Here is a 57,671-nt window from a genome sequence, read left to right as displayed (position 1 = left end):
TTTGGATTGGGATAACGACGGCATGCTGCGCAAGCTTGAGCTGAGCCTGAAGGGGTTCTCGGATTATTCGAGCTGGGAGCGCGGCGTGAGCAACTACTGGGGCAACGTGCTGTTTAATCGCGCGTTGCGCAGCAAGTCGTTCCGCAGCGAACTCGATATCGCCGTGAAGGATCTGCGCTCGTACATGACCAAAGAGCGTCTGAGCAAGATGATCGAGCATTATCGCGAGGTGACGGAGCCGCTTGTCTTTGCTGCGCCCGACCTGGAGAATTTGCCCGTGACTAAGGACGAATACGAGCAAATCGCCGCGGCGATTCCCTCCGAGATCGAGGAGAACTATAAGAGCTTTCGCGAGAGCTATAAAAAGCCCATGCCGTTCTACATTGGCGTGCCGCAGATCGATAACGGTAAGCTGCGCGTGAATTGGGACGCGTCGTACGACTTTAAGGCGCGCGACATTCGCTATACCGTGGAGCTGGCGCGTGATTACGCTATTACCGACGTGATCTTTAAAGCCGAGGACGTGCTGCTGCCCGAGGTGACCTGCGATGCGCCCGATGCCGGCCAGTATTTTGTGCGCGTGCGTGCTGCCAACTCCGACGGCTATACGCAAGATGCGTTTGACTACTATGTGACCGACGATGGCAAACAGTACGGCATGAAGTGCTTCTACGTGCAAGATGGCGGCAAGGTCGTGGAGGACACGTATGAGGAGGGCTAGCGCGCTGCTTGAACGCTTGGCGGCTCCGCCTGCGCGCACCACGCAGGAGCGTTACCGCCACGAGCTCAAATATCTTATTAACGAGGGCGAGCACGCTGCGCTTGCCTGTCGCATGGCGCCGGCGTTTAAGCTGGACAAGCATGCGCAGGCGGGCGGTTACACCATTCGCAGCCTGTACTTTGACGACTACTGTAACTCGGCCTACGAGGAAAAAGACGCCGGTATTCTCATGCGCAAAAAGTACCGCGTGCGCATCTATAACGGTGGCGACAAGGTGATTAAGCTCGAGCGCAAAAAGAAGTGCGGTAGCTGGATTTACAAAGAGGACGCGCCGCTCACGCGTGGCGAGTTTGAGCAGATTCTGGCCGGAGACTACGACTTTTTGCTGAGGAGTCCCTATCCGCTCTGTCGCGAGTTCTACATCGAGTGCATCTGCAACGTGATGCGCCCGAGGACTGTCGTGGACTACGAGCGCGAGCCGTGGGTGATGGATGAGGGCACCGTGCGCATCACGTTTGACATGAACGTGCGTGCCGCGGTGGGAAGCTTCGATATCTTTGACGCGACGCTGCCCGCGCTGCCGGTCCTGGAGCCCGGCAAGCTGGTGATGGAGGTCAAGTTTACGGAGTTTTGCCCGCAGCTGGTGCGCGATATGGTGCCGCCGGGCGCGGCCGAGCTTACGGCGGTCTCCAAGTACTGCCTGTGTTACGAAAAGACCGCCTACCTGCGTGGATTTAATTACTGGGAATCGGATTTTGAGAACCGAGGGGATATTTAGACCATGAGCACCAGGGACTTTTTTAAGAACTCCGTCTTGGAGGCGTTTGGCCAGGTCGACCCTGCCAAGATTGGCCTTTCGCTGCTCGTGGCGCTCGTCATGGGCATCCTGATCTATTACGTGTACAAGCGCTTTTTTACCGGCGTGGTGTATTCGCGCAGTTTTGCCGTGACGCTCGTGGGCATGTGCGTGCTCACCTGCATGGTCACGCTCGCGATCTCGACAAACGTGGTCATCTCGCTCGGTATGGTCGGTGCTCTGTCCATCGTTCGTTACCGTACGGCGGTCAAGGATCCGCTCGACCTGTTGTATCTGTTTTGGGCCATTACCACGGGCATTACGGCGGGTGCCGGCATGTACGCGCTCGTGGGGCTCACGGCAGTGGTGATCGTGGTGATGATTGCCGGCTTTGCGAGCCATCAGGACAAGGCGCGCGTGTACATGATGGTCATCCACTACACGGGCCAGACTACCGGCGATGATATCGTGCGCGCGTTTGGGCGCACCAAGTTTTCCGTCAAGTCCAAGACCATGCGCGGCGACAAGGTCGAGATGGCCGTCGAGGTGTTCTCGGACGGCGTTGACATGCCCTATGCGGACGCGATCCGTGCGCTCGACGGCGTAGAGGACCTCACGCTCATCCAATACAACGGTGAGTATCACGGTTAGTTGGGTTTCGGCGCTCGCTGACGTTTTTTCGACCTGGGTGAAATCAATTCATCTGGAGTGCCTTTATGGCTATCATGGTGAAAGCGATTTCAATGACAGGGGTACCATTGGTAAAGATGAAAGATGTCGCCGAGCTGGCGGGCGTTTCGAGCGCCGCGGTCTCGCGCTATCTTAACGGTGGCTATATTTCGGCAGATAAGGCCGAGCGCATTAAGCAGGCGATCGAGCAGACCGGCTACGTGCGCTCCAACCAGGCCCGCGCGCTGCGCACGGGGTCTACCAAGCTCATCGGCGTCATCGTGCCTAAGATCAACTCCGAATCGGTGAGCCGTATTACCGCCGGTATTGGCCAGGTACTCGGCCGCCGCGGCTACCAGATGTTGCTGGCAAATACCGACAATTTGGCGGAGCGCGAGCTCGAGTACCTGGACCTGTTTCAGAACCACCCGGTTGACGGCATCGTGCTCGTGGCAACCATGATTACCGATGAGCATCGCCACGCCATCGCATCCTGCCGCGTGCCGATGGTGCTGATTGGCCAAAACGTCGAGGGCGCGGCCTGCGTGTACCACGACGACTATGAGGCTGCTTTTGAGCTGGGCCGGGCGTTGGCTGGGCGTGTGACGGGCAAGATCGGCTACGTCGGCGTTACCGAGGACGACCAAGCCGCCGGCTACGATCGCCGTCACGGTCTGCAAGCCGGTCTGGCTGCTGCGGGCGTTGAGCTCGACCCCGCGATGATCCGCTATGGCTCGTTTACGTTGGATTCCGGCTATCGTGCCGCGCGTGAGTTGCTGCAGGCCGATTCGCATCTTGACTTTATTGCCTGTGCGACCGATACCATGGCCGCCGGTGCCCTGCGCGCGATCGATGAGGTGCGTGGCGCGGGAGAGGGCGCCCATCGCGTGAGCGGTTTTGGCGACAACGCCTTTTTGCGTGCGCTGACGGGCGGTATCCCTACCGTGCATTACGGCTATCTGACCAGTGGCGTTGAGGCCACGAGTATGTTGCTCGACGTGGTTGACGGCGTGGAGGGGGAGCGCGGCATGCGCGCGCTCAAACTGGATCATCAGCTCATGTGCGTGTAGCCGGCGGGCATTATTGCCCGTTCTTTCCGAGCCCTCAGCAAGGCCTTTAGTTTCCTCCAGATTCTGATCGGCTATCACAAGCTTGGCTTCTAGGCGTTTGGTCGTGGGCTGTCGGAGCGCTTGGCGGCGCTCTGGCGCTATACTGCAGCCGTTACCCATGATGCGGGGAACGCCCGTGTCATGGGTTTTTGCTTTTGAAGGGACGGTGCCGTATGGACGTGCGGGGATTCGAAGAGGCATGGAGTGCGCGTGCCCGTGCGCGCGAGGCTCGGTTGCTGGCGGCACCGCATGTGCCGGCGGCATTGTCGTTGCTGGGTATCGTGCGTCCCGGTGACCGTCTGGTGGCTTTCGCGGATGACTTCGCCGCTGCGTTTTCGCGCGGTTTTGAGGTCCACGATGTAGTGCTGGTGGGGGAGCTGTCCGTTGCGGCGTTTGAGGCTGCGTCCGAGGGTTTTGCCGATTCGTTTGACGCTGAGGCCCCGCATCTGTGGTGGTTCGTGAACTCCATTGGCGGCTTTGGCCTGCGCGTGCCCGACCTTCGCGCGTTGGGGCAGGCGGCGCGTGCGTGTGGTGCGTTGCTGGTGGTTGATAACACCGTTTCGTCGGTCTTTGGGTGCGATCCGCTGCGTTTGGGTGCCGTGCTGTCGCTCGAGGCACTCGACCGTGTGTGCGCTGGTGAGGGGCCGCGAAACCTGGTGGCCGTTTCGGTTGCGCGCTCGCAGCTCAAGCGCCATCGTATGGATGCTGCGGGTGAATGTGCGCATGCGGTGCTTGCTAGCTGCGGTTTGTCCACGCTCGATTTGGGCAACGATGAGGCCGGCGTGCTGGAGCGAGGCCTCGTTTCGCTCGAAGCCCGCATGCAGGCCCACTTCGACCGTGCCCGCGCTCTTGCGGAGTACCTGGCTGCGAATGAAATGGTGCGCAACGTGCGCTATCCCGGTCTGGCGTCGCATCCCGATCACGCGGTGGCGACGGGTGTCCTGGAACACGGCTTTGGCCCTGCAGTGGAGTTCGACCTGATACATCGCACGGCAGCCGATCTATTCGAAACCCTGCCCGACGAGTTCCGCGCATCACCCGCCGGCGGCGCAGCGACACGCCTCTCAGCTCCATGCGGCAAGCGGGCAGCCACCATCCGTCTCTTCGCCGGCACCGACAACCCCCTGCAAGTAGCCGCCACCCTAGACAACGCCTTCAAAAAGTAGCTAAAAAGCCCGCCCCAAAAAGCTACCCTGGTGCCGTGTCACGAAAACGGCCTATCTACCACGTTTAACCTCTAGGGGTCGACCATAGCCACATTTTTTGAAAATCGTCAAGCCTTCTACCAGTGGTTTTGTTTTCTTAATATCCGGTATGGTCGAGGGTATTCGGCTAAACGTAGTAGATGGGCCCATTTTGTGGCACGCAACTCAATTCGTAAGCGCGGCGGACTATTAAACAGCCCTAAACAGACTACTTTGCGTTGATGGTGGCGATGAGGCCGTCTTCTGGTGGTGCGACATGCTCTTGGTGGACTCCAGGACGGCCGCGGAGAAGCTCGCGACGATGCCCGCCGACGCCGACATGGGCCTGCTCTATAGGACCTACTCGGCCTCCTCGAAGCGTGAGGACGGCAGCTCGGAGTGGGACGACAGGCCCGTGTGGGGGCTCCACCACGGGGATCCGTACCCGTTCTGGCTTGATTGGCATCCGGGGGCAGGCGTTCCCTCGTGACACGCTTTTTGTCCTATAGCCCGTTTTCACGCTGTCGCCCTGCGGCGTTCGGTGAAAATAAGGTCGTTCGCCTACCGGGTCGTTGTTGGCCGAACGCTGCTTTTTCGTATGATGAGCTCTATCGGATAATCGCAACACTCCGGTTCGATCGAGTTTCCGCTTGCGAGCTCGATTGCCTTAAGCGCCACATCTCGTCCCAATGCCTCGTAATCGTATGCAATGCTGGTGAGAGATATTGATGGGAGGCTGCTGAAGGCGTGGTTTCCAAAGCTTGCGACTCGTATATCCCTTGGAACGGAAAGTCCTTTGGCATCGAGTGCGGAGAAGATTCCCAGGCAGAACCCATCTGATGCGGAAACAATGTAGTCGGGCTTCCATTCAAGCGCCTTAGCGGCACATGCATAGCCATGGTTGTCGACATGATCGACCTCGATAACGCGGACTTGGGTATCAGAGGATAGCGTGCTCAAGACGCCCCTACAGCGCTCTTCTCCTGCCGACGGGTCATCGGAACCCATGGATAGGTAGACAAGGCGCTCTGGGTGTTGCCGTGCGACGTGCTCGCCCAGGAGGCGACCTCCCGAGTAGTCGTCAATTTTGCACCAGGGGAGGGTGTCGTAAGTCCGCCCGAGGATGATGGTGGGCACTTTGATGCGCGATAGAAAGTCACGGTGCCCCTCGGTGATGAGCGCCGTGCCCAGTATGAGGGCATCGACTCCCTGCTGAATGAGCGCGCGCATATTCGCGATTTTGTTATCCTCGCCGGTTTCGTCGATCATGATGAATGGCTGATATCCGGCATCGTGGCACGCTGAGCTTATGCTCGAGAGCACGCGGTTTACACTTGGAGAGTCGAATCCGTCAATGAGAACACCAATCAAGTAGCTTCGATTTGTTTTAAGACGGCTGGCAAATATATTGCTTTGAAAGCCGGTCTGCTGGATGACGGCGGCGATTTTGTCTGCGGACTGTTGGGATATGCTCCCGCCGTTTAAATAGCGAGATACCGTGCTTTTTGATAAGCCGCTCAGGGCGGCCACATCTTTGATGTTCATTCCGAATAGTCCAATCGCCGATAACGACATGAGGTGCCTTTACTCGCGAGCGGATGCGCGTGGCGGGCAAAAAGTGTTCGGTTACATATTACGTTGCCGCACGCATTTTGAACGTGAGCGGTTGATATATGGCGGCGAACGGTAGCATCACAAGGTTCCGCGAAGTTTATCTTGACTGAATATGAAATCGAATACAGAATAAGAATCGTCAGTGGGAACGTTCCCACGTTGAGCCGGATGGTCGAGGGGGTGCCACTCATGTTTGATTCTTCCAATGACGCAATAACGTATCGCGTCAATAAGGACAAGCAGTTGGGAGCCATAAAACGCAGATTGGCCGAAGGGAATGAGGCGCGGCGCTTCGTAATCCAAACTTCTGCCGGCGAAATAGCCGTGTATCGGTATAGCGCAGTTGAGGGGAGGTCGTGCGATCAGGCGCTGCCACTCGTTTTTAATTTTCATGGAGGCGGGTATGTTCTACAAGACTGGGAGCTCGATATCCCGTTTTGCCGGGACCTCTCACGTTCAACTGGGTCAACGGTTCTCAATGTCGATTATCTCGTGGGGCCGGAGCACAAGTTTCCCGTCCCGCAGCACTCGGCTTTGGAGGTCATCAAGTATTGTGACGCCCATCGATCCGAAATGGGCCTTACAGGCGGCCCCATAATTGTTTGCGGTCACAGCGCGGGAGGCAATCTTGCTGCAGCCCTTTGCGTCTTGGCCTCTCGATCCGATGAGGTATCGATAGGTGGCCTCATCATGAACTATCCGCCGCTTGCGCCCCTGAGCGTTCAACGGCCAAGCGTGAATACCGGCTCGGCGCTATCACAAACGAGGATGCAACAGTACGCATCGTGGGCATATGCGACGGAGGCCGACATGCTGGACCCTGTTGCGTCTCCGCTTCTTGCCACGGATGTTGTGTGGCCGCCGGCTCTCGTGCACGCCGCCAGCTTGGACACGCTTTGCGAAGACTCGCGGCGCTTTGCCGCGATGCTGGACGAGGCCGGAGTGGCCGTAGATTACAAATGCTATGAGGGCTGCCACCACGGCTTTACTCATGAGGCTTTTGCGCGTGAATACGACCCGTGCGCTTCAAAGGACGTATTGATGCGAACGGCTGCGTTCGTGCGCCGTGTGGCAACTGCCGCGGTCGTTGATGAGGGGGGCGTGGCGTAATGTATACGACCGACATCAAGCTCGATGCTCAAGGTAGATCGACCCTGCGCACCTTTTTTCTTGAACCTAATATCTCTTATCAGGTTAAGAAGCTCCGACCGCTTGTGATCGTGTGCCCTGGTGGAGGCTATGTATTGCATGCGACAAAGGAGCAAGAGCCTGTTGCCATGCGCTTTGCTGGCGCAGGATATCATACCGCGGTATTGAGATATCCGGTTTTGTTTCGATCGCGCCCAAAGAAGCCAGGCGAAGAGCTTGTAATAGATCGTACAGCAACGTTTCCCGCCCCTTTGATTGCGCTTATGCAAGCGATGGCCTGGGTCCGGGCTCATGCTCAAGAGTATGCCATCGATGCATCTCGCATATACGTGGTTGGCTTCTCAGCTGGCGCCCATCTCGCCGCGTGTCTTGCCGAGCATTGGGATGATCCGGACTTGCTGAGCCAGGTGCCTGGGGTTGATCCGCGTGACTGCGCGCCCACGGGTGTGGTGCTTGGCTATCCGCTCGTGAACCCTTTGGATATGGCAACTCGCGCTGTTGACAGCTGTCCAAAAGAGATGCGTTGGCAAATTCCATATATCCAGCGCGCCCTGTTTGGGCGAAACGACGGTGCGGCCGAATGCGATGAGCGTTTCGACCTGATTTCCGGAGTGAGGCCTGATATGCCCAGGGTATTCATGTGGCAAACCGCGGAGGACCAAGTGGTTAATCCCGCTCGTGCGTGCCAGTTTGCCGCGGCCCTGATAGATGCTGGCGTTCCCTGCGAGTTTCATCTATTCCCAACGGGGCCACATGGAATGGCTCTCTGCGAGCCGACCTCTGCTGCAAAGGCTGAGGATGAAGATGCGTATGCCGCGGCGTGGGTGCCGCTTGCCCTCGCATGGTTGCGGCGCGACGAGCCGCATCGGGATCAGGCATCTCTTTAATAGTGTTTTGTTGCCGTAGTGGTCGAGCCTGGAGAATGGGCTTAGTCCACACGATGAAAGGAGACGGTATGGCAGACTACAAAAAGACAGCGGAAGGAGTACTCGCGGCAATTGGCGGGGCGGCCAACGTGGCGTTTGCCACGCACTGTGTGACGCGCCTTAGGTTCAACCTTGCCGATCAGGCGCTCGTTGACCGTGATGCGGTCCGCGCGGTACCTGGTGTTTTGGGGGAGCAATACTCTGGAGAGCAGTATCAGGTCATCATTGGCCCCACGGTCACCCATGTGTACAACGAAGTTTGCGAGGTCGGTGGCATCGAGCATCAGGCTGCTGTCGACGAGAACCTCGATTCGCAGTCGACGGAAGCTGAAAAGCAGCCTCTTACGCCGGCGCGCGTCGGTAACGCCATCCTTGACGCGCTGACTGGCTGCCTCACGCCGGTCATCCCCATGCTTGTTGCGGGCGGCTTGGTCAAGTTGATCCTCATGATCCTGGGCCCGTCCGCATTGGGCCTGGTCCAGGAGGGAAGCGATCTATTCAAGCTGCTCACCTTTGTTGGTGACGCAGGGTTCTACTTCTTGCCCATGGCGGTTGCATATACGGGATCGAAGAAGTTCGGTTCCAACACCGTGATCTCTGTGTTCATTGCCGGCATCATGCTGCACCCGACGATGGCGGAAATCGTGGCAGCCGGTAAGCCCTTCACCGTTTACGGGATACCCATGTGGCTTACCACGTATGGATCCACCGTATTCCCGATGATTCTCATCACCGCCGTGCAGGCACAGGTGGAAAAGCTGCTCAATCGCATCATCCCCGATCAAGTTCACCTCTTGTTCGTTCCCGTGCTCACCGTTCTTGCCATGACTCCGGTTGCCCTCTGCGTCCTTGGTCCTTGCGGCGCCATTATGGGTGTTGCGATTGAGTCCGCCCTCATGTGGGTTCACGATGTCCTCGGTCCGGTTGGAATCGCCCTTATCGGCGCGCTGTTCATGCCGCTTGTTGCCACGGGTATGCATCTTCCCATCATCGTGTTGGGCATGAGCACCCTTGCGACCCAAGGATATGAAAATGTCATTTTTGTCATGGGTGCTGCTTCCACGTTTGCTTCGATCGCTTGCGGCCTTGGCTTTCTCATTAAGGCCAAGACTGCCGAGGACCGCGAGCTCGGACTTAGCTGCTTCATTACCCAGGCACTCGTGGGAGTTGGTGAGCCGACCATCTTTGGCATCCTGCTTCGCTATCCGCGTGTACTGGCGTATCAGGCAATCGGCACGTTTGTGGGCACGCTGTACGCGGCGATCATGGGTGTCACCTGCTACGCTCCGCTCTATACGAATTTCACCGTGGTTCTCGAGTTTATCGGGGGAGATAGCATGGCAAACTTCGTGCATGCCTGCATCTCCGGTGGCATCGGCTTTGTTGTAACGCTTGCGCTTATTATGATTCTCGGTGTTGAGGGCAACAAGAGTCGCCAGTCTTAGAGGTGTGTTGTGGCGCCCGATTTGCGAATGCGCATTTCGGGCGCTTTATGTTCGTTGCGTCGCGGCACATGATGAGCTTGGTTTCCGTGGGAGGGTGATTTCCCGTGAGTTATACGGTGATTCGTATTGGTGTCAGGATGTATCGCATCGTCGATCCTCTTGGCGTAGCCATGTATCTTGTTTGCGGCTCGCGCCGTGCCGCTCTTTTGGACACGGGGTGTGGCGTGCCCGGGCTCGCTGCCGTTGTTCGGCAGATTACCAACTTGCCGGTCACAGTGCTTCTTTCTCACGGGCATGTCGACCATGCGATGGGGGCGGGAGAGTTTGGCTCGGCACATATGAACCTGATGGATCTTCCGGTGTATCGCGCCCACGCCGCTATTTCTTATCGCCAGCGATTTGTCGCTGGATGCGGATTTTCGAACATTGAGCTCGAGCCCCATCTTGAGGAGCGGGCATTGAAGCCCCTGCGCGGAGGCGATGTGTTCGACCTTGGCGGGGTTACCGTTGAGGCGTACGCCGTTCCAGGGCACACTCACGGATCCATGATTTTTTTGGTGCCGGAGGAACGCGCTGCCATGTTCGGCGACGCATGTGGGCCGGGGACGATTTTGCTTGAGGATTGGTCCACCGATGTGAAGACCTATCGGAGGGCCCTCGAGAGCGTGCGCGTGCTGGATGGTCGCTATGATCGCATCGTGCGAAATCACGGTACCTACGAATCGCCGGTCTTCTTGCTGGAGACGGTGATTGAGGTATGTGACGCAATTTTATCGGGTCATGACGATCGCGTGCCGCTTCCGCCGTCGTGCATGGATCTGTTGCCTCGTCCGGCCGCCCTGCCTGCGTATCGCGCCATACGAACAATGGTGACTCGTCAAGGTGAAGTCCGCGTGGATGGGCGCGAAGGTAACGTGAGCTATCGTGCCGACAAGGCTCCGCAGGGAAGGGGATAGGAACATGTCAAAAAGATTGCTGGTCAGAGCTGATGATCTGGGATTTAGCGAAGCGGTCAATTATGGGATTGAGCGCACCTTGCATACGGGAATCGTGCGCAGCGTCGGCGTTATGGCAAACATGCCCGCAGCGGAGCATGGTGTAAGGTTGCTGTCCGGTCATGATGTCGCAGTCGGTCTACATGCGTGCATTAGCGCCGGCGAGCCACTATCTGATTCGAGCCTTGTGCCGTCACTTGTGGAGTCAACTGGGCAGTTCCACGGAAGCGCCGCGTATAGAGCGGTCGAGGAAGATTTCGTTTCATTTGAAGAGGCATACCGGGAGATCCGTTTGCAGGTCGATCAACTTAAGTCTTTACTTGGACGACTCCCGGATTATATTGACATTCATGCCGTGCTTTCACCGTCATTTATGAGGGCGGCGGCAGCCGTTGCCGAGAAGCTCGGACTGCCTGTAAGCTTGTTGCCCGATCGCGGTTGTGACTCAATGAGGGTCGGCGGTTCGATTGTTCGTGTTTTGCCGATGCGCCCTGCCGCCTCTGTTCAAGATGCGCGCAAGCATTTTCTCGATGGCGCGGCGTCCATCAGTTTAGGGGAGACTGCAATGGCGATTTGCCATCCAGGGTACCTCGATGCTTACATCATGGAGCACTCTTCGCTTACGGAAAGCCGAACTTACGAAGCTGAGGCACTGAGTAGCGCCGGCATGATCGATCAACTTGCGCGGCTTGGAATCGAATTGATTGATTATCGAGTTTTATAGCTTCAATTCGGTATGTCACGGATGATGACGCTGCACTGTGCTCGGTTCGGTGGGGCATCATGGTTGAGTCTTTGCGTTTGAGGGAGCGGCGATGAGTGCCTCGAAAATAGTCCAAGGCGCTGCCCCGCATCCGCACCGCGCCACGTCCTCACGCACCTGAAGACGAATCACACGAGAAAGGACCTTCATGGCCAACGCACTTCAACGCGACTTGATGCAGCTGGTGAAGGCTGCCGAGGACGCCGCGTCGCGCAGGCCGCGCACCTGGGCCCAGACGTATCACTTGATGCCACCCGTGGGATGGCTCAACGATCCCAACGGTCTGTACCAGAAGGACGGCGTCTTTCACGCGTACTTCCAATATGCCCCCTTTGACGTCGAGGGCGGCGTCAAGATGTGGGGTCATAGCACGAGCTCCGACTTGGTGAGTTGGACGTACGAGGGCTGCGCGCTGTACCCCGACGAGCCGTTCGATTGCCATGGCGTGTACTCGGGCTCCGCACTTGTGCTCGACGACCACGTGAGCGTGTTTTACACCGGCAATGTCAAGCTTCCCGATGGGAATGGCGCCTACGACTACATCAACACGGGGCGTGAGGGAAATACTGTTATGGTGGATACCGCCGACGGCGAGACGTTCGGCGAGAAGCGCCTTCTGCTCGGCAATGCGGACTATCCAGCTGACCTCTCCTGCCACGTGCGCGATCCCAAAGTATGGCGCGCGGACGCCCCGTGCGGTAGGTACCTCATGGTGCTGGGGGCGCGCCGCCGTGGGGCTGCGGAGGAGGCCGGACCCGCAAAGGACTCCGTCCCGGCCTCGCCATCGCCCCGGCGCGAGCTCTTCGTGCGCTGCCATGGCGCCAGCTGCGAGCGCGATGCCGGAGAGGTGCTCGTGTACGCCTCGGACGAACTTCAGACATGGAGGCTGCAGAACAGGATCCAGTCCTCGGAGCGCTTCGGTTTCATGTGGGAGTGCCCCGATTATTTTGAGCTCGATGCTCTTCAGGTGCTCTCGTTCTCACCGCAGGGCCTTTTTGGCGGCGACTGGGAGCACCGCAACGTGTACCATTCGGGCTACGTGCCCTTTGCGGGCGACATCTGCGGGCGTTATGAGCTGGGGACGTTCCGCTTGTGGGACGCCGGATTCGACTTTTACGCTCCCCAGACTTTCGTGGCCGAGGATGGCCGCCGCATCCTCATGGGCTGGATGGGCATGCCCGAAGACGCCACCTACGGTAACGACCCGACGATCGTCGAGGGCTGGCAGCACTGTTTCACGGTGCCTCGTGAGCTCACGGCAGGGAATGGGGGCGTTGTGCTCCAGCGGCCCGTGCGCGAGCTCGCGTCCCTGCGCGGGCAGGCGCATCGAGCTGTGGATGAGCTGCACCTCGACGTGATACCGACGGCATGCGATATTGCGCTCGAGGACGTGGGCGATGAGATGCATGTGGTCCTGGGAGAGGAGCTCGAACTATTCGTGACTTGCGATCCGGACGAGAGGCTCATGCGGTTCGTGATGCGTTTCCGTGATGCCGGTCGCAATGCTGCCAGTTGCGGGCGCACGGAGCGCTGGGAGCGCGTCAATGCCGTGCGGTCGGTGCGCATTTTGGTCGATACGTCTTCGGTTGAGGTCTTTGTGAATGAAGGTGAGCTCGTCATGAGCACGCGCTGGTACCCGAGGAGCCGCTCGTGTGCCATCAGGGTGCCAGGCGCGCGCATCACGTGCTGGGAATTGAGCGCCAACGGGGAAAAGGGGGAGCTATGAGTCGTTTGCTGGGTGCCCTTGAGATGGGCGGGACGAAGATGGTGTGCGCGACTGGTCGCGCAGACGGGGAGATCGTGGAGCGCGTCCGAATCGACACCGCGGATCCTACCTCGACGCTGGAGGCGTGCGGGGCTTGGTTCGCTGAGCGCGGCGTGGAGGCCCTGGGTGTGGGTGCCTTTGGGCCCACCGATGTCGACCCGGCGTTGCCTCATTTTGGATGCATGCTCACGACTCCCAAGCCCGGCTGGTCGAACGTCGATGTCCTCGGCGCCCTGCGCTCCGTCATCGATGTCCCGGTTGGCTACGACACCGACGTCAACGCGGCATGCTTGGGCGAGGCCGTGTATGGGTGCGCCCGTGGCCTGCGCGACGTTCTTTACCTCACGATTGGCACGGGTGTGGGGGCCGGCGTGCTGGTGGAGGGCAATCTGCTTCATGGCGCGATGCATCCCGAGGCGGGCCACATCCCGCTTACGCGCGACCCAGCCGACCCGATGCCCTCCGGCGTGTCCGCCTGCCCGTTCCACACGAACTGCCTTGAGGGCCTCGCGTGCGGCCCGTCCCTGTGGAAGCGCTGGGGCGATCCCGTCGCGGCTGGCATGGTGGACGACCCGGGCAAGGTCGCGCTCATCGGCGGGTATCTCGGTCAGGCGCTCGCGACGTTCGTGTTGTGCTACATGCCCCGCAAGATCGTCATCGGCGGGGGCGTGGGCGATCACCTGCCGTTGCTGCCGCCAGCCCGCATCAAGCTTGCGGAGCTGCTCAACGGCTATCTCGCCATTCCCGAGATGGATGATCTCGATGCCTACGTCGTCGGTAATTCGCTCGATGGCGACCAGGGGATCTTGGGCTGTCTGGAGCTCGCGCGGCGCGCGCTTGGGGAGAACTAGGCTCGCGCGGGCGCGCAGGAGGCGGCGGGTTCGTCGCCGCTGCGCTGGCCTGAGATATGTGGTGACCCTCAGGATTATCTCGACGATGAAAGGGCAGTCGCAACGATGCTGTCCCAGCTTGAGCTTGAGGCTCGCTACGCGGGGGGGGGCTCGGCTGCGACCGCCCATTTTGTGTACGCTGATCATGCCAATGAAGTCATCGAACGCCGTGGCCTGGCACAAGAAGGGGACATCGTTGCTAAAAAGCCCGTCCCAAATGAGCTACTTTTCGGTGATGGTGGCAATGAGGGTGTCGGCCCGGGTTGCTATGACGTTGTTGATCTCCGTCTGCAGCGTTTCATAGGCCTCGATGGCGTGCTCGCCGGCGGGGGTGAGCGTGGATCCGCGGGCGCCGTCGCGCTCGATGAGTTTGCATCCCAGCTGCCCTTCGGCCTCGTTCACGATGCGCCAGGCCTTAGAATACGCCATGCCCATGCTTTTGGCGGCGCGGTTGAGTGAGTGCTCCCGGGCAATACCCTGCAGCAGCAAGACGCAGCCATGGCCGAACACGCCCGGCAAATCCTTGTCGCACGCTTGAATGACCAACTTTGCCGTCGTCTTGTACTTCATACGCTCCACGTCTCCCCGCTAAAGTGTTTGCTGGGCAAACGCAAAGCCTGCGTCAAACCCTCGTGTGCTCTTTCTAAACCATGCATTGTAGCAGTCAAAGTGCGTTAAGATACTTCCCCAGTATTGGGCGCCCAAGGTTGGGCTGGGTCCTACGAGGCCTGCAGCCGACCGGTCGCATGGAAAAAGGAGAAACATGGCTACGTTCTTTCCCGGTGAGTCCCACACGTTTTCGGAGTATCTGCTGGTCCCTGGTTACTCGTCCTCGCAGTGCATCCCCAACAACGTCTCTCTTAAGACGCCGCTAACTCGCTTCAAGCGCGGTGAGAAGCCGGCAATCACCCTGAACATCCCCATGGTTTCCGCCATCATGCAGTCCGTCTCGGGCGTCGACATGGGTGTCGCGCTCGCTACTGAGGGTGGCCTGTCCTTCATTTACGGTTCTCAGACCCCCGAGTCCGAGGCTGCTATGGTCAAGGCCGTTAAGGATCACAAGGCTGGTTTCGTTCAGTCCGATTCCACGCTGACACCCGACATGACCATGGAGCAGGTTATCGAGCTCAAGGAGAAGACCGGCCACTCCACCATGCCGGTCACCGACGACGGCACTCCCAAGGGCAAGCTCCTGGGCATTGTCACCAGCCGTGACTATCGTCCCAGCCGCGATGACCACCAGAAGAAGGTCTCCGAGTTCATGACCCCGCGCGAGCAGCTCATCGTGGGCGACAAGAACATCAGCCTCAAGGTTGCCAACGACGTCATTTGGGACAACAAGCTCAACGCCCTGCCGATCGTCGACGACAACGATCACCTTATGGGCATCGTCTTCCGCAAGGACTACGACAGCCACAAGACCAACCCCAACGAGCTGCTCGATAACGACAAGCGCTATATGGTCGGCGCCGGTATCAACACCCGCGACTATGCCGAGCGCGTGCCGCTGCTCATCGAGGCCGGCGCCGATGTCCTGTGCATCGACTCTTCCGAGGGCTTCAGCGAGTGGCAGAAGCGCACCATCGAGTGGATCCGCGCCAACTACGGCGAGGACGTCAAGGTCGGTGCCGGTAACGTCGTCGACGCCGAGGGCTTCCGATTCCTGGCCGACTGCGGTGCCGACTTCATCAAGGTCGGTATCGGCGGCGGTTCCATCTGCATTACCCGCGAGACCAAGGGTATCGGTCGTGGCCAGGCCACCGCGCTGATCGACGTCTGCCGCGCTCGCGACGAGTACTACGAGGAGACCGGTGTCTACGTGCCCGTGTGCTCCGACGGCGGCATCGTCTACGACTACCACATGACGCTCGCCCTTGCCATGGGCGCCGACTTTATGATGCTGGGCCGCTACTTCGCCCGCTTTGACGAGAGCCCGACCGAGCGCGTCAACGTCAACGGCCAGTACATGAAGGAGTACTGGGGCGAGGGTTCTGCGCGTGCCCGCAACTGGCAGCGCTACGACCTGGGCGGCGCCGCGAAGCTCAGCTTCGTCGAGGGCGTCGACTCCTACGTTCCCTACGCCGGCTCCCTCAAGGACGGCGTGGGCGGCACGCTCTACAAGGTCAAGTCCACGATGTGCAATTGCGGTGCCCTCTCGATCCCCGAGCTCCAGGAAAAGGCACGCCTGACCCTTGTCAGCTCCACCTCCATCGTCGAAGGCGGCGCCCACGACGTAGTCGTGAAAGACTCCCAGCAGTCTGTGTCTTATCGATAAGATAAGACCTGCACATAAAGGTTGAGCCTCAACCACGTTATTTAGATAAAGCGAGATGCCTGCAAGTCGCAGACATCTCGCTTGTTGTATTTGCTATCATCATGCGAGTCAACCTTAGGGTCGGGCGGCTTAGCTTTGTTCGCTACAAGTTCCGCACGCAAAGAAGAGCACTTAATGTGCTCTTCGTCTTGCGCAGGACTGTCCGCAGTAGCGAATAAAGCTAAGCCGACCGACCCCATTAAAGATTAAAGGAGCTGATATGTGCGATTGCACAGATCATAAGGATGAGATCCCTGCCTACGACGCGCAGGCCATAGAGTCCAAGTGGATGAAGGCCTGGGAGGACTCCAACCTCTTTGCCGTCGACACCGACGCCAGCAAGCCCAAGAAGTACGTGCTCGAGATGTTCCCGTATCCGTCGGGCGACCTGCACATGGGCCACGCGCGCAACTATACCATCGGCGATGCCATGGCCCGTCAGGCCCGCATGCGCGGCTACGATGTGCTGCACCCCATCGGCTTTGACGCCTTTGGCCTGCCTGCCGAGAACGCCGCCATCAAGCACAACACGCAGGCTGCCGCCTGGACGTATAAGAACATGGACCAGGCGCTCGCCACGATGAAGCGCATGGGCTTCTCCTACGATCTGGATCGCATGGTCAAGACCTGCAGCTCCGATTATTACCGTTGGGGTCAGTGGATCTTTGAGAAGTTGTGGGAAAAGGGCCTGGTCTACCGCAAGAAGAACCCGGTCAACTGGTGCCCCACCTGCAAGACCGTTTTGGCCAACGAGCAGGTAACCGAGGGCAAGTGCTGGCGTTGCGGCACCGAGCCCGAGAAGCGTGACCTCGAGCAGTGGTACTACAAGATCACCGACTACTCCCAGGAGCTGCTCGACGATCTGGAGAAGCTCCCCGGCTGGCCCGAGCGCGTCAAGCAGATGCAGGCCAACTGGATCGGCCGCTCCGAGGGCGCCGAGGTTGACTTTACCCTGTGCGACGCCGATGGCGAGCCCATCGAGGGCGACGAGGGTAAGATCACCGTCTTCACCACGCGCGCCGACACGCTCTTTGGCGTTTCCTTCTTTGTCCTGTCTCCCGAGTACGCGCGCCTGCACGAGCTCGTCGAGGGCACTCAGTACGAGGAGGCCGTCACCAAGATCGTCGAGGACTCCAAGCATATCTCTGCCGTCGAGCGCGCCCAGGGTACCCTCGAGAAGCACGGCGCCTTTACGGGCCGCTACGTGGTAAACCCCGTCAACGGCGAGAAGATCCCCGTGTGGGTTGCCGACTATGTCGTTGCCGACTACGGCACCGGTGCCGTCATGGCCGTTCCCTGCGGCGACCAGCGCGACTTTGAGTTCGCCCGCAAGTACGACCTGCCGATCGTGCCGATCATCCTGGACGATGAGGATCGCGCTGCCGTCGAGGCTAGCGGCGAGACCATCGACACCTTCCATGCCGAGACCGTCGACTGGGATTGCGCCCACGCTGCCGAGGGCACGCTGGTCCAGTCGGGCAAGTACACCGGCATGCGCGGCGGCAAGCACTCTGAGGGCGAGGCTGCCATCGTGGCCGACCTCGAGGCCATGGGCTGCGGCCGTCGCAAGGTCGAGTTCCGTCTGCGCGACTGGCTCATCAGCCGTCAGCGTTATTGGGGCAACCCCATCCCGGCCATCCACTGCGAGCACTGCGGCATCGTGCCCGTGCCCGAGGACCAGCTGCCGGTGACGCTGCCCGAGAACCTGGACCTGGGTGCCGGCGAGACCCTCGCCGAGTGCAAGGAGTTCTACGAGACCACCTGCCCGGTCTGCGGTCGCCCGGCCAAGCGTGAGACCGATACCATGGACACCTTTACCTGCTCCAGTTGGTATTACCTGCGCTATACCGACCCGCACAACACCGAGCTGCCCTTCTCCCGTGAGGCTGCCGACCGTTGGATGCCCGTCGATAACTACATCGGCGGCATCGAGCACGCCATTTTGCACCTGCTCTACAGCCGCTTCTTTACCAAGGCGCTGCGCGATCTGGGCCTGCTGAGCGTTGACGAGCCCTTCACCAACCTGCTGTGCCAGGGCATGGTCAAGGACGAGAACGGCGACACCATGTCCAAGTCCAAGGGCAACGTCGTGCCCCCGAGCTCGGTCATTGAACCCTACGGTGCCGACACCATGCGTCTGGCGATCCTGTTTATCGCCCCGCCCGAGAAGGACTTCGACTGGGATCCCAAGGCCGTCGAGGGCGCCAACCGCTTCATTAAGCGCGCCTGGCGTATCGTGTGGCAGCTCGTCCAGTCCGGTGACGCCAACGTGGCCTTTGACAAGTCCGCGCTCGACGAGGCCGCGATGAAGCTCTATCGCGAGCGTCACCGCACCATTGCCAAGTGCACCGAGGACTTTGACCGCGGCCAGTTCAACACCGCGATCTCGGCCGTCATGGAACTCGTCAATGCCGCGAGCGCCTACCTCAACGCTACTGAGGGCGCTTCCCGTGACAAGGCCCTGTGTTACGGCGTGGCCAAGGATATCGTGAGCGTCCTTGCCCCCATCTGCCCGTTCTGGGCCGACGAGCTGTGGCATGAGGCGCTCGGCTGCGAGGGCAATGCCTACACCGCCGCCTGGCCCGAGTTCGACTTGGCCGAGTCCATCGAGGACACGGTGCAGATCGTCGTACAGGTGCTCGGCAAGGTCCGCGGCCGCATCGACGTCGCCCGCGACGCCTCCAACGAGGAGATGCAGGCTGCCGCTGAGGAAGCCGTCGCTAAGTGGCTCGAGGGCAAGACGGTCGTCAAGGCCATCTGCGTGCCCGGCAAGCTGGTCAACCTGGTGGTCAAATAAGCTCTGCGCGTAAAGCTGACATGCAATAAACGAGGGACGGTCCGGTTGGGTCGTCCCTCGTTTTGTGTTGTATGCCCTGCTTAGTCAGTGCGTCGCACCGTCTTCTACGGGATGTGCACCAGGTCCCTAAAGTAAACGTTGCCCGTTGCCTCTTCGAACATCCAAATGTTGAGGTAGATGTCGTTGAGGTCGTTGTTGACATCAAAATCCGGGTCGTCGAAGGTGCCTACAAAGGCGAGCATCGCGGTCGCTTCTTCGCCCGCTGCGACCTGCTGGCGCATGTGCACATCGCGGACCACGCCGTTGACGTAGGCATAGGAGTCCACATCACCAAACATCATATCGACATCGGTGTTGTTGGTCACCGTAAAGACGAGCGCGGCGTCGCCATAGCCGTCGGCGTCCTTGCCCACGCAGGTAACATGGACGTTCTCGTCTGCCTCAAGGTCGATGGGGAACTGTTCTTGGGGGTCGGGACCCAGTCCCTGGGGATCGACGATGTCTTCGTTAATTTTATCGAAGCTCTCCGATGGCGTCGTTTTCTCGATGGCTTTGGTGCTGCCAGGGTTCGGTTCGCATGTTCCGGTTTTGCCATTCGTGTTGCCGCAGCCTAAGAGGGCCAACGAGCACGTTGCGATGGCGAGCGCAGTCATGCAGAGGGTGCCTAGGCGATTCATGGGTGCCTCCTTGCCGTAGAGGATTTGGAAAGGTTCGTCGTTGTGCGACTTGCTGGCTGGCTTGTTGCAGAATGCCCCTTAGCGTAAGTCTGATCGAAAGGGGCTCGGGGAGGAATGCCCTTGGGGTCCGAACGGGCTTGTGGAATGGGACGCATGGCCCGTTTTGGGGCTGTTGAGGGTGCGCCGCTTGGGGTTCTTCGACCAATTGTCCTATTCTTGTGGAGAAGCTGTGCGCACGCTGACCTGCAGATTCGTACTGTGCTTGCGCGTTTCCGCAGCTATTGGTATAGTTTGCTTGCAAATGAAGTTGTAATTGAAAGAAGTGGGGTTTCGGCCCCGCTTCTTTTTTGTATGGATGGAGGTGCCGCAATGGTCAAGACCAAGACCGAGCAGGCGATTATCGACGCGCTCGAGGCCGTCGCTCCCCAGTACGATGTCGACATCGTCGACGTCGAGCTCGTGGGTGCCACCAAGGCCCCCTGCGTGCGCGTGCGTATCGAGGGTGCCGAGGGTCAGAGCCTGTCGCTCAATGACGTCACGGCCAACACCAAGTGGGTCGGCGATGTGATTGAGGAGCTCGACCCCATCTCTTCGAGCTATACGCTCGAGGTGTCGAGCCCGGGTATGGCGCGCCCGCTGCGCCGCCCGTGCGACTTTGCCCGCTTTGTGGGCGAGAACTGTGAGCTCACCTCCACCGCCACCGAGGGCCGTCGCAAGTACGCCGGCAAGATTGCCGCTTCGACCGAGACCGACGTGACCCTCGAGCTCGAGGACGGCGAGTCCGTCACCCTCGATTTCTCTGATGTTAAAAAGTGCAAGTTGAAGCCCACCTACGACTTCAAGCCCGCGAAGGAAGGAAAGTAAGATGGCAGCATCCGACATGATGTCCGCCCTGATGGAGCTTTGCCAGGAGAAGCACATCGACCAGCTCTACCTGATCGACCGCCTGGAGCAGTCGCTCGCCAAGAGCTATGCCGAGATCCTGCATCTTGAGTGGGGCGCCAAGGTGACCATCGACCGCACCACCGGCAAGATCTACGTCTACCGCCTGGAGCCGATCGACGATTCCATGGACGAGGAGGGCAACTTCACCGAGTTCGAGGAGATCGACGTCACCCCCAAGAACACGAGCCGCATCGCTGCCCAGCACGCCAAGGCCGAGATCAACGCCATCGTGCGCAACTCCGCCCGCGAGCAGATCTACGAGGAGTTCTCCGGCCGCATCGGTGACCTCATCAGCGGTACCGTGCTGCAGTCCACGCCCGACTTCACGATTGTCAAGATTCGCGAGGGCGTCGAGGCTGAGCTTCCGCACTTTGATCAGCGTCGTTACGAGAACGAGCGCAACGAGCGTCCGATGGGCGAGCGCTACCTGCACAACCAGCACATCAAGGCCGTGATCATCGACGTTCGCGACCCCAACTCCAACCTGCAGCCGGTTCGTGGCGAGCACAGCCGTCCGCCGATTGTCATCTCCCGTACCCACCCCGAGCTCATGCGTCGTCTGTTTGAGCAGGAGGTGCCCGAGATCTATGAGGGCACCGTCCAGATCAAGTCGATCGCCCGCGAGCCCGGCCAGCGCTCCAAGGTCGCCGTCCACTCGCTTGACGACCGTCTGGATCCCGTGGGTGCCTGCGTCGGCCCCAAGGGCAGTCGTGTTCGCGCCGTCGTGGGCGAGCTCCGTGGCGAGCGCGTCGACGTCATCCTGTGGGATGCCGATCCTGCCGTCTACGTCGCCAACGCCCTGTCGCCCGCTAAGGTCACCCGCGTCCTCATCGACGAGGAGAAGGCCTATGCCGGCGTCATCGTGCCCGATGACCAGCTGTCCCTCGCCATCGGCAAGGAGGGCCAGAACGCCCGCCTCGCTGCGCGCCTGACCGGCTGGCACATTGACATCAAGTCCGAGACGCTTGCCGCCGACATCCTCAAGAACGTTCCCGTTCACGAGGAGCTCGCCGCCGACCTGATCGGTGACGAGGAGGACGAGGACGTCCGTCGCTGCGAGTACGTGTCCGAGGACGGCATCCAGTGCCGCAACCAGGCCCGTCCCGGCTCCCGTTTCTGCGGTGTCCACGACACCGACGCCTTCGATGATGCGGAGGACCTGATCTAGCGCGCGGTCGCGCCGGGCAGGTCCCAGCGCATACCCCACGCTCGTTCAGTCTCTAGGCACCCAAGGTGCCAGAAAGGGTAGGTGAAGTCATATGGCAAAAGTCCGTGTGTCCACCCTGGCCAAAGAGTTCGGCATGACCTCCAAGGAACTGATGGGTCATCTCGCCGAAATGAAGATTCCCGCTAAGTCCGCTTCCTCCACCTTGGAGGACGCCTATGTCGCTATGGTCCGCAAGCAGCTCGCCTCGGTGATCGAGGCCCGCGCTCAGGAAGTCGAGGCCGCCAAGCAGGCCGAGGAGCAGGCAGCTGCCGCCGAGGAGGCCGCTCGCGCTGCCGAGGCCGAGCGCGAGCGCATCGCCGCCGAGAAGGCCCGCGAGGAGGAGCGCCGCCAGTTTGCCGCAGCCCAGGCTGCCGAGGAGGCTGCCCGCGCCGAGGCCGAGGCCAAGAAGAAGGCCGAGCAGGAGCGCCTTGCTCGCGAGAAGGAGGAGGCTGCTCGCGAGGCCCAGCGCCGCGCCGTTCCCGCTTCCGACTCCGGTTCGCGCTTCCGTTCGCTGCTCGACCAGATCGCCGCACAGGAGACCGTGCTCAAGGAGAAGAAGGACGCCGAGGACAAGGCCAAGGCCGAGCGTGCCGCCGAGCGCGGTAACCGTCGTGGCGGCAACAACGACCGCCGCGGAGGTCGTCGTAACGATCGTAACGCCTCCGACAGCAACTCCGAGCGCAACGCCTCCGAGAGCCGTCCGCACAGCCATCGCACCAACGCCAGCAACAACGTCGCTGCCGGCATGGACTTCCCCAACCCCGACAAGCAGGGCAAGGGCAAGAAGCGCAAGGGCGGTCACAACAACGAAGAGGACCACTACAGCCGTATGGCTCGCGAGGCCGAGGAGTACAGTCGCGAGAAGGTACTCGAGGAGGCTCGTGCCGCCGTCGAGGAGGCCTCTCGCGAGTCCACCGGTCGCCGCAAGAAGCGCAAGGAGAAGCGCGAGCGCGAGGCTGCCAAGGCTCAGGAGGAGCGCAAGATAGAGGAGGCGCTGGCCCAGGGCGTGAACCCCGAGGAGCTCGACGCCATCAAGGTCTCCCAGGGCGTTACCGTCCAGGAACTCGCCGAGGCACTCGACGTTCCGGCCAACGACATCATCAAGCGCCTGTTCCTGCTGGGCACGCCGCTCACCATGACGCAGTCCATGTCCGATGACCTTGTCGAGCTCGTTGCCGACGACCTGGGTCGTCAGATCAAGATCATTACCCCCGAGGAGGAGAATACCTTCTCGTTCTACGACGATCCCGCCGACCTTAAGCCGCGCGCACCGGTCGTCACCGTCATGGGCCACGTCGACCACGGCAAGACGTCGCTGCTCGACGCCATCCGTCACACCGGCGTTGCTGCCGGCGAGGCGGGCGGCATTACGCAGGCCATCGGCGCTTCGCAGGTCATGATCAACGACCGCAAGATCACCTTCATCGATACCCCGGGTCATGCCACCTTTACGGCCATGCGTGCCCGTGGTGCCAAGGTGACCGACATCGTCATTCTGATCGTGGCCGCCGACGACGGCGTCATGCCCCAGACCGTCGAGTCGATCAACCACGCCAAGGCCGCCGGCGTACCCATCGTCGTCGCCGTCAACAAGATCGATAAGCCGGGTGCCAACCCCGACCGCGTGCGCCAGGAGCTCACCGAGTACGGTGTCATCCCCGAGGAGTGGGGCGGACAGAACATGTTCGTCAACATCTCGGCCAAGCAGAAGATCGGTATCGACGACCTTCTGGAGACCGTGCTGCTCCAGGCAGATGTGCTCGAGCTCAAGGCCAACCCGGACACCTTTGCCTCCGGCAACGTCCTCGAGGCCAAGCTCGACAAGGGCCGCGGCTCGGTCGCTACCGTGCTCGTGACCCGCGGTACCCTACACGTGGGCGATACGCTGGTCGCCGGCCTCACCTACGGCCGCGTCCGCGCCATGCTCGACCCCAAGGGCCGCGCCGTCACCGAGGCCGGTCCCTCCGACGCCGTCGAGATCCTGGGCCTGCAGTCCGTGCCCAACGCCGGTGACGAGTTCCGCGTGTTCGAGGACGAGCGCGAGGCTCGTGCCCTTGCCGACGAGCGTTCGCTCAAGGCCCGTATCGAGGAGCAGAGCCGCGTCAAGCACGTCACGCTCGAGAACCTCTTCGAGACCATTGCCGACGCCGAGGTCAAGGAGCTCAACCTGATCATCAAGGCCGACGTCCAGGGTTCCATCGAGGCCCTTCAGGACTCGCTCGACAAGATGGATCAGTCCGAGGTTCGTATCAACACGATCCACTCCGCCGTTGGTGCCATCAACGAGACCGACGTCGTCCTGGCCGACGCCTCCAACGCCATCATCATCGGCTTTGGCGTCCGCCCCGACGGTAAGGCGCGTTCCGCCGCCGAGCGCGAGGGCGTCGAGATCCGTTGCTACGACGTCATCTACAAGTGCCTCGAGGAGCTCGACGCTGCCCGTATCGGCATGCTCAAGCCCACCGAGGTCGAGGTCTCCACGGGTACCGCGACCGTCCTGGACACCTTCAAGGTGCCTAAAGTCGGTATCGCCGCCGGTGTCCGCGTCGAAGAGGGCGAGATCGCCGCGACCGATTCCGTGCGTCTGGTGCGCGACGGCATCGTGGTCTTCAACGGCAAGATCGCCTCGATGCGTCACTACAAGGACGAGGCCAAGAGCCTCAAGAGCGGTTCCGAGGGCGGCATTGGCCTGGAGAACTTCCAGGACATCAAGCCCGGCGACCAGATCGAGGGTTACCGCATCGACCAGGTTGCCCGTACCGAGTAGGGGGTAGCGCTATGAAGCAAACGCAGGCAACCCGCCGTCTGGGCGAGCAGCTTCGCGAGAAGCTCGGTTATATCCTGCTCTTTGAGGTTTCCGATCCGCGTCTCGACCTGGTTACTTTGACCGCGGTCGAGGTCGCGGTGGACCGTTCGTTCGCGCGTGTGTTCGTGTCGTGCGATGCGAGCCGCTACGACGAGGTCATGGAGGCGCTCGCAAGCGCTAAGGGCCGTATTCGCAGCCTGTTGGCTCGCTCGCTCGATTGGCGTGTTATGCCCGAGCTCGATTTTCGCATCGATCGCTCGACCGATGAGGCCGAGCGCATCACGCGTGCGCTGGAAAACGTTCCCGCCACGCTTGCGATCGAAAAGGACGAGGACGGCTATCCGATAGCGGATGCCGCCCAGGAGGCAGCTTTAGATGACTAATTCCGCCGACCTCGCCTCGTGCGAGTCTGCAGATATTCAGCGACGCATCCTCGAGCTCATCGAGGGTGCGTCCTCCATTGCGATTTCGGGACATACTTCTCCCGATGGCGATGCCTTGGGCTCCGTGTTGGGTCTGGGCCTTTCGCTCATGAAGTTTTTCCCCAACAAGGACATTGCGCTGCTGCTGGCAGACGATGATCCGGTTCCGCGCATCTACCGCTTTATGGAAGGCTCCGATCGCCTGGTACCGGCATCTGCGTATACCGGCAATCCGGACCTGTTCATCTCGGTGGACGTGCCGGTCGTCGAGCGTCTCAATAATTCCGCCGAGGTGCTTCGTCGCTCCAAGCATGTGGTGTGCTTCGATCACCATCCGGCGCGCGAGGAGTTTGCCGAGCTCAGCCTGAGGTGCGTCGAAGCTGCAGCCTGCGCCATGATCATCGACCGCTTCTTGGACAATTGCGGCATTGTCGCACGTGATGGCGTTGCAACCTGCCTGCTGTGTGGCTTGGTTACCGATACCGGCCGTTTTCAGTACCAAAACGCCGACGCCGCCGCGTTCCATGCAGCCTCGCGTCTGGTTGCCCACGGTGCCGATCCGGCGCGTGTGGCACTCGAGGTCTACCAGAGCATGCGCGTTGAGTTTTTGCACCTCAAGTCCATCGTTATGGGCCGCATTAAGACGGTGGCCCACGGGCGCGTCGCGTATAGCTACGCGTACCAGAGTGACCTTGAGGCGTGCGGTGTCACCTCGGATGAGTGCGACGGTCTGGTTGACGTGGTGCGCTCGGTGATGGGCGTCGAGGTCTGCCTGTTCCTGAAGGGCATTGAGGGCGATACCAAGGTGCGCGGCAACCTGCGCTCCAAGGGTGACCTCAACGTGTCCGAGATCGCTGCTGCCTTTGGCGGAGGCGGACATCCTGCTGCCGCCGGTTTCTCCAACAACGGAACGATTCTCGAGACGCTCACCGTGGCACTTCCCATGCTGGCCGAACTGGTAGGGGAGGATCCCGCTTCGGTGACCGTCGAGCTTTAACTTTTTGGATGGTACATGGCTCGTCGTACGCCTTCTCAACTGAATATGCTGCTCGCCGTCGATAAGCCGGTGGGCTGCACGTCCCACGATGTGGTTTCGCAATGCCGGCGCGCCCTCCATGAGCGACGCGTCGGCCATGCCGGCACGCTCGACCCCATGGCATCGGGTGTCATGGTGGTGGGTGTGGGCCAGGCCACCCGTCTGCTGGGCATGCTCACGCTCGATACCAAAAGCTATGTCGCCGACATCTCGTTTGGCGCCGAGACCAATACCGATGATGCGGAGGGCGAGGCGGTCCGCACGGTGGCTGTTGCCAACGAGCTCCGCGATCCTGCCTATGCCCGTGAGCGCTTGGCCGCTATGCTGGGTCCGCAGATGCAGGTGCCGCCGGCGTTTTCGGCTATCTCGGTCAATGGCGTTCGCGCCTACAAGTCTGCTCGCGAGGGCAATGCGGTGGACCTACCTCCGCGCCCCGTCGAGGTCTATGCCGCCGACCTGATCGCCGTGGGAGGCGAAGGTGATACGTGTGTGTGGACCGTGGCGTTCTCAGTGAGCAAGGGTACCTATATCCGTGCGCTCGCTCGCGATTTGGGCCGCGCCTGCGAGAGCGCCGCGCACATTTCCGCGCTGCGCCGCACGGCCTCCGGTGTTGTTTCCATTGGCGCTTGTCATGCGGTCGAGGAGCTTTCTCCCGAGTCCGCGGCTGGCTTTGCCCTGGATCCCATTGCGGCCCTGGGCGCCTCGCGTGTTGACTTGCCGGGCAATCTTGCCGACGATCTGCTCTGCGGCCGACGCATTCCCGTTGAGCGTGCGCTTGCCGATTTCGATACCTTGAAGTCGCCTTTTGCGTTGGTGCTCGATGGGGGACTCAAGGCGCTCGCCCGCATCGAGGGTGGCCGCTTTGTCATGGAGCACGTGTTTCCGCAGGCAATCGGCGGTGTTCGATGATGTTGTCCGCTCGCGAGCTCGCGCGTATCTTTTTCGAGGGCGAGTCGGACGAGGCTCGCATCGTTGCTGCCGATACGTTTGATGAGTGCGAGCACTTGGGTGCCGCATCGATTGCCATCGGCGTGTTCGATGGCGTGCACCGTGGACACCAGGAGCTCATTGCGGCGCTTGTCCGTGACGCCCGTGCCCATGGCTGTAAGGCGGTCGTGGTCACTTTCGATCCCGATCCGGACGTTGTGGTGAGTCCTTCGCCCGCTCAAAAATTGATGACGACGGCCGACCGTCTACATGCCTTGGCTCAGACCGGGGTCGATGCGGTGGTGGCCGTTCCCTTTACGCCTGAGGTTGCGGCACTCGACCATGTTGCTTTTCTCTCGCTGGTGTCGCGTCTGGTCGACATTCGTTCGATTCGCGTTGGCAGCGACTTTAGGCTGGGTCGTGGCGGTGCTTCTGGTGTTGCCGAGATGCGCTCTTGGGGTTCCGGGCGCGGCGTTGACGTGTATGGTCACGACCTGCTTTGCGAGGGCGGTGAGGCCATTTGCGCCACCCGCATTCGTCATGAGCTGGGACAGGGCCATGTGGAGCTTGCTGCTGAGTTGCTCGGCCGCCCGTATATGCTGCGTGGCGGTGTTATTCGTGGCCGTCACGAGGGTTCTGACATGGGCTTTCCCACGGCAAACCTGCAGGTTCCCGACGGCATTCAGGTGCCTGCCGATGGTGTGTATGAGGGTCTGGTGCTCGTCGATGACATCGCGTGGCCCGCTGCCGTTAATGTCGGCCTGCCGCCGACGTATGCCGACGATGCCGCTTCATCGCATCTCGAGGCTAACTTAATTGGTTATACGGGCGACCTGTACGGCGCTTCCGTTTCGCTGGCGTTTACGCGCTGGCTGCGTCCCTCGCGTGTGTTCGATTCGCTGGATGAGTTGATTGCGACCGTCGAGGGTAATATCGAGGACATTCGTCACAACTTGGGTGAGCAGGGGGTGGGCATCCGTGATTAGCGATGAGGAAAAAGACCAGGTACGCGCTGCGTCCGACCTAGTTGCTATCGTGCAGGAAACGGTTGAGCTCAAGCCCCGCGGCCATGAGTTTTGGGGTTGCTGCCCCTTTCATGGCGAAAAGACGCCGTCCTTCCACATTATCCCTGCCACACAGGTGTGGCATTGCTTTGGCTGCGGCGAGGGTGGCGACGTCTTCACCTATATCATGAAGCGCGAGAACCTGAGCTTTCCCGAGTCAATCCGCTATTTGGCCGATCGTGCGGGTATTGAGCTGCATGACACCGGAGATCGTCGCGAGCGCGGTACCAAGCGTGCCCGCATCTACGATCTGTGTGCCGAGACCGCCCAGTTCTACCACACCATGCTTATGCGCGGTAAGGACGGCCGTCCACGCGAGTACTTTGCCAGCCGTGGTATGGGTGGCGACGTCTGCCGCCGCTACTGCCTGGGCTTTGCACCGGGCCGCAACGCGCTGGTGTCGCACCTGTCCCAGGCGGGTTTTACCCCGCAGGAGATGATCGACGCCAACGTTGCCGTGAGCCGCGGGCGCGGGCAGCTTGCCGACCGCTTCTACGACCGCGTGATGTTTCCCATCTTTGACGAGCAGGGTCACAACATTGCCTTTGGCGGGCGCATCATGGGTGACGGCCAACCCAAGTACCTCAACACCGCCGAGACGAGCGTGTTCCATAAAAAGCGAAACCTCTATGGCTTTAACTGGGCCAAGGAGTTTATCGTCGCGCAGGATACGGCCATCGTGGTGGAGGGCTATACCGATTGCATCGCCTGCTGGGAGGCGGGGATCAAAAACGTTGTCGCCACGCTGGGCACCGCGCTCACGGAGCATCACGTCAAGACGCTCACCCGCTTTGCCAAGCGTATCGTGTATATGTTCGATGGCGATGCCGCGGGCCAGAAGGCCGCCCGTCGCGCGATTCAATTTATCGAGCAGGATTCGATGGACCTGCGCTGCGTGGTGCTGCCCGACGGCAACGACCCCATGGAGTTCATCACAGCGCATGGTGGACAGGAGCTTCAGGCGCGCATCGACGCTGCCGAGCCGCTCATGGACTTTGTCTACCGTTCGCTGCAGGAGTCGAGTGACATCACCACGCCGGGCGGTCGTGCCAAGGCGCTGGAAGATGCGCTGACGCTTATCTATCCGCTGCGCGATAGCTATATGATCGACACATACTTTATTCAGATTGCCGATCTGCTGGGTTTGGATCTGGAGACGGTTCGCGCGAGTTCGGGTCGCGTGTTTCGCGATGTCGCCAAGCGCGAAGATGCGGAACGACGTCGTGAGCAGAACTATGAACGCCAGCGGGCGCAAGCCGAGCGCTCTGGTAGCGCGGGCGGTCGGACGTCTGGTTCGCAGGGGGCATCTCGCGGTGCTTGGGCATCGGGCGCGACGCCGCCGGTGTCCGCGCCGGTCGAAGAAGAGCCGTATGACTACGTCCCGCTCGATGCCTACGGTGCCGCGCCCGTGGAGGTCGTCGACGACCTGCCGCCGATCGATGTGCCTGATGGTATGGGTGCTGTGCCTGTGACTGATGGTTCGGGCGCTCCGGCTGCGGCGGCGCCGATGGTTCTTACTGATCTTGAGCGCAAGTCCTTGGCAGGGGAGCGCGAGCTGTTGACGATGCTTACGAGCTACCCCGACCTGTTCCGCACGTATGCCGACCGCATCTGCTCTATCGAGTGGGTTGACCCACGTCACGAGTCCATCGCATGGGCCGTTCTGGCAACTCCGCCGAGAACCGATCCTGCAGCCTGCATGGATGCGGCGCGCTCGGTGTGTCCCGAGGCGGCAACGCTTGTGAGTGCCGGGCGCATCTCCGCGACGAGCAAGCACCCCACCGAGACGAACATCGTGTTCATGCTCGATACGCTCGAGCTCTACACCATCAAGCGCCGCATGCGTGCCGCACAGGCCAAGCTGCGCCAGGACCGTTCGCTCGATGATGAGGCCCGTCGCGCGCTGACCGTGCAGGCCGCGCAGGATTCGCAGCGTCAACGCGAGCTGCAAAAGTCTATCGGCGGCGTGGCGGACCCGTTCCGTTTGATCGGTCTGGAGGCCGCAGGCACCGAACAGGCCTAGATGTTGTGGTCAACCAGCGTATTCTCGCCTATATCCAGTCCTCTTTTTGGGTATAGACGCCTATGTGTGTGCTAAAGTATTGAGTCCTGTGGACTATGAAGGGAGAATCTGTGCCAAAAAAGACTGAGAGCACGGGTACTGGGCTGGAATCCTACGTTGCAAAGCTCATGGGCAACGGCTCAAACAGGACTTCGGTAACCGAGGACGAGATTCAGGTCGCCCTGAAGGATATCGATGTTTCTGACGAGCAGCTCACCGCGGTGTATTCCGCGCTGCGCAACAGCGGCATCCAGATTATCTCCGCGAGCGGAAACGACGACGCCCCCATGGACGTCGACGATGACGATAACGATACCGATACTGACGATTTCGATGACGAAGACGAGCACGATTCCGGCTCGCTCGACGATCACGAGCTCAAGATGGCCCGTCAGGCCGACGCCGAGATGGGTTCTTCCAAGAGCAAGAAGAAGCGCACCGTGCGCACGTCCCGTTCACGCTCCCGCGTGCGTGGCATCGATGCCTCCACGGTGATGCTGACCGGCGATCCTGTTCGTATGTACCTCAAGGAGATCGGCAAGGTCGATCTGCTGACCGCCTCCGAAGAGGTCGATCTGGCCATGAAGATCGAGGCCGGTCTTGAGGCCACCGAGAAGCTCGAGGCTGCCGATGCCGGTGAGCTCGAGCTCACGCGTGCCGAGATGCGTCGTCTTACGCGCATTGAGAACGTGGGCCTCGAAGCCAAGCAGGCACTCATCAGCGCAAACCTGCGTCTGGTTGTCTCCATCGCCAAGCGCTATGTCGGCCGCGGCATGCTGTTTCTTGACCTGATCCAGGAGGGCAACCTCGGTCTGATTCGCGCCGTCGAGAAGTTCGACTACCAGAAGGGCTTCAAGTTCTCCACGTACGCCACGTGGTGGATCCGTCAGGCCATTACGCGCGCCATTGCCGATCAGGCCCGTACCATCCGTATTCCCGTGCATATGGTCGAGACTATCAACAAGCTCGTCCGCGTGCAGCGCCAGCTCCTTCAGGACCTGGGTCGCGACCCGACCCCTGAGGAGATCGGTGCCGAGATGGACATGAGCGCCGACCGCGTCCGCGAGATCCAGAAGATCTCGCAGGAGCCCGTGTCGCTCGAGACCCCCATCGGCGAGGAAGAGGATTCCCAGCTGGGCGACTTTATCGAGGACTCCCAGGCTATCGTTCCGCCCGATGCCGCCAGCTTCTCCATGCTGCAGGAGCAGCTCACTCAGGTGCTCGACTCGCTTGCCGATCGTGAGCGCAAGGTTATCGAGCTGCGCTTTGGCCTTGTCGACGGGCATCCCCGCACGCTCGAGGAAGTCGGCCGCGAGTTTGGCGTCACGCGCGAGCGTATCCGCCAGATCGAGTCCAAGACCTTGGCCAAGCTCCGCCACCCGAGCCGCAGCAGCAAGCTGAAGGACTACATCGAGTCATAACCTCGCAAGCAAGAAGCGCCCTCAAGCACATCCGCTTGGGGGCGCTTTCATGTGGTCATTGGGGACGTTCTTGAATGACTAGTCGTTTAACACTCATTGGGGACAGACTTAAATGAGTGCCCGCAAAATGAGAGTGAACCTGGCAGTTGGGGACGTTCCTTTTTTGCCGGCACTTTGGGACACTCCTTGCCGCAACGGTTGGGTCGGAAAATTTCTCAAAAAAGTTCTTGCCCTTCGCCCGATCGTCCGTATAATAAACTTCGTTGCTTGAGAGCACGCACCTATTCCTCGGTAGCTCAATGGTAGAGCACGCGGCTGTTAACCGCGCTGTTGTAGGTTCGAGTCCTACCCGGGGAGCCAGAATTTCTCAGCCCAATCCGCTGGGCTTTTAAATTCCTCGGTAGCTCAATGGTAGAGCACGCGGCTGTTAACCGCGCTGTTGTAGGTTCGAGTCCTACCCGGGGAGCCAGGTTGTAAAACCCGTCGCTTATGCGGCGGGTTTTTTCATGCCGCGACCACTTGACTCGAACGTTGCCATATCAACATTTCGTGTCGAGGATGTAATCCCGCGACCCATCACCTCAACATGGCGCGGTCGTTGTAGAATATTGCAATGATTGCTCCCACGACATGGTGCCGTGAGCACCAGATAAGGAGATTCTTGTGTCTGAGACCATCAACGGCAGCCTGAGCGTCTCGAACGACGTTATTGCCGATATTGCCGGTTATGCCGCGATGACGTGCTATGGCGTCGTCGGTATGGCTGAGCAGCTCCAGGGCGCCGAGAGCGTGCGCCTGCTTGCCGGTCAGCGCCTCCGCAAGGGCGTGCTTGTCTCCGCCGACGAGAACGGCCTTACGGTCGATCTTCACGTCGTGCTCGAGAACGGCGTCAACATGAAGTCCGTCTGCCACAATCTTTCGAGCTCCGTTGCCTTCACCCTGCAGGAGATCGCCCAGATCGATCCCGCCAGCCTTAAGATCGGCATTCACATCGACGCGCTCAAGAGCCGTCTGAACTAGCATCCGAAAACGGAGATTCAAATACCCATGATTGCAAAGACCATTCGCACCTGTTTTCCGATCGCTGCGGCTGCTGTTTCCGACAAGGCCGAGGAGATCAACAAGCTCAATGTCTTCCCCGTACCCGACGGCGACACCGGTACCAACATGTCGCTCACGCTCGCCTCGGTGACCAAGGAGCTTTCCGCCCTTCCCGCCGATGCCGATATGGAGGCCATCGCCGGCGCCATCACCCACGGCTCCCTGATGGGTGCCCGCGGCAACTCCGGCGTCATCACCTCTCAGATCCTGCGCGGCGTGGCCGAGGGTCTCGTCTCTGCTGATGAGCCCATCACGTCCGCCAACATCGCCTATGCCTTCCGTCGCGCCGTCAAGGTCGCCTTCCAGGCCGTCCGTAAGCCCATCGAGGGCACGATTCTCACGGTGCTGCGCGATGTCTCGACCAAGGCCGACGAGTGCGAAAAGAAGAAGTTCTCGGCCGAGGACGCGCTCGATGCCATCGTTGTCGAGGCCTACCAGTCTGTCGCCCGCACGCCCGACCTGCTGCCGGTTCTGAAGGAGAACGGCGTGGTCGACTCCGGCGCCTTTGGCTTTGCCATCTTCCTGGAGAACTTCGTTGCCGCTGCGCTCGGCCGCAGTACTGTTGTCGAGGATTTCTCCGCCACGTTTGATTCTGCCGGCTCTGCCCGCGATGCGGCCCTCGGTCGCGTTGAGATCGAGGCCAACGATGACTGGGAGGGCTCGGAGTTCCGCTACTGCAACGAGTTCCTCTTTAAGGCCGACGCCCCGTTTGACGAGGACGAGTGCCTTAAATTCCTGGGCTCCATGGGTGACTGCGAGCTGCTCGTGGGTGCCTACCCCGACTACAAGATTCATGTGCACTCCAACACCCCCAACCTAGTGCTCGAGCACATGCTGCAGCTCGGTCAGATCTATGAGGTCTTTATCCACAACATGGAGATGGAGGCCCACGACCGTACCGCCAAGATTCACGAGGACCAGGAGAAGGCCGCCGAGCCCGCGAAGGCCCTGGGCTTTGTCGCCGTTGCCGCTGGGTCCGGCGAGGCAGACATCCTCAAGTCTCTCGGCGTCGACGTAATCGTGTCTGGTGGTCAGACCATGAACCCCTCGACTGCAGACCTGCTGGGCGCCGTCGACCAGGTTAACGCGACCTCGGTCATCATTCTGCCCAACAACGGCAACATCCGCATGGCCGCCGAGGCCGCTGCCTCTGCCTGCACCGACAAGAAGGTCGCCGTCGTTCCCACCAAGACCGTTCCGCAGGCCTTCTCCGCGCTGTTCGCGGTCCTGCCCGATTCCGAGCTCGAGGATGCCGTCGCCGCTATGGTCGACGCCATCAGTGAGGTTCGTGATGGCGAGGTCACCCGTGCCGTGCGCGATTCCAGTGCCTCCGACGGCTCGCCGATTCACTCCGGTGACGTCATGGGCATCATCGCCGGCTCCATCGATGTGGTCGGCTCCGACGTGAAGCAGGTCACGCTCGACTGCATCAACCGTATGCAGGAGGAAGAGGAGGGTGACGCGCTGACGATTCTGGCAGGCGAGGAACTGTCCGATGAAGCCTTCCAGGAGATCGTCGACGCTATCGAGGAGGCTCAGCCCGACCTGGAGATCGACGCCCATCGTGGCGAGCAGCCGCTCTATCCCGTGATCTTCTCGATCGAGTAGGCATCTGCCCATGTCTGAGCTCTGCTCCGTGCCGCGCGTCTCGGATCGCTTTGCCCAGAGCAATGCGCTCGACGAGGATATCGCGCGACTCAAATATGTTTCGGGTAAACGTGAGGAGGCCCTTCGCCGTCTGGGAATTCGGACGGTGGGGGACCTCCTTCTGCATATCCCTCATCGATACCTGGACTTTACGCGCTCCTGGTCCATCGAGATGGCGCCCATCGGTACCGTGTGCACCATCATCGCCACGGTCGACCGTATCGTTCAAAAGAAGCCGCGTCCGCGCATGCAGGTGACCGAGGTCTCACTCGTTGACGAGACGGGCGTGCTGCAGGTCGCCTTTTTCCGTCAGCCTTGGATTGCCCAGCAGCTTAAGCAGGGCGACCGCCTGGCCGTGATGGGCAAGGTCGAGTTTGCCTACGGTTTTAAGCAGATGGCCTCGCCGCACTTTGAAAAGCTCGATGACGGGCGTGCTGCGGGCACCATTTTGCCGGTCCATTATGTGAGTGACGGCGTGAGCCAGGCATGGATGCGCCGCATCGTAAGTGGCGCGCTCGAGGTCGTCGGCAATCCCTTCGACCCGATTCCCGCACGCTTGCGCGTTAAGCGTCGCCTGATGAGCAATGCTCGTGCGCTTCGATCAATTCACTTTCCCTCGAGCATGGCTGAGCGCGATATCGCGCGCGCACGGCTTGCCTACGAGGAGTGCCTCTACCTGCAGCTGGCGCTGCGCCTGCGCAACGACGGCGGCCTGGTCGATGTGGCGCCCTATGCCCACACCGCGGGCGATCGTCTTGCCGCGCTCAAGCAGGCCCTGCCGTTTTCGCTGAGCGACGAGCAGGAGGCCGCGTTCCAGGATATCCTGCGCGATATGTGCGATGGCGGGCGCGTGATGAACCGCCTGCTGCTGGGCGATGTCGGTACCGGTAAGACCGCCGTTGCCGCCTGCGCGCTGGCTGTGGCTGCCGATAGCGGCACACAGGCCTGCGTTATGGCGCCCACGGGCGTGCTGGCGCGTCAATATGCCGATAAGACCGGCCCTCTGCTCTCGCAGGCCGGCATGTCTTGGGCGCTTCTGACGGGTGCCACGCCGGCCGCAGAGCGCGAGCGCATCCATGCACAGCTGGAATCCGGAGAGCTCGACGTCCTCTTTGGAACCCATGCGGTCCTTTCGGATAACGTGGCGTTTAAGTATCTGTCGCTCGTAGTCATCGATGAGCAGCACCGGTTTGGCGTCGGCCAACGCAATGCCTTGCGCGCGAAGGGCCCCGGTGCCGATCTGCTCGTTATGACGGCAACGCCCATCCCGCGTACGCTGGCGCTTTCGGTCTACGGCGATCTGGACACGAGTATCATCCGCCATCGGCCCGTCCCTGGCGCTGGCGTGACGACACGCGTGCTTACCGAGTCGAGTCGCGACCTTGCCTATGGCGCCATCCGCGAGGCGCATGAAAAGGGTCAGCAGGCCTACGTGATTTGCCCGCTCGTGGAGCCGAGTGACTCGGCCGATGATCTGGAGGACGTGCCCGGTATCGTCCGCGACGACGAGGGCCGCGTGACGGTCCCCGTGCCGCTGCACGATACGGCGACCGAGCTCGATCGCCTGCGTCTGGCGTTGCCGGGTCTTGCCATCGAGCGCCTTCACGGCCGCATGCCAGCGGGGGAGAAGGACCAGGTTATCGATGCCTTTAAGCGTGGCGAGATTGACGTGCTCGTCTCGACTACGGTGGTCGAGGTGGGCGTCGACGTGCCTAACGCCACCGTCATGGTCATCGAGAACGGCGAGCGCTTTGGTTTGGCGGCGCTGCACCAGCTGCGCGGTCGCGTGGGCCGTGGCAGCGTGTCGGGCACGTGCCTGGTCATGACGCACTCCAAGGGCAACGGCGGCGCTTCGGCAGCACAAGATCGCCTGCAATCGCTCGAAAAAACCTCGGATGGCTTTACGCTCGCCCAGATGGACCTGCGTCTGCGCCACGAGGGCGAAATCCTGGGGTACCGCCAGCATGGCGGAGTGACCCTGCGCTTTGTCGACCTGGATGCCGACGAGGAGCTGATCGAGTGGGCCCATTTGGACGCGGTTGAGCTCTTGCGGTATGCTTGCAACCTTGACTCCGTGGCGACGCGCCCCCTGCGCGATGCGGTCGCCATGCGATATCGACACATTTTTAAGGAGGTCAGCGGAGGATGAGAATCATCGGCGGCGAATGGCGCGGTCGTAAGATCGAGGAGCCCCGTGGTCGCGATGTCACCCGCCCCACGACCGATCGCGTGCGCGAGGCATGCGCATCTATGGTCATGTCGGCATTCGACTTCGATCTGGACGAGGTCCGCGTGCTGGACGCCTTTGGCGGCTCCGGTGCCTTAGGGTTAGAGATGCTCTCACGTGGTGCCCGCTCGCTCACGACGTTCGAGATCGATCGGAATGCCGCGCGGCTCATTACCAAGAATATCGAGTCGCTCTGCCGTGACCGTGCGCGTTGGCGCGTGATAGCGGGCGACATGCTGGCGAGTGCCTCGCGCGGTCGTGTGCCGGGCGGCCCCTTTGATCTGGTCCTGCTCGACCCGCCCTATGCTTTTGGTGCCGAGCCGGTCGAGGAGCTGCTGCAGAAGCTGGCTCAGCAGGGTCTGCTTGCACCTGGCGCTTATGCCCTGTTTGAGCATGCCGCCGCCGATGCGGGCGCGCATCCGGCAGGCTTTGAGATCGTGCGCGAGAAGCGCTACGGCATTACCTCGGTCGACCTGCTTCGTTGGGTCGGCGATGACGATGGTGAGGAAGATTGCGCTGGCACCGATGCTCACAACAACGATGCCACGACGTTTCAGGAGGACGACCATGAATGACACCATCAACCGCGTGATCGTCCCGGGCACCTTCGATCCCATCACGTTTGGCCATATCGACGTCATCCGCCGCGCCCGCCGCATCTTTCCCAGCGTGATCGTCGCTGTTGCCGAGTCGCAGGGTAAAAACGGTGTGGGTACCACGTTTATGCTCGATGAGCGCGTGGCGCTGGCCCGCGAGGCGCTCGGTGATATCGACGGCGTCGAGGTCCTGCCCTTTACCGGCCTCTTGGTCGACTTCGCTCGCGAGCAGGGGGCGGGGGCCGTGGTCAAGGGCCTGCGCGCCATGACCGACTTTGAGTACGAGCTGCAGCAGGCAGATCTCAACTATCGCTTGGATAACGAGCTGGAGTCCATCTTTGTCATGAGTGCGCCGCAGTACGGCTATATCTCGAGCTCGGTCGTTCGCCAGATCGCCTCACTCGGCAGCGATGTATCGACGTTTGTCCCGCCCAACGTGGTCGAAGCGCTCAGACATCGCTTTTCGTGACGTTTTTTATTGCCTGGTGGCATGTGGTAAACTAGCACGATGATATGTTACCTATGAAAGGAGACCGGATGCCGGGCGAGAATTTTCCTGGCGATAGGATCGTCAGCTTGGTCGATGAGCTCGAAGGGCTGATCGAGGAAGCCAAGCCGCCTTTCGGCAAGAACGCTCAGTTCAAGGTCATCGACGCCGACGTGTTCTTCAACATCCTCGACGAGATCCGCATGAGCTATCCCGAGGAGTGGCAGAAGTCCCGCCGTATCCTTAAGGAGCGCGAGGAGCTTATGGCTTCCGCCGCCGCCCAGGCCGATTCCATCATCGCCGACGCTCAGCAGCAGGCCCTCACCATTGCCGGTGAGCAGGAGATCGTCCGCTTAGCCCAGCAGCAGGCCGACGACATCCGCGATCGTGCCCAGCAGTACGAGCGCGAGACGCGTTATGCTGCCGAGGACTATGCAGAGCAGGTCTTTACGCATCTGGAGGAGAACCTCAAGAGCCTGACTGGCACCGTTACCCGTTGCCGTCAGCAGCTCAACGAGGGTGCCGCTCAACAGAATGGTCAGTGGTAATGGCTGAGTTCCCGAGCGTTACCGTCGATCTTTCCGAGCAGCTCGAGTTTCCTGGAGATTCGTATCCGCTGACCGGCAAGGTCGATGTTGCCACCTACACGGTGGGCGAGAAGGAGTACCAGCTACAGGACGGCATCGACTACGACGTTGTCTTTACCAATGCCGGTACCGGTGTCTTGCTCACGGGCATGGTCCGCGCGCACGCCACCGGCGAGTGCGACCGTTGCCTGGAGTCTGCCTCGTTTGATATCGCCGGCGAGATCGAGGAGTTCTACCTCTTCGAGGAGCCCGAGGATCCCGAGGCCTACGAGGACGGCTACGAGCTCCTGGGTGAGGACCGCATCGTCGATCTGGGTGAGCCCATCAACGACGCGGTCGTCATGGACACGCCGTTTGTCGTTCTGTGCAAGCCCGATTGCCGCGGCCTGTGCCCCACTTGCGGTTGCAATCTCAACGTCGAGCAATGCGATTGCGCCGCCCAGGCAGAGGCAGAATGGGCCGCTGCCACGGAAAATCCATTTGCAGCATTGAAGAATCTCAAGCTCGATGAGTAAAACTGTGGTAGTATCGCTACTTGCGCGTAATCGCCACACTGGATAGTTCATAAGGAAGGTCACTATGCCCGTACCTAAACAAAAGCAGGGTCGTATCCGCACTCACACCCGTCGTTCCGCCAACATGAAGATCTCGGCTGCGGCTCAGTCCACGTGCCCCCGTTGCGGCGCTGTCAAGCTTCCGCACCACGTGTGCCCCAGCTGCGGTTTCTACAAGGACCGTGAGGTTATCGTTACCGAGTAACGGTATACTCTGGATGCGATGCCGTTCCAAATGGAACCACAATGGCCGGCTCAATGAGTCGGCCATTTTTGTATAAGGAGCATGTATATGAGTAACGTTCGCGTTTGTGTAGACGTTGTGGGTGGAGACGAGAAACCTCAGGTTGTTCTCGATGGTATCGAGGCTGCACTTGCCGTCGATCCCGATATCGAGGTCTTGGCAGCTGGCCCCGCCGAAATCGTCAATCCCTTTGCTGCTTCCCACGCACGTGTTGAGGCCCTTGAGGCACCCGACGTTATCGCCATGGATGACGATCCCATTCGCGCCGTGATGACCAAACGCAAGTCTTCGATCGTGCTGTCGTGCCGCGCTATCAAGAAGGGCAATGCTGACGCGTTCTTCTCTGCCGGTTCGACCGGTGCCATGACCGCTGCCGCTACCGCCTATGTGACGCCGTTTAGGTATCAGGCCGAAGGCAAGAAGCAGCCGGTGCGCCCCTGTCTGACCAATGCACTGCCCAATCGCGCCGGCGGCCTGACGGTGCTGTGCGATATGGGCGCCAACCCCGATGTCGAGGTGGACGATATGGTGCGCTTTGCCCAGATGGGCGCCGCCTATGCCCGCGTCGTTTTGGGTATCGAGCATCCCCGCGTGGGCCTGCTTGCTAACGGCACCGAGGACGAGAAGGGCTCCAACTTTACCAAGTCCTGCTTCCCGGCCATGAAGGCTGCCGTTCCCGGCTTTGTGGGCAACTGCGAGGGTACCGACCTTACCTCGGGCCACTTCGATGTCGTCGTGGCCGACGGCATGTCGGGCAACATTGCGCTCAAGGCCACCGAGGGCGCTGCCAAGTTTTTGTTGCAGGAGCTCAAGGGCGTCTTTATGTCTTCGCTTGGCACCAAGATAGCCGCGCTGCTCATTAAAAAGCAGATGCGTGAGATAAAGGCCAAGCTCTCTGGCGACGCCAAGGGCGGCGCGATTCTTTTGGGCCTGCGCGGCGTGGTTCTGATCGGCCATGGCGCCACCTCGGTCGAAGCTGTTAAAAACGGTACGCTTGCGGCGGCCGAAGCCGTGCGCGCCGGGCTGGTCGAGAATGTCGCCAACTCCATGGACGGCATCGTTTTGTAAGAGCGAGTTAGAGCGCTGTTATGTGCCTCGCGGCCTGCTTCGTGGGGTAGAATCAGAACCGTGTCTTGGTACCGCCCGGGCGGTACCATTCTTTTGGTATTCATGCACTATGAGAGGAAGCGCTATGGACCGCTCCGAAATCTTCGACAAGATCGCCGAGGTCGCTGCTGACGTTCTGGGCGTCGATGTTGCCGAAATTAGCGATGAGACCACCTTTGACGATCTCGATGCCAACTCGCTCGAGCGCCTGCAGCTGGTTACGGCTATCGAGGACGAGTTCAACCTCGAGATCGATGACGAGACTTTGCTCTCGCTCAACTCTGTCGCCGACGCCGTCGACGCGATCGAAAACGCCAGGGAGGCCTAGGTCTTGGCTTTGTCTGAACGACTTACGCGTGCCCAGGAAATTCTGGGCCACGAGTTCAATAATAAGGTGCTTCTGCGCGCGGCGCTTACGCATCCCTCGGCAGTCGAGGGCCAGCCGGTTTCTGCCAGCTATGAGCGCCTTGAGTTCTTGGGCGATTCCATTTTGGGCGCCGTCGTCGCCCGTTCGCTCTTTGAGTCCTATCCCGAGTTTGACGAGGGCAAGCTCACGCGCCTGAAAGTGTCGCTTGTCTCGGGCGCTACGCTATCCGAGGTGTCGCATGAGCTGGGCATCGACGACATCATCATCTTTGGTGCCTCCGAGACCGGTACCGGCGCGCGCGGCCTGCACTCGGCGCTCGAGAACGTCTACGAGTCGCTCGTGGGTGCGCTGTACTTGGATGCCGGCTGGGATGTTGCGGCGGACTTTATCCATCGTACGCTCAAACCGCACCTGGCCTCCGAGCGTGCCGAGCACCCCGCGAACCCCAAATCGTTCTTGCAGGAGTGCGTGCAAGCCGACGGTCACGAACCCCCGGCGTATAAGCTCGTTGGCTCCGAGGGCCCGGCGCATGCGCCCACCTTTACCGCCGTGGTGTTGATTGATGGTATTCGCCAGGGTCGCGGCTCCGGCTCCTCAAAGAAGGAAGCCGAGGGAGCCGCTGCACTCGAGGCACTTGACCGCATGGGCTACACCACCAACGGCGTGATTCTCAACAAGAAGCCTGTTTAAGCGAGGAACCGTGTATCTCAAGTCCCTCACGCTCAAAGGGTTCAAGTCGTTTGCCGACCGCGCCCATATGACGTTTGAGCCGGGCCTGACCGTCATTGTCGGTCCCAACGGCTCGGGAAAATCGAACATCTCTGACTCGATTCTGTGGGTCCTGGGCGAGCAGAGCGCCAAGCAGCTGCGCGGCCAGGCCATGGAGGATGTCATCTTCTCGGGCTCGTCAGCGCGCAAGCCGGTGGGTGTGGCCGAGGTCACGCTGGTGCTCGATAACTCGGACCATATGCTGCCTGTCGACTTTGACGAGGTGGCTATCACCCGCCGCATGTACCGCTCGGGCGAAAGTGAGTACCTCATCAACTCGAGCCCGTGCCGCCTGATGGACATCCAGGACATCCTGCACGATTCTGGCCTGGGCAAGGATACGCATTCCATCATCAGCCAGGGCAAGCTCGATGCCATTTTGCAGAGCCGCCCCGAGGAGCGCCGCGCCCTCATTGAGGAGGCCGCCGGCATCTCCAAGCACAAGCGCCGCAAGGAGCGTGCGCTCAAAAAGATCAAGTCGATGGACGAGCACCTAACCCGTGCCCGCGACATCAATAAGGAGATCGCCCGTCAGCTGCGGCCGCTGGAGCGTCAGGTCGATCGCGCGCGCAAGTACAAAGAGCTGTCCTCGCGCGCGAACGAGCTTACGCAGATGCTGGCCGTCGACGAGCTGCGTTCGCTGCAATCGCAGTGGAACGACCTGGAGAGCCGCTCTAAGGAGGGCGCCGCCGAGCTGGAGCTTGCGCAGTACCGTCTGGGTGAGAAAGAGCGCGAGCTCGAGAAGCTCCAGGTCATGCTCGAAGAAAAGGGCCTGTTTGTGGGCGACTTGGGCGAGCAGCGCCGGCACATGCAAGATGTGGTCGGCCGCATTAATTCTGACATGCGCCTGCTCGAGGAAAAGGGCCACAACATGGTGTCGCGCCTGTCCGACATGCGCGGCCAGATCTCGAGCTCCGAGCATCAGCGCCGTCGCGTAGTCGAGGAGCTCGAGGATGCGCGTGCCCAGCTTGAGGAAGTGACCGGCGCGCATATGCAGGCCCAGGAGGACGTCGACGCCGCTGGTCCTGCCGCCGCCGAGCTTCACGAGCGCCGCGTGGCGCTTGATGCGCAGATTTCGCAGTTCATGCGCGAGCAGCGCGATGTGCAGCGTGTGGCCGATAACGCCGCGCTCGAGCTCGCCAAGGTGAAGGATTCGCTTTCCAATGCCGAGGTCGAGGACAACATGTATGCCTCGCGCCTGGAGCAGATTGATGAACAGCTCGAGGAGGTCACGGCATCGCTTGAGAGCCGCCGCGACCGTGCCGAGGAGCTTGAGAGCGCCCTTGAGGCGGCTCGTCAGGCCCAGAGCGATGCGCGCGAGGCCACCGAGACGGCACGCGCTGCCCTCAAGGACCTGCGTGCCCGCGAGGGCGAGGCGCGCAACAAGCTGTCCGAGGTACGCTCGGAGCTTGCCAGCCAAAAGAAGCTCGATGCCCGCATGGCAGACAGCTCGCCGCTCGTAAGCCGTCTGGTGGGCGCGCTGGGCGACGATGTTTCGGGCCGTCTGGGTGATGTGCTCGAGGCACCGCGTGAGCTTGAGGGCCTGGTTGAGCAGCTGCTCGCCGGCGATATCGATGCCCTGTTGTTCGATAACGCTGCCGCACTCGAGCGCGCCGGTCGCGCTGCCCTGGACCAGAAGAAGGCCTCGGGCGAGGCGCTGCTGATGGCGCGCGGCGTGAGCGGCTCTGCTGCCGCCGAGAGCGCTGCCGGTTCGCGTCTGGTCGATCGCCTGTCCGTGCGCGCCGGTTATGGTCCGGTTGTCGAGGCACTGCTCGGCGGCTATTACGTGGTCGATGATTTGGCTGCCGCACTGGCCGCGCCCGTCGTTGACGGTGTGACCTACGTGACGCCCGATGGCGCCCGCGTGAGCTGTGGTGGCCTGGTGCGTGTGGGGCTCGATGCCGGCGAGGCTTCGGGCGCTTTGGAGCGCAAACGTCTTATCCGCGAGCTGGAGGGCCTGGAGCCCGATCTGGCTGCCGTGTTTGAGCATGTGTCGGACCAAGTCGTTGAGGCCAACGTCGCCGTCGAGGAGGCCCGTGCCGCCGAGGGCGATGCCGCTGGCGAGATCGCCCGTCTTGAGGGCGAGCGCCGCTCGCTGCTCTCCGAGATCGGCCGCCTGGAGCAAAGCGCCAACAATGCCGAGGTCGAGCGGGTGCGGATTTCCAAGCGTCGCGAGCAGGCCGCTGAGGCCGTTCGCGCCGCGCGTCCGCGCGTGGACGAACTTACCCGTTCGCGTGACGAGGCCCGTGCGCAGGCGAGCGACTTAGGCTTGCAGATTGCCGAGGCCAACGACGAGCTCGATCGCGTGCGCCGCGACGATTCCGAGGCAGCCGGCAAACTCGCCGACGCCAAGGTTCGCCTGGCCCAGACCAGCGAGCGCCTTCGTTCGCTGAAGGGCCGCGTGCCCGATCTGGAGCATCGCCTGGAGGGCATCGACCGCCGTATCCGCGGAACGCGCCAGGCCTCGCGCTCGCTCGAGCTCCTGCGCCTGCGTGTCGACCCCATGCACGAGCGCTATTCGGCCCTGCTGGAGCGCGCGTCGGATTGGGCTGCGCGCCTGCGCGACCAGGCGTCGCTCGAGGAGGCGGACTCGGCCTCGCTCAAGAAGACCATCGAGGACGCCAAGACCGAGGTCGCCCGCGCCAAAGAGCGGGTCGATGTTGCCGCCACGACGCAAAATGAGTTCAAGGTGGCGCGCGGCAAGCTCGAGGTACAGGTCGAGGCTGCCATCAAGGCCATCACCGCCGATGGCACCACGGTGCTCGAGGAAGCGCTCATGCTTCCTGCGCCTACCGACCGCGACGCCGCCGAGCGCGAGCTCAACCAGCTCGTGCGCCAGATCAACAACCTGGGCCCTGTGAACCAAGTCGCCATGGAGGAGTACGAGCAGCTCAAGCGCCGTGCCGATTACATCGAGGAGCAACTTGCCGATCTGGAGAGCGCGCGCAAGGCGCTCACCAAGATCACGGTGGCCATCGACCGCAAGATGCGCAAGGCGTTCCTGGTGACGTTTGAGAAGGTTGATGCGAACTTCCGCGAGATCTTCGCCATGCTCTTCCCGGGCGGCCAGGCTCATCTGGAGATGACCGACCCCGAGCACCCGGCCGAGACGGGTATCGAGGTCGTGGCCCAACCGCGCGGCAAGCGCATCACCAAGATGATGCTCATGTCGGGCGGCGAGAAGAGCCTGACGGCGCTCGCCCTGCTCTTTGCCGTATACCGTACGCGCACGGTGCCGTTCTATGTGCTGGACGAGGTCGAGGCTGCGCTCGACGACGCCAACCTGTCCAAGCTCATCGGCGCCCTCGATGTGCTGCGTTCCGATACGCAGCTCTTGGTAATCTCGCATCAGCGCCGTACTATGGAGGATGCTGACGTCCTCTACGGCGTCTCGATGCAAGCCGACGGCGTCAGTCGCGTCGTCTCGCAAAAACTCGATCGCGAAACTGGAAAGGTCGTGAATGCATAATGGGATTCTTTGACGCACTCTCGCGCGGACTTGAGCGCAGCCGCGAGGCCCTCAACGAGGTCTTCTACTTTGGCGGCGAGGTCGACGAGGATTTTTGGGAGGATCTTGAGGACACCCTTGTCATGGGTGACATGGGCGCCGAGGTCGCCATTCAGGTCTCCGATGACCTGCGTGACGCCGCCGCCAAGAAGAACCTCAAGACCGCCCCGCAGCTTCGTCGCGCCCTGGCCGAGCAGCTCGAGGGCCATTTTGTGCCTGTTGAGCGCGACCCGTTTTCCGATACGCCGAGCTGCGTGCTGTTTGTCGGCATCAACGGTGCCGGCAAGACCACCACGGTCGGCAAGATTGCGAGCGCCATGGCCGCCCGCGGCAAGAACGTGGTGATCGGTTCGGCCGACACTTTCCGCGCTGCCGCCATCGAGCAGCTTGATGTGTGGGGTCAGCGTGCCGGCGTACCGGTTATCAAGCGTGACCGCGGCTCTGATCCGGCGAGCGTGTGCTATGACGTGCTCGACGAGGCCGATAAGCGCGGCAGCGACCTGGTGCTCATTGATACCGCCGGTCGTCTGCACACGAGCCCCGAGCTCATGCGCGAGCTTGCCAAGGTGGTCAATGTGACCCGTAAGCGCGCCGCCAATATGGCCTCCGGTCCCATGCCGGTCTCGGTCGTGCTTGTGATCGATGCCGCCACTGGCCAGAACGGTCTGAACCAGGCGCTCGAGTTTAACGAGGCGCTGGGCCTGGACGGTATTATCATGACTAAGCTCGACGGCACGGCTAAGGGCGGTATCGCCATGGCCGTGGCCGAGAAGCTCAAGCTCCCGATCCTGCGCATCGGCGTCGGCGAGCAGGTCGATGACCTGCAGGAGTTTAATGCAAAAGATTTCTGCCGCGCCCTGGTGGGCGAGTCCAATTAAGGAGTGACTAGTGTTTGATTCCCTGAGCGATCGCCTCAACGACACATTTGACCGCCTGCGCGGCAAGGGTAAGCTGACCGAGGCCGATATTACTTCGGCCATGCGCGACATTCGCATGGCGCTGCTCGAGGCCGACGTTAACTTTAAGGTCGTCAAGGAGTTCGTTGCCAAGACCAAGGAGCGCTGCATGACCGCCGAGGTCATGGAGTCGTTGTCGCCGGCGCAAAACGTCGTCAAGATCGTGCTCGACGAGCTCACCGAGATGCTCGGCTCAACCGAGAGCAAGCTCGTCTTTAGCAACCGCATTCCCAATGTCATTATGCTCGTGGGCCTGCAGGGCTCCGGTAAGACCACGGCAGCCGTAAAGCTTGCCTACCTGCTCAAGAAGCAGGGCCGCTCGCCGTTGCTCGCAGCGTGCGACGTCTACCGTCCCGCCGCTGCCGACCAGCTGGCCACGCTCGGTGGCGAGATTGGCGTACCGGTCTTCCGCGGCGACGGTGCGCACCCGGTCGACATTGCCAAGGGTGCCATCCAGGAGGCCGTCGACCACCTGCGTGACGTGGTCATCGTCGATACCGCCGGTCGTCTTCAGATCGACGAGCAGATGATGCAGGAGGCCGTTGACATCAAGAAGGCCGTCAAGCCCGACCAGGTGCTGATGGTCGTCGACGCCATGACCGGCCAGGACATCGTCAACGTCGTCTCGACCTTTGCCGATCGCACCGACTTTGACGGCGTGATCATCTCCAAGCTCGACGGTGACGCCCGTGGCGGTGGCGCACTTTCGGTACGTCAGGTGACCGGCAAGCCCATCAAGTTCGTGAGCATGGGCGAGAAACCCGATTCGCTTGAGCCCTTCTATCCCGATCGCATGGCCAAGCGCATCTTGGGCATGGGCGATGTCGTCGGCATCATCGAGAAGGCCCAGGAGGCCGCCGATGCAGAGCAGCTCGAGGCTGCCGAGCGCATGCTGCGCGAGGGCTTTACCATGAACGACATGCTCGACCAGATGAAAGCCGTCAAAAAGATGGGCGGTATGAAGGGTATCCTGGGCATGCTCCCCGGTGGTCAGCGTGCACTCAACCAGATGGGCGGCAACCTGGACGAGGGCATCTTCGATAAGAACGAGGCCATCATCATGTCGATGACCAAGGAGGAGCGCCTGCGTCCCTCCATCATCAACGGCCAGCGCCGCGCCCGCATTGCCAAGGGTGCCGGCGTAACCCCCACCGAGGTCAACAGCCTTATGAAGCAGTGGGGCGAGATGAATAAGATGATGGGCCGCATGCGCACGATGGCCAATCAGGCGCAGGCCGGCGGCAAAAAGGGCAAAAAGGGAAAGAAGGGCAAGAAGATGCGCATGCCCAATATCCCTGGCCTGGACGCTATGGGTCTGGGCGGCATGGGCGGCCTAGGTACGGGCGGTCCCAAGTCCGATATGGAGCTGCTGCGCCAGATGGAAGCGCAGATGCGTAATAAGAAATAGAGCTGTAATTCCAGCTTGATATGGCAAAGGCCACTCGGAAGCTACCGGGTGGCATTTGTTGTCGGCGTTGATTGTTGGGTTGCGTTCGGCTTCGCGTCCCGAGCTCGCGGTGCCGTGCCGTTAGTGGCAGCCGCAGCCCTCATGGCCTTCGTGGTCGTGGTGGCCGTGGCAGCCGCAGGACCCGCCATGCTCATGGGTGTGCTCGTGGTCGTGGCTGTGGCAGCCGCACGTGGCCTCGCCGTTCTGTGCGAGCGTGCCGGCGATAAGGGCCTCGACGCAAGCGTCGCAGCTGCCCTGGGCACCTGCGTATACCGTGATGCCGGCTTGGGCAAGCGCGTTGATAGCGCCTCCGCCGATGCCGCCGCAGATGAGCGTGTCCACGCCGCCGTTGGCGAGCAGGCCCGCAAGTGCGCCGTGGCCGGTGCCGCCGGTGCCCACGACCTGCTCGTTGAGCACCTTGCCGTCCTGAATGTCGTAGATCTTGAACTGCTCGCTGCGGCCAAAGTGCATAAAGATGTTGCCATTGTCGTACGTGGTTGCCACCCTCATGGTGCCGACCCCCTTTGCTGGCCATGCGGCCGTTGTCGTGGTGATGGGGGAGTACGCGATATTGCCGCCTTCGATGATGAGCGCCCGACCATTGACCAACGCGTTTGCCACCTTGCGATGCGCTCGGCTGCAAATAGCCGCCACCGTGGCGCGCGCGATGCCCATCTGCTGTGCGACTGCCTCTTGGTTAAGGCCTTCCAGGTCGCACAGGCGCAGCACCTCGAGTTCGTCGACCGTCATGTCGATGGCGTCTCCACTGGCAAGGCCGTCGGGGGTAAAGCCGCGATATTCGGGGATGATCCCAACACGGCGCAATTTCTCGCGTCTTCCTGCCATACGTGCTCCTTATCTGACATATGTCAACAATAGAATAACGAACGTGCAGATTTACGCAAGAGATTTCTGGCATATGTCAGAAAACAAGGGCTTATGTTTGGGCTGTGGGGCCGCGTGCGCCTGGGCTACAATGAATCTCGCTTATAGGCGACTGACAGGAGGGTCAATGAGCAAAGCTGATCAACAGTTTGTAACCATGTGCCGCGATATTCTGGACCATGGCACCACCACCGAGGGCCAAAAGGTCCGCCCGGTGTGGGAGGACGGCACCCCTGCCTATACCATTAAAAACTTTGGCGTCACGGCCCGCTACGACCTGCGTGAGGAGTTTCCGGCGCTTACCCTGCGTCGCACGGCCCTCAAATCTGCCATGGATGAGATCCTATGGATCTATCAAAAGAAGTCCAATAACGTGCATGACCTCAACAGCCATATTTGGGATGAGTGGGCCGACGAGACCGGCTCCATCGGCAAGGCCTACGGGTATCAGATTGGGCAGAAGAGCCATTATGCCGAGGGTGACTTCGATCAGATGGACCGTGTGCTGTACGACCTCAAGAACACGCCGTACAGCCGCCGCATTATGACGAATACCTACGTGTTTAGCGACCTGTCCGAGATGCACCTGTATCCGTGCGCCTACAGCGTGACGTATAACGTGACGCAGCGCCCGCAGGATGATAAACCGACGCTCAACATGATTCTCAACCAGCGCAGCCAGGACATTTTGGCTGCGAACAACTGGAATGTGTGCCAGTACGCCATTTTGCTGATGATGGTCGCGCAGTCGGTCGATATGATTCCCGGCGAGTTGCTGCATGTGATTGCCGATGCCCACATTTACGACCGTCATGTCGATATCGTCCGCGAGCTTATCGAGCGTCCGCAGTTTGCCGCGCCTAAGGTAACGCTTAACCCCGATGTGCATGACTTCTATGCGTTTACGACCGACGACCTGATTGTCGAGGGCTATGAGCACGGCCCGCAGGTCAAGAACATCCCCATTGCGGTGTAGGTGACGCGCATGACGTGTAAGCTTTCTGCCATTGTCGCCGTGTGCGATGACTGGGGTATTGGGTGCGAGGGTGACATGGTCGTGTCTAATCGCGCCGACATGCGTCATTTTGTGGCGTGCACCAAAGGCTGCCCGGTCATTATGGGACGCAAGACGCTGCTGAGTTTTCCCGGCGGGCGTCCGCTCAAGAACCGTCGTAATATCGTGCTCACGCGCGATGAGGACTTTGCTGCCGAGGGCGTCGACGTGGTGCATAGCGTCGACGAAGCGCTCGCCGTGGTTGCCGATGAGCCCGTTGCGTGGGTGATCGGCGGTGGCGAGGTGTATCGTCAGTTTTTGCCGTGCTGCGTGGAGGCCGAGGTCACGCATGACCACTGCGTCCATCCCGTGGACACGTACTTTCCCGACTTGGACGCCGATCCCGCGTGGGAGATTGCGCGGCGTGGCGGGGTTGCCACGATTGCCTCGGGCGAGGGTGACGAGGGTCTCGATTATGAGTTCGTGACGTATCGTCGCGTTGAGGCATAAATCGCCTGGCGTGAACGGTATCATCGGGTTGATTGAATGCATGGGGCGGCGCTTAGCGTCGCCTCGTTTGGTATAGATGTGCTGTAAAGAAGGGTGCGGGCTGGCTGCTATGACTGATGCCGTTGAGGTGCTGCGAATCGATTCGCTCGAGGACGAGCGGCTCGATGCCTACGTGCGACTGACCGAGCGTGAGCTTCGCTGCGTGCTGGAGCCGCAGAAGGGCATTTTTATCGCCGAGAGCGCCAAGGTCATCGAGCGTGCGGTTCGCGCCGGATACGAGCCGGTGAGCTTTCTTTTGGGCGAACGCTGGCTCGATCAGATGATGCCGCTGTATGAGCGCCTGGTTGTGCGCGAGGGCGCGGGTCCGGTTCCTGTGTTCGTTGCCTCCATGGAGCTCATGGAGCAGCTGACGGGTTTTAACGTGACGCGCGGTGCGCTCGCGGCATTCCGTCGTCCACGCCAGATTCCGGTAGCCGAGTTCTTGAGTGGCGTCGTCGAGGCGGCGGGTGAGCGCCCGGTGCGCGTGTGCGTGCTCGAGGGCATTGTCGACCACACCAATGTCGGCGCGATTTTCCGCTCGGCGGCTGCGCTGAACGTCGATGGCATTTTGGTGAGCCCCACTTGCTGTGACCCGCTGTACCGTCGCTCGGCCCGCGTGAGCATGGGCACGGTGTTCCAGGTGCCCTGGACGCGCATTGGCAGCGAGGCGCGCGTATGGCCGCATGATGGGCTGGCGGCGCTGCACGATGCCGGCTTTTCGTGTGCCGCCATGGCGTTGACGGATGATTCGGTGTCGCTGGACGATCCCGTGCTGCAGGAGATTGACCGCCTAGCGATCTTTATGGGTACCGAGGGTGCCGGCTTGGGCACCAAGACCATTGCCGGCTGCGACCGAGCCGCGCGCATTCCGATGGCGCACGGGGTCGATTCACTCAACGTTGCCGCTGCGAGTGCCGTCGCCTTTTGGCAACTGTGCCCGCATGTGAGCAACGAGTACCACTACCAGCCGGGGCTGTATCACTAGGCAAATATTTCGCACCGGGCTCTGGTTCGGGACGTTTCGGCCGACGTCGGTCGGTGCTAAGCTGGTTTTGGCTTTCGTTTTAAAGTGCCGTTTTGTTGTTTGACGTACGCTGGTGGGGAGGGCGTGTGGCTAAGAAATCTACGGCTATCGATGTGACGCAGGGTGTCATTTGGCAGCAGCTGCTTTCGCTGTGCGTCCCTATCTTCTTTAGCTCGTTTTTTCAGCAGGCTTACACGCTTATCGGTACCTATATCGTCGGTCAGTTTGGCGGCAAGCTCGCGCTGGGTGGCATTCAAGCCACGATGGTGCTCACGGAGCTCTGCATTGGTTTTTGCGTCGGTGTGGGTGCTGGCTGTGCGGTCATTACGGGCCAGTTTTTTGGCCAGCACGATGACGAGCGCTTGAGCCGATCGGTCCATACGGCCATGACGCTCGCGCTGGTGGGCGGCATTGTCATTTCCATTCTGGGCATGGTGTTTGTCGAGCCGATGCTTGTGCTGATGAATACACCGCATGAGCTGCTGGCCGAGGGTGTGGCGTATGCCCGTTGCTACTTTGCCGCCATGTTTGCAGCGCTGCTGCTCAATATGGGGACGGCGTTGTTGCGCGCCGTGGGCGACACGCGCGGTCCGGCGGTCATTATTGCCTCCGGCTGCTTCGTCAACGTGGCGCTCGACATTCTCTTTGTCGCCGTGCTGCACATGGAAGCGCTGGGCTGCGGCATCGCGGTGGCGCTGACTATCTGCACCAATGCTACGATGATTGTGATCCGCATGATGCGCGCTCCGGGGGCGTGGCGGTTGTCGCTATTCAAACTCGGTATCGATCGCGGCATTTGCAAGAGCATGCTTTCGTGCGGTTTGCCGCTGGGCGTTCAGTCTGCGGCGTATTCGATCTCCAACGTTTTGATTCAGGTGTCGGTCAACTCGTTTGGTGCCGATGTCACGACCGCTTGGGGCCTTTCCGGCCGCCTGGACGGCATTATCTGGATGGTGACCGAGGCGCTCGGCGTGTCGATCACCACGTTCTCGGCGCAGAACTTTGGTGCGCGCAATTACGATCGCATGCGAAAGGGATACCATACGTCGCTCGTGCTGTCGTTTATGCTCATTGGTGGCCTGTCTGCCGTGCTACTGGTGTTCTCGGGTCCGTTGTCGCGTCTGTTTGTCGACGATGCTTCGATTTCGGCCTACACCACGACGATTCTTCATTTCATCGCGCCGTTCTACGCGATCTTCTCGATTATCGAAAACGCGTCCGGCTCCATCCGCGGCGCTGGCGTGAGCTTCCAGCCTATGATGCTCACGATTTTTGGCACCGTCGTGCTCAGGGTGATCTGGGTGTTTGCGATTATGCCGTTCGATCCGTCGCTTGAGCACCTGCTGCTGGTTTACCCCGTAACCTGGCTCATCACGGCCACGATGTTTACCATCTACCACCACAGCGGCAACTGGCTCGGCCGCGCCACCGCCTAATGATCCGTAGGGGACGGAGGAAAACGGATCATTGACCTGGCGATAAGGCAAAATGATCCGTTTTCCTCCGTCCCCTTCGGATCATTTAGTATTCGATGCCTTGGCGGGCTAGGAGGCCTTCGTCGAAGTAATGTTTGACGGGGCGCATTTCGGTGACCAGGTCTGCCAGATCGGCGAGGGGCAGCAGACCGCGGCCGGTGAGCACGAGCTCCGTGGTGGCGGGCTTTGTCGCGATCAGCGCTTCGACATCCACGCGCGTCACAAATCCACGGCGCATGGCCTCGCCAAGTTCGTCCAGAATCAGAACGTCGACTTGGCTAATCTGCTCGCGCGCCAGCTCCATGATCTGTGCGGCACAGGCTTCGGGCGTGTCGCGGTCGGCTTGTACGATGCGCAGACCTAAACGGGGCGCCGCATCATGCTCGGCGCAGTGCAGCTTCTTGGCAAACTGCAGCATAAGCACGTTAAGTCCATAGCCCGTGGCGCGCAGTGCAAGCCCCAGCGCAGCCGTCGTCTTGCCCTTGCCGTCGCCCGTGTAGATCTGAACCTTGCCGACTTCCAGTGATGCCATCTCTGTCCTTTCGTGCCCGGCGTCGGTTTATCGTCGCTCGGGTTGGGTATTCTAGAAACCATTATCAACCCCAGTAGATGGAGTTCAAGCAGATGGAGATGGATGACAACAAACGTAGACGGAATATGATCCTCTACGTGCTCATCGCCTTCGTCGTCTACCTCGTGCTCTCGACCGTTCTGTTCCCCAACATCGGTCACACGCAGCAGATTACGAAGACCGATTACTCTACGTTTGTCAAAGCGCTCGATAAGAAGAGTGTCGACAAGGTCGAGTACAACACGGACGATTACACGATTTATTACACCAAGAAGGGCGAGGACGAGAACATCGCCTACAAGACGACCGGTGTGCCGAATGATGCGGGTTTTACCGATCGCGTGCTTGAATCCGGTGCGTCCCTGGAATCGGTCGTTCCCGACAAGAACTCGGGTTTGATGACCTACTACCTGCTCACCCTCATTCTTCCTATGGCCATCTTCTTCCTCATCGGTTGGTGGCTCAACCGCCGCATGAAGAAGGCCATGGGTGATGACGGTCCTTCGATGAACTTTGGCGGCGGTGGTTTTGGCGGCGGTGGACTGGGCAAGTCCGGCGCGCGCGTGATTGCCTCCAAGGATGTCGGCGTGACCTTTAAGGACGTCGCCGGCCAGGAAGAGGCCAAGGAATCTCTCAAGGAGGTCGTCGACTTTCTGGAGAAGCCGCAGCGCTACGAGGAGATCGGCGCCAAGCTGCCGCGCGGCGCTCTACTTGTGGGCCCTCCGGGCACCGGTAAGACCCTGCTCGCCAAGGCTGTTGCCGGTGAGGCGGGCGTTCCGTTCTTTAGCATTTCGGGTTCCGAGTTCGTCGAGATGTTCGTCGGCCGCGGTGCCGCCAAGGTTCGCGACCTGTTTAAGCAGGCCAAGGAAAAGGCCCCGTGCATCGTCTTTATCGACGAGATCGATACCATCGGCAAAAAGCGTGACGGCGGCGGCTTTAGCGGCAACGACGAGCGCGAGCAGACGCTCAACCAGCTGCTGACCGAGATGGATGGATTCGATAACCACAAGGGTATCGTCGTCCTCGCTGCGACCAACCGTCCCGACAGCCTTGATCCGGCCCTGCTGCGCCCCGGTCGTTTTGACCGTCGCATCCCCGTTGAGCTGCCCGACCTGACCGGCCGCAAGAACATCCTCGAGCTGCATGCAAAGAGCGTGAAGACGGAGCCGCCGATCGACCTGACCGCGATTGCCCGCGCCACGCCCGGCGCTTCGGGCGCCGATTTGGCCAATATCATCAACGAGGGTGCCCTGCGCGCCGTTCGCGAAGGTCGCAAGCGTGCAACCCAGGACGACTTCGAGGAGTCGGTGGAGGTCGTCATCGCCGGTCAGCAGCGCAAGTCCACGGTTCTGTCCGACCACGAGAAACAGGTCGTGTCCTATCACGAGATCGGCCATGCCATCGTTGCCGCTCGCCAGAAGGGTTCCGCGCCGGTTACCAAGATCACCATCGTGCCGCGCACGAGCGGTGCTCTTGGCTATACCATGCAGGTCGAGGAGGACGAGCGCTTCCTGACGACGCGCCAGGAGGTCTTGGACAAGCTCGCCGTCTACTGCGGCGGCCGTGCGGCCGAGGAGCTCATCTTTGGCGAGATGACGACCGGTGCCGCCAACGATATCGAGCAGGCCACCAAGCTCGCCCGCAACATGGTGACACGCTTTGGTATGTCCGACGAGTTTGGCATGATGGCGCTCGGTACCGTGCAGAACGCGTATCTCAATCAGGACACGTCGCTCACCTGCGCACCCGGTACGGCCGAGCGTGTGGACGCGATTGTCGCTAAGTTGATCGAGGACGCGCACGATCGTGCCCTGCAGATCCTCAAGGAGAACAAGTTCAAGCTCCATGAGCTGGCTCGTTATCTGTACAAGAAGGAGACCATCACGGGTGAGGAGTTCATGAACCTCCTCACGCGCGAGAATCCGTTGATGCCCAAGCAACAGTAAAGCCGCGGCCGAGCCAGTAGACGCCGACGCCCCATTTGAGTAGCTTTCTCAAATGGGGCGTTTTGCTTGAGGGGGATGGAAATGAAGATCGTGGTGAGCGCCTGCTTGATGGGCGAGAGCTGCAAGTATAACGGGCTCGACAACTATCATCGCGAGTTGGTCGAGGCCTGCGAGCGTACAGAGACCGAGGTCCTCTTGGTGTGCCCTGAGGTCTTTGGGGGCCTGCCCACGCCGCGCAAGCCGTCCGAGATTGTGAACGGCGAGGTCCGTACCTGCGAGGGCGTGTCGGTCGATCGCGAGTTTCGCCTGGGCGCCCAGCGCGCACTCGATATGTGCGAGCGGGCGGGTGGCCCGTCTGAGATTGCCGCGTGTATTCTTCAGGATCGCAGTCCCTCGTGCGGTGCCGGCCGCATCTACGATGGAACATTCAGCGGTACGCTCACCGCGGGCAACGGTGTTTTTGTCGACCTGCTGCTGCGTCACGGGTACCGTGTGATTCTGGCTAGCGAGTTCGATCCCAGCATGCTGGAACATTGTCCATAGCACTCGAACCCAACACTTCCTCACGGGTGACCGTTTTGGCATCATCCGTGAAGTTGATATTGAGTACGACCCGGTCATCAAAGACGTAGACCGAGTTGACAGGCGCCGTACCCAGGCAGCCCCTCCCCGCGGCCCTCGCGCAGGAACGCGCACACGGCCTTCCCGTCTTTTGCGCCCCTCCCGGAACTGTCCACATCAGTGTAGCCAATCCAGTCCGCCAAGGGCTGCAGCCCGGACAACGCGGCGATGGAGGGCTTCTTCGGCCTGCTCAAGAAGGAGTTCTGGCACGGCAGGGACTGGTCGGACTGGACCCCCGCCAGCTTCATCGAGGAGTTCGGGGGCTGGATCGGTCGATACAATGCGGAGAGGCGCAGCGATGCGCTCGGTGGCCGCACGCCGGCCGAGTTCCGCTCCGCGCTGGGAAGGGCCGCGTAACGGTCCAAGAAATCGTCCGCAGTCCCCATTCTTGCCCCTTTGGGACAGCTTCTTGTTGGGGCGTGCCCGCCCCAAACCCTGCTAGGAACGAGTACAGCAAACTGGAATTTTCAAATTAGTCTTTGCAAATTACCTTTGAACCTTCACCATCAATTACAATTCCCTGACGGTTATTAATTGGGCATAGATCCAAATCCGAAAACTCAGTCATTATTTTCTCGGTAACTTTCTTAAATGGTGCTGTATGATAATGCGGAAGAACATAGAAATCAATCAAATTAAGCCCTGCATCATCTGCTTGTGAGTAGTCCTCCGGCTTTTCATCCATTTGCTCGATATATTGGATGCTTGGAGCGCATACAATCGCACCTGCCGATTCACCAATCATCAGTTTTCCCTTTGCCAATTCTTTCTTCAACAGCTCATCCGTTCCCGTTTTACGGAGCTGGTCTATAAGGAAAAAAGAATTTCCGCCGGTAAAATAGATCACATCCGCATCTTCAAAAAGAGGCTGTATCGTTGAATAAGCCTCCGTTGAAATATCAATTTCAGTTACGATTGCTCCCAACTTTTTGAATAATTTTCGAGCCGAGCCGACATAACCGGTGTAGCCTTCACGCAGCGAAGCTGTTGGAATAAATGCGACTTTTTTATTTTCAATTTCTTCCTTTATCAGACTTCCTACACTTGAAAAGTGAGAACATAAAAACAGTTTCATCAATATTCTCCTTTATATATAAATTCTTATTTGTTGAACTAAGCCGTGTATACCATACTCTCCAATGAAAGAACGCCCTGATATAGCGAAATTTTGCCGTTTTCTTGCGTACGTGCGTACACACTCCACAGGAATTCTAAGGGGCCTGCCCCCTTAGCACACGGACTTTGGAACAAAGTCTAGTGTGTTACGCCTTGCCAGAGGTGTACAGGCTCCCGGTATGCACGTACGAAGCAATTGCCATCAATGCGCCATATAAGTGGCGATCAAGTTCGCATAAAGCGACCTTGATCCCGCAAAACAAAAGGCAGGATACCATCACCACGATGATACCCTGCCTCTGTTCGTTTCTGTTTACCGTTCCGAGTAGTCCTTCCGCAGAATTTCCGATAAACAAAAAACGTACCCGAACCCTTTCTCGTAAAGAATCGGGTTCGAGTTCGAACTGAATGCTGGAGCAATAAAAAACCACCAGAAAGGTGCCCGTCCCCTTTGTGGTGGTTTTGAGTCAGTCCTAGAGCGTGTGGCCGTAAGCGTCGGTGGCCTTGATGGCGGCGGCGAATTTTTCGTCCGTGAAGGGCTCGGGGTTTCCCTGCTTCCACTCGTTGGTGGCGTGCGCGTATTCGCACAGGGCAGGGATATCGGCCTCGGAAAGCCCGACCTGCTCAAGCGTCACGGGCAGGCCCATCTGATTGTTAAAGGCGGCGTAGCGCTCAAGGTTTTCGGTATCGCCCGTATAGGCGAACAGTACCAGCACACCCAGGCTTACGACCTCGCCGTGCAGGTAGGAGCCCTCGCGCGGAATGCTGCAGGAAGCGTTGTAGAACGCGTGCGCCACGCTCGAGTTGTAGTAGTAATCGTTTTGGTTGGTCAGGTTGGAGACGTAGCCCGTGTTGACCACGATGTCGAGCGCGATCTGCTTGACGGCTTCGGTCGACTGGTCCTGGCGCACGTCCTCAAGACCCTGGACGCCAAAGGTAAACAGCGGCTCGGAGCAGGTGTGGGCGAGTGCTAGGCCAAGGCCTGCCGTGTGCTCCAGGTTGCCGGCGCTCGTGGCGTACTCGACCTCGGGCTGCTTGGACAGGGCATCACCCACGCCGGCCCAGAAGTACTCCGCCGGAGCCTCGGCGATGATCTTGGGGTTGATAAAGATATGCGCAGGTCGGTTAGGGTACGAATAGCCCTCGAGCGAGCCGTCGTCGTTGTAGACAACGGCAATGGCGGTCGCGGC

50 protein-coding genes, 2 tRNA genes and 1 pseudogene (2 of these 53 cut by a window edge) are annotated in these 57,671 nt (G+C 60.6%); 46 read left to right on the top strand and 7 right to left on the bottom strand.

Annotation, left to right across the window (positions count from 1 at the left end; translation table 11 throughout):
• The 5 genes from DWV43_RS00760 to DWV43_RS00740 form a co-directional block, all read left to right on the top strand.
• Positions 1-721, top strand: partial view of a CotH kinase family protein gene (locus tag DWV43_RS00760; RefSeq protein ID WP_117816809.1) — the final stretch only. Its footprint begins 1,049 nt before the window's first position; the window shows 721 of its 1,770 coding nt (coding positions 1,050-1,770); its start codon lies beyond the left edge, outside the window; it ends in the stop codon at positions 719-721.
• Positions 708-1,499 carry a polyphosphate polymerase domain-containing protein gene (locus DWV43_RS00755; RefSeq protein ID WP_117816808.1) on the top strand — a complete coding sequence of 264 codons (792 nt, stop codon included), beginning with the start codon at positions 708-710 and terminating at the stop codon, positions 1,497-1,499. The genes DWV43_RS00760 and DWV43_RS00755 overlap by 14 nt, the downstream gene beginning before the upstream one ends.
• Before the next feature lie 3 nt (positions 1,500-1,502).
• Positions 1,503-2,168, top strand: a complete 666-nt coding sequence (locus tag DWV43_RS00750) for a DUF4956 domain-containing protein (protein WP_117816807.1) — start codon at positions 1,503-1,505, stop codon at positions 2,166-2,168.
• Between the two features lie 116 nt (positions 2,169-2,284).
• Positions 2,285-3,256 carry a LacI family DNA-binding transcriptional regulator gene (locus DWV43_RS00745; RefSeq protein WP_233539171.1) on the top strand — a complete coding sequence of 324 codons (972 nt, stop codon included), beginning with the start codon at positions 2,285-2,287 and terminating at the stop codon, positions 3,254-3,256.
• Between the two features lie 212 nt (positions 3,257-3,468).
• The gene (locus DWV43_RS00740; RefSeq protein ID WP_117816806.1) at positions 3,469-4,461 is read left to right on the top strand and encodes a PLP-dependent transferase; all 993 of its coding nucleotides are present in this window, start codon (positions 3,469-3,471) and stop codon (positions 4,459-4,461) included.
• Between the two features lie 579 nt (positions 4,462-5,040).
• Here DWV43_RS00740 and DWV43_RS00730 read toward each other — a convergent pair.
• Positions 5,041-6,024, bottom strand: a complete 984-nt coding sequence (locus tag DWV43_RS00730) for a LacI family DNA-binding transcriptional regulator (protein ID WP_158569800.1) — start codon at positions 6,022-6,024, stop codon at positions 5,041-5,043.
• A gap of 258 nt (positions 6,025-6,282) precedes the next feature.
• Between DWV43_RS00730 and DWV43_RS00725 the strand changes: the two genes are divergently transcribed.
• The 7 genes from DWV43_RS00725 (at position 6,283) to DWV43_RS00695 (ending at position 13,987) form a co-directional block, all read left to right on the top strand.
• A complete protein-coding gene (locus DWV43_RS00725; RefSeq protein WP_158569799.1) occupies positions 6,283-7,203 on the top strand; it encodes an alpha/beta hydrolase in 921 nt (306 codons plus the stop codon).
• Positions 7,203-8,129: an alpha/beta hydrolase gene (locus DWV43_RS00720; RefSeq protein WP_117816802.1), complete on the top strand. Its 927-nt coding sequence runs from the start codon at positions 7,203-7,205 to the stop codon at positions 8,127-8,129. Before DWV43_RS00725 ends, DWV43_RS00720 begins: the two co-directional genes overlap by 1 nt.
• A gap of 68 nt (positions 8,130-8,197) precedes the next feature.
• Positions 8,198-9,613: a PTS transporter subunit EIIC gene (locus DWV43_RS00715; RefSeq protein WP_158569798.1), complete on the top strand. Its 1,416-nt coding sequence runs from the start codon at positions 8,198-8,200 to the stop codon at positions 9,611-9,613.
• 104 nt (positions 9,614-9,717) lie between these two features.
• Complete coding sequence (locus DWV43_RS00710) at positions 9,718-10,569, top strand: MBL fold metallo-hydrolase (protein WP_147346248.1); 852 nt, start codon at positions 9,718-9,720, stop codon at positions 10,567-10,569.
• 4 nt (positions 10,570-10,573) lie between these two features.
• Positions 10,574-11,332, top strand: a complete 759-nt coding sequence (locus DWV43_RS00705) for a ChbG/HpnK family deacetylase (protein ID WP_117816799.1) — start codon at positions 10,574-10,576, stop codon at positions 11,330-11,332.
• 187 nt (positions 11,333-11,519) lie between these two features.
• A complete protein-coding gene (locus DWV43_RS00700) occupies positions 11,520-13,097 on the top strand; it encodes a glycoside hydrolase family 32 protein (protein ID WP_117816798.1) in 1,578 nt (525 codons plus the stop codon).
• A complete protein-coding gene (locus tag DWV43_RS00695) occupies positions 13,094-13,987 on the top strand; it encodes an ROK family protein (RefSeq protein WP_117816797.1) in 894 nt (297 codons plus the stop codon). The genes DWV43_RS00700 and DWV43_RS00695 overlap by 4 nt, the downstream gene beginning before the upstream one ends.
• Positions 13,988-14,248: 261 nt before the next feature.
• On the opposite strand, the gene DWV43_RS00690 is transcribed toward DWV43_RS00695, so the two are convergent.
• Complete coding sequence (locus DWV43_RS00690; protein WP_117816796.1) at positions 14,249-14,596, bottom strand: winged helix-turn-helix domain-containing protein; 348 nt, start codon at positions 14,594-14,596, stop codon at positions 14,249-14,251.
• 193 nt (positions 14,597-14,789) lie between these two features.
• On the opposite strand from DWV43_RS00690, the gene DWV43_RS00685 reads away from it, so the two are divergent.
• The gene (locus DWV43_RS00685; protein ID WP_089571691.1) at positions 14,790-16,301 is read left to right on the top strand and encodes an IMP dehydrogenase; all 1,512 of its coding nucleotides are present in this window, start codon (positions 14,790-14,792) and stop codon (positions 16,299-16,301) included.
• Positions 16,302-16,560: 259 nt separating this feature from the next.
• Complete coding sequence (gene leuS, locus DWV43_RS00680; protein ID WP_117816795.1) at positions 16,561-19,137, top strand: leucine--tRNA ligase; 2,577 nt, start codon at positions 16,561-16,563, stop codon at positions 19,135-19,137.
• Between the two features lie 104 nt (positions 19,138-19,241).
• Here leuS and DWV43_RS00675 read toward each other — a convergent pair whose 3' ends face one another.
• The gene (locus tag DWV43_RS00675) at positions 19,242-19,814 is read right to left on the bottom strand and encodes a hypothetical protein (RefSeq protein ID WP_117816794.1); all 573 of its coding nucleotides are present in this window, start codon (positions 19,812-19,814) and stop codon (positions 19,242-19,244) included.
• 369 nt (positions 19,815-20,183) lie between these two features.
• Between DWV43_RS00675 and rimP the strand changes: the two genes are divergently transcribed.
• The 25 genes from rimP to ffh all read left to right on the top strand — a co-directional run bounded on the left by rimP (position 20,184) and on the right by ffh (position 47,261).
• Entirely contained in the window at positions 20,184-20,678 is a 495-nt protein-coding gene (gene rimP / locus DWV43_RS00670; protein ID WP_117816793.1) for a ribosome maturation factor RimP, read from the top strand.
• Position 20,679: 1 nt separating this feature from the next.
• Positions 20,680-21,927: a transcription termination factor NusA gene (nusA, locus tag DWV43_RS00665; protein ID WP_117816792.1), complete on the top strand. Its 1,248-nt coding sequence runs from the start codon at positions 20,680-20,682 to the stop codon at positions 21,925-21,927.
• 91 nt (positions 21,928-22,018) lie between these two features.
• Positions 22,019-24,733, top strand: a complete 2,715-nt coding sequence (gene infB, locus DWV43_RS00660; RefSeq protein ID WP_117816791.1) for a translation initiation factor IF-2 — start codon at positions 22,019-22,021, stop codon at positions 24,731-24,733.
• An 11-nt stretch (positions 24,734-24,744) separates the two neighbouring features.
• Positions 24,745-25,155, top strand: coding sequence for a 30S ribosome-binding factor RbfA (gene rbfA / locus DWV43_RS00655; RefSeq protein ID WP_117816790.1), 411 nt, complete (start codon positions 24,745-24,747; stop codon positions 25,153-25,155).
• Entirely contained in the window at positions 25,148-26,191 is a 1,044-nt protein-coding gene (locus DWV43_RS00650; protein ID WP_117816789.1) for a bifunctional oligoribonuclease/PAP phosphatase NrnA, read from the top strand. The genes rbfA and DWV43_RS00650 overlap by 8 nt, the downstream gene beginning before the upstream one ends.
• A gap of 15 nt (positions 26,192-26,206) precedes the next feature.
• Positions 26,207-27,139 (top strand): tRNA pseudouridine(55) synthase TruB, encoded by a 933-nt coding sequence (gene truB, locus DWV43_RS00645; RefSeq protein WP_117816788.1) that lies wholly within the window; start codon positions 26,207-26,209, stop codon positions 27,137-27,139.
• Complete coding sequence (gene ribF / locus DWV43_RS00640) at positions 27,136-28,143, top strand: riboflavin biosynthesis protein RibF (protein ID WP_233539169.1); 1,008 nt, start codon at positions 27,136-27,138, stop codon at positions 28,141-28,143. The genes truB and ribF overlap by 4 nt, the downstream gene beginning before the upstream one ends.
• Positions 28,136-30,244, top strand: coding sequence for a DNA primase (dnaG, locus tag DWV43_RS00635; protein ID WP_117816787.1), 2,109 nt, complete (start codon positions 28,136-28,138; stop codon positions 30,242-30,244). The genes ribF and dnaG overlap by 8 nt, the downstream gene beginning before the upstream one ends.
• Before the next feature lie 110 nt (positions 30,245-30,354).
• On the top strand, positions 30,355-31,704 hold the full coding sequence (rpoD, locus tag DWV43_RS00630; RefSeq protein ID WP_117816786.1) for an RNA polymerase sigma factor RpoD: 1,350 nt from the start codon (positions 30,355-30,357) through the stop codon (positions 31,702-31,704).
• Between the two features lie 285 nt (positions 31,705-31,989).
• A tRNA-Asn gene (locus DWV43_RS00625) sits at positions 31,990-32,064 on the top strand.
• A gap of 34 nt (positions 32,065-32,098) precedes the next feature.
• Positions 32,099-32,173, top strand: a tRNA-Asn gene (locus tag DWV43_RS00620).
• Between the two features lie 194 nt (positions 32,174-32,367).
• Entirely contained in the window at positions 32,368-32,724 is a 357-nt protein-coding gene (locus DWV43_RS00615) for an Asp23/Gls24 family envelope stress response protein (protein WP_022093773.1), read from the top strand.
• Positions 32,725-32,751: 27 nt separating this feature from the next.
• Positions 32,752-34,413: a DAK2 domain-containing protein gene (locus tag DWV43_RS00610; RefSeq protein ID WP_117765715.1), complete on the top strand. Its 1,662-nt coding sequence runs from the start codon at positions 32,752-32,754 to the stop codon at positions 34,411-34,413.
• Between the two features lie 10 nt (positions 34,414-34,423).
• On the top strand, positions 34,424-36,601 hold the full coding sequence (gene recG / locus DWV43_RS00605; protein WP_117816785.1) for an ATP-dependent DNA helicase RecG: 2,178 nt from the start codon (positions 34,424-34,426) through the stop codon (positions 36,599-36,601).
• Positions 36,598-37,254 carry a 16S rRNA (guanine(966)-N(2))-methyltransferase RsmD gene (rsmD, locus tag DWV43_RS00600; RefSeq protein WP_117564152.1) on the top strand — a complete coding sequence of 219 codons (657 nt, stop codon included), beginning with the start codon at positions 36,598-36,600 and terminating at the stop codon, positions 37,252-37,254. The genes recG and rsmD overlap by 4 nt, the downstream gene beginning before the upstream one ends.
• The gene (gene coaD, locus DWV43_RS00595; RefSeq protein ID WP_117564151.1) at positions 37,247-37,744 is read left to right on the top strand and encodes a pantetheine-phosphate adenylyltransferase; all 498 of its coding nucleotides are present in this window, start codon (positions 37,247-37,249) and stop codon (positions 37,742-37,744) included. The genes rsmD and coaD overlap by 8 nt, the downstream gene beginning before the upstream one ends.
• Positions 37,745-37,812: 68 nt before the next feature.
• Positions 37,813-38,310, top strand: a complete 498-nt coding sequence (locus tag DWV43_RS00590) for an ATPase (protein ID WP_040358176.1) — start codon at positions 37,813-37,815, stop codon at positions 38,308-38,310.
• On the top strand, positions 38,310-38,864 hold the full coding sequence (locus DWV43_RS00585; RefSeq protein ID WP_117816784.1) for a DUF177 domain-containing protein: 555 nt from the start codon (positions 38,310-38,312) through the stop codon (positions 38,862-38,864). The genes DWV43_RS00590 and DWV43_RS00585 overlap by 1 nt, the downstream gene beginning before the upstream one ends.
• A 64-nt stretch (positions 38,865-38,928) precedes the next feature.
• Complete coding sequence (gene rpmF / locus DWV43_RS00580; protein WP_022094017.1) at positions 38,929-39,108, top strand: 50S ribosomal protein L32; 180 nt, start codon at positions 38,929-38,931, stop codon at positions 39,106-39,108.
• 87 nt (positions 39,109-39,195) lie between these two features.
• Positions 39,196-40,215 (top strand): phosphate acyltransferase PlsX, encoded by a 1,020-nt coding sequence (gene plsX / locus DWV43_RS00575; protein WP_117816783.1) that lies wholly within the window; start codon positions 39,196-39,198, stop codon positions 40,213-40,215.
• 124 nt (positions 40,216-40,339) lie between these two features.
• Positions 40,340-40,582 (top strand): acyl carrier protein, encoded by a 243-nt coding sequence (locus DWV43_RS00570; protein ID WP_055309519.1) that lies wholly within the window; start codon positions 40,340-40,342, stop codon positions 40,580-40,582.
• Between the two features lie 3 nt (positions 40,583-40,585).
• The gene (rnc, locus tag DWV43_RS00565) at positions 40,586-41,311 is read left to right on the top strand and encodes a ribonuclease III (RefSeq protein ID WP_117765703.1); all 726 of its coding nucleotides are present in this window, start codon (positions 40,586-40,588) and stop codon (positions 41,309-41,311) included.
• A 10-nt stretch (positions 41,312-41,321) separates the two neighbouring features.
• The gene (smc, locus tag DWV43_RS00560; protein WP_117816782.1) at positions 41,322-44,858 is read left to right on the top strand and encodes a chromosome segregation protein SMC; all 3,537 of its coding nucleotides are present in this window, start codon (positions 41,322-41,324) and stop codon (positions 44,856-44,858) included.
• The gene (ftsY, locus tag DWV43_RS00555; protein ID WP_117816781.1) at positions 44,858-45,775 is read left to right on the top strand and encodes a signal recognition particle-docking protein FtsY; all 918 of its coding nucleotides are present in this window, start codon (positions 44,858-44,860) and stop codon (positions 45,773-45,775) included. Before smc ends, ftsY begins: the two co-directional genes overlap by 1 nt.
• A gap of 10 nt (positions 45,776-45,785) precedes the next feature.
• Positions 45,786-47,261 carry a signal recognition particle protein gene (gene ffh / locus DWV43_RS00550; RefSeq protein WP_117816780.1) on the top strand — a complete coding sequence of 492 codons (1,476 nt, stop codon included), beginning with the start codon at positions 45,786-45,788 and terminating at the stop codon, positions 47,259-47,261.
• A 120-nt stretch (positions 47,262-47,381) separates the two neighbouring features.
• On the opposite strand, the gene DWV43_RS00545 is transcribed toward ffh, so the two are convergent.
• Entirely contained in the window at positions 47,382-48,146 is a 765-nt protein-coding gene (locus DWV43_RS00545; RefSeq protein WP_117639322.1) for a NifB/NifX family molybdenum-iron cluster-binding protein, read from the bottom strand.
• A 166-nt stretch (positions 48,147-48,312) separates the two neighbouring features.
• On the opposite strand from DWV43_RS00545, the gene thyA reads away from it, so the two are divergent.
• The 4 genes from thyA to DWV43_RS00525 all read left to right on the top strand — a co-directional run bounded on the left by thyA (position 48,313) and on the right by DWV43_RS00525 (position 52,188).
• Complete coding sequence (gene thyA / locus DWV43_RS00540) at positions 48,313-49,161, top strand: thymidylate synthase (protein ID WP_117629294.1); 849 nt, start codon at positions 48,313-48,315, stop codon at positions 49,159-49,161.
• Positions 49,162-49,170: 9 nt separating this feature from the next.
• Entirely contained in the window at positions 49,171-49,689 is a 519-nt protein-coding gene (locus DWV43_RS00535; protein ID WP_117816779.1) for a dihydrofolate reductase, read from the top strand.
• A gap of 109 nt (positions 49,690-49,798) precedes the next feature.
• The gene (locus DWV43_RS00530) at positions 49,799-50,713 is read left to right on the top strand and encodes an RNA methyltransferase (RefSeq protein ID WP_117816778.1); all 915 of its coding nucleotides are present in this window, start codon (positions 49,799-49,801) and stop codon (positions 50,711-50,713) included.
• Between the two features lie 125 nt (positions 50,714-50,838).
• The gene (locus DWV43_RS00525; RefSeq protein ID WP_117816777.1) at positions 50,839-52,188 is read left to right on the top strand and encodes an MATE family efflux transporter; all 1,350 of its coding nucleotides are present in this window, start codon (positions 50,839-50,841) and stop codon (positions 52,186-52,188) included.
• 85 nt (positions 52,189-52,273) lie between these two features.
• On the opposite strand, the gene DWV43_RS00520 is transcribed toward DWV43_RS00525, so the two are convergent.
• The gene (locus DWV43_RS00520) at positions 52,274-52,759 is read right to left on the bottom strand and encodes a cob(I)yrinic acid a,c-diamide adenosyltransferase (RefSeq protein ID WP_117564141.1); all 486 of its coding nucleotides are present in this window, start codon (positions 52,757-52,759) and stop codon (positions 52,274-52,276) included.
• A 92-nt stretch (positions 52,760-52,851) separates the two neighbouring features.
• Between DWV43_RS00520 and ftsH the strand changes: the two genes are divergently transcribed.
• The 3 genes and pseudogenes from ftsH to DWV43_RS10525 all read left to right on the top strand — a co-directional run.
• Entirely contained in the window at positions 52,852-54,744 is a 1,893-nt protein-coding gene (gene ftsH, locus DWV43_RS00515) for an ATP-dependent zinc metalloprotease FtsH (RefSeq protein ID WP_195520463.1), read from the top strand.
• Positions 54,745-54,825: 81 nt separating this feature from the next.
• Entirely contained in the window at positions 54,826-55,287 is a 462-nt protein-coding gene (locus DWV43_RS00510) for a DUF523 domain-containing protein (RefSeq protein WP_117816776.1), read from the top strand.
• Between the two features lie 309 nt (positions 55,288-55,596).
• A pseudogene (locus DWV43_RS10525) lies at positions 55,597-55,722 on the top strand (hypothetical protein); the annotation flags it as partial.
• 115 nt (positions 55,723-55,837) lie between these two features.
• Here DWV43_RS10525 and DWV43_RS00495 read toward each other — a convergent pair.
• Together DWV43_RS00495 and DWV43_RS00490 are read right to left on the bottom strand one after the other, a co-directional pair.
• A complete protein-coding gene (locus tag DWV43_RS00495; RefSeq protein WP_117816774.1) occupies positions 55,838-56,440 on the bottom strand; it encodes a Type 1 glutamine amidotransferase-like domain-containing protein in 603 nt (200 codons plus the stop codon).
• Positions 56,441-56,954: 514 nt separating this feature from the next.
• A protein-coding gene (locus tag DWV43_RS00490; RefSeq protein WP_117816773.1) for an iron-containing alcohol dehydrogenase family protein crosses the window boundary here: on the bottom strand, positions 56,955-57,671 show its 3' portion. It continues 366 nt past the right edge of the window; 717 of the gene's 1,083 nt are visible here — the last part of the coding sequence; its start codon lies beyond the right edge, outside the window; the stop codon is at positions 56,955-56,957.

It is taken from the genome of Collinsella sp. AF05-9, assembly GCF_003465595.1.
Classification (GTDB): Bacteria; Actinomycetota; Coriobacteriia; order Coriobacteriales; family Coriobacteriaceae; genus Collinsella.
This window is presented reverse-complemented; position numbering and strand designations above follow the sequence as displayed.

Coding starts and splice junctions, on each gene's coding strand:
- DWV43_RS00755 (WP_117816808.1), top strand. CDS start 708: ATGAGGAGGGCTAGCGCGCTGCTTGAACGCTTGGCGGCTCCGCCTGCG.
- DWV43_RS00750 (WP_117816807.1), top strand. CDS start 1,503: ATGAGCACCAGGGACTTTTTTAAGAACTCCGTCTTGGAGGCGTTTGGC.
- DWV43_RS00745 (WP_233539171.1), top strand. CDS start 2,285: ATGAAAGATGTCGCCGAGCTGGCGGGCGTTTCGAGCGCCGCGGTCTCG.
- DWV43_RS00740 (WP_117816806.1), top strand. CDS start 3,469: ATGGACGTGCGGGGATTCGAAGAGGCATGGAGTGCGCGTGCCCGTGCG.
- DWV43_RS00730 (WP_158569800.1), bottom strand. CDS start 6,024: ATGAACATCAAAGATGTGGCCGCCCTGAGCGGCTTATCAAAAAGCACG.
- DWV43_RS00725 (WP_158569799.1), top strand. CDS start 6,283: ATGTTTGATTCTTCCAATGACGCAATAACGTATCGCGTCAATAAGGAC.
- DWV43_RS00720 (WP_117816802.1), top strand. CDS start 7,203: ATGTATACGACCGACATCAAGCTCGATGCTCAAGGTAGATCGACCCTG.
- DWV43_RS00715 (WP_158569798.1), top strand. CDS start 8,198: ATGGCAGACTACAAAAAGACAGCGGAAGGAGTACTCGCGGCAATTGGC.
- DWV43_RS00705 (WP_117816799.1), top strand. CDS start 10,574: ATGTCAAAAAGATTGCTGGTCAGAGCTGATGATCTGGGATTTAGCGAA.
- DWV43_RS00700 (WP_117816798.1), top strand. CDS start 11,520: ATGGCCAACGCACTTCAACGCGACTTGATGCAGCTGGTGAAGGCTGCC.
- DWV43_RS00695 (WP_117816797.1), top strand. CDS start 13,094: ATGAGTCGTTTGCTGGGTGCCCTTGAGATGGGCGGGACGAAGATGGTG.
- DWV43_RS00690 (WP_117816796.1), bottom strand. CDS start 14,596: ATGAAGTACAAGACGACGGCAAAGTTGGTCATTCAAGCGTGCGACAAG.
- DWV43_RS00685 (WP_089571691.1), top strand. CDS start 14,790: ATGGCTACGTTCTTTCCCGGTGAGTCCCACACGTTTTCGGAGTATCTG.
- leuS (WP_117816795.1), top strand. CDS start 16,561: ATGTGCGATTGCACAGATCATAAGGATGAGATCCCTGCCTACGACGCG.
- DWV43_RS00675 (WP_117816794.1), bottom strand. CDS start 19,814: ATGAATCGCCTAGGCACCCTCTGCATGACTGCGCTCGCCATCGCAACG.
- rimP (WP_117816793.1), top strand. CDS start 20,184: ATGGTCAAGACCAAGACCGAGCAGGCGATTATCGACGCGCTCGAGGCC.
- nusA (WP_117816792.1), top strand. CDS start 20,680: ATGGCAGCATCCGACATGATGTCCGCCCTGATGGAGCTTTGCCAGGAG.
- infB (WP_117816791.1), top strand. CDS start 22,019: ATGGCAAAAGTCCGTGTGTCCACCCTGGCCAAAGAGTTCGGCATGACC.
- rbfA (WP_117816790.1), top strand. CDS start 24,745: ATGAAGCAAACGCAGGCAACCCGCCGTCTGGGCGAGCAGCTTCGCGAG.
- DWV43_RS00650 (WP_117816789.1), top strand. CDS start 25,148: ATGACTAATTCCGCCGACCTCGCCTCGTGCGAGTCTGCAGATATTCAG.
- truB (WP_117816788.1), top strand. CDS start 26,207: ATGGCTCGTCGTACGCCTTCTCAACTGAATATGCTGCTCGCCGTCGAT.
- ribF (WP_233539169.1), top strand. CDS start 27,136: ATGATGTTGTCCGCTCGCGAGCTCGCGCGTATCTTTTTCGAGGGCGAG.
- DWV43_RS00610 (WP_117765715.1), top strand. CDS start 32,752: ATGATTGCAAAGACCATTCGCACCTGTTTTCCGATCGCTGCGGCTGCT.
- recG (WP_117816785.1), top strand. CDS start 34,424: ATGTCTGAGCTCTGCTCCGTGCCGCGCGTCTCGGATCGCTTTGCCCAG.
- rsmD (WP_117564152.1), top strand. CDS start 36,598: ATGAGAATCATCGGCGGCGAATGGCGCGGTCGTAAGATCGAGGAGCCC.
- coaD (WP_117564151.1), top strand. CDS start 37,247: ATGAATGACACCATCAACCGCGTGATCGTCCCGGGCACCTTCGATCCC.
- DWV43_RS00590 (WP_040358176.1), top strand. CDS start 37,813: ATGCCGGGCGAGAATTTTCCTGGCGATAGGATCGTCAGCTTGGTCGAT.
- DWV43_RS00585 (WP_117816784.1), top strand. CDS start 38,310: ATGGCTGAGTTCCCGAGCGTTACCGTCGATCTTTCCGAGCAGCTCGAG.
- rpmF (WP_022094017.1), top strand. CDS start 38,929: ATGCCCGTACCTAAACAAAAGCAGGGTCGTATCCGCACTCACACCCGT.
- plsX (WP_117816783.1), top strand. CDS start 39,196: ATGAGTAACGTTCGCGTTTGTGTAGACGTTGTGGGTGGAGACGAGAAA.
- DWV43_RS00570 (WP_055309519.1), top strand. CDS start 40,340: ATGGACCGCTCCGAAATCTTCGACAAGATCGCCGAGGTCGCTGCTGAC.
- ftsY (WP_117816781.1), top strand. CDS start 44,858: ATGGGATTCTTTGACGCACTCTCGCGCGGACTTGAGCGCAGCCGCGAG.
- DWV43_RS00545 (WP_117639322.1), bottom strand. CDS start 48,146: ATGGCAGGAAGACGCGAGAAATTGCGCCGTGTTGGGATCATCCCCGAA.
- thyA (WP_117629294.1), top strand. CDS start 48,313: ATGAGCAAAGCTGATCAACAGTTTGTAACCATGTGCCGCGATATTCTG.
- DWV43_RS00535 (WP_117816779.1), top strand. CDS start 49,171: ATGACGTGTAAGCTTTCTGCCATTGTCGCCGTGTGCGATGACTGGGGT.
- DWV43_RS00530 (WP_117816778.1), top strand. CDS start 49,799: ATGACTGATGCCGTTGAGGTGCTGCGAATCGATTCGCTCGAGGACGAG.
- DWV43_RS00520 (WP_117564141.1), bottom strand. CDS start 52,759: ATGGCATCACTGGAAGTCGGCAAGGTTCAGATCTACACGGGCGACGGC.
- ftsH (WP_195520463.1), top strand. CDS start 52,852: ATGGAGATGGATGACAACAAACGTAGACGGAATATGATCCTCTACGTG.
- DWV43_RS00510 (WP_117816776.1), top strand. CDS start 54,826: ATGAAGATCGTGGTGAGCGCCTGCTTGATGGGCGAGAGCTGCAAGTAT.
- DWV43_RS00495 (WP_117816774.1), bottom strand. CDS start 56,440: ATGAAACTGTTTTTATGTTCTCACTTTTCAAGTGTAGGAAGTCTGATA.